At 48.3% G+C, this 57671-nt stretch carries 44 protein-coding genes and 1 pseudogene (2 of these 45 cut by a window edge); 34 read left to right on the forward strand and 11 right to left on the reverse strand.

Annotation, left to right across the window (positions count from 1 at the left end):
* From AC55NX_RS06430 to AC55NX_RS06470, 9 genes are all read left to right on the forward strand, one after another.
* Nucleotides 1-1904 carry the 3' portion of a baseplate wedge protein gene (locus AC55NX_RS06430; RefSeq protein ID WP_496994990.1) on the forward strand. Its footprint begins 1159 nt before the window's first position, so only the last 1904 of its 3063 coding nucleotides appear in the window; the start codon falls outside the window, past its left edge; the stop codon is at nt 1902-1904.
* Entirely contained in the window at nt 1891-5838 is a 3948-nt protein-coding gene (locus AC55NX_RS06435) for a contractile injection system tape measure protein (RefSeq protein ID WP_496994991.1), read from the forward strand. Before AC55NX_RS06430 ends, AC55NX_RS06435 begins: the two co-directional genes overlap by 14 nt.
* A gap of 69 nt (nt 5839-5907) precedes the next feature.
* The gene (locus AC55NX_RS06440; RefSeq protein WP_496994992.1) at nt 5908-7671 is read left to right on the forward strand and encodes a hypothetical protein; all 1764 of its coding nucleotides are present in this window, start codon (nt 5908-5910) and stop codon (nt 7669-7671) included.
* A gap of 22 nt (nt 7672-7693) precedes the next feature.
* Nucleotides 7694-8818 (forward strand): hypothetical protein, encoded by a 1125-nt coding sequence (locus AC55NX_RS06445; RefSeq protein WP_059123099.1) that lies wholly within the window; start codon nt 7694-7696, stop codon nt 8816-8818.
* A gap of 78 nt (nt 8819-8896) precedes the next feature.
* On the forward strand, nt 8897-10306 hold the full coding sequence (locus AC55NX_RS06450) for an ATP-binding protein (protein ID WP_496995076.1): 1410 nt from the start codon (nt 8897-8899) through the stop codon (nt 10304-10306).
* A gap of 12 nt (nt 10307-10318) precedes the next feature.
* Nucleotides 10319-11590, forward strand: coding sequence for an eCIS core domain-containing protein (locus AC55NX_RS06455; RefSeq protein WP_496994993.1), 1272 nt, complete (start codon nt 10319-10321; stop codon nt 11588-11590).
* Between the two features lie 36 nt (nt 11591-11626).
* The gene (locus AC55NX_RS06460; protein ID WP_496994994.1) at nt 11627-13537 is read left to right on the forward strand and encodes a hypothetical protein; all 1911 of its coding nucleotides are present in this window, start codon (nt 11627-11629) and stop codon (nt 13535-13537) included.
* A gap of 89 nt (nt 13538-13626) precedes the next feature.
* Nucleotides 13627-13815 (forward strand): hypothetical protein, encoded by a 189-nt coding sequence (locus AC55NX_RS06465; RefSeq protein ID WP_496994995.1) that lies wholly within the window; start codon nt 13627-13629, stop codon nt 13813-13815.
* Nucleotides 13816-14133: 318 nt separating this feature from the next.
* Complete coding sequence (locus tag AC55NX_RS06470; protein ID WP_496994996.1) at nt 14134-15309, forward strand: MIX and LysM peptidoglycan-binding domain-containing protein; 1176 nt, start codon at nt 14134-14136, stop codon at nt 15307-15309.
* A 250-nt stretch (nt 15310-15559) separates the two neighbouring features.
* On the opposite strand, the gene AC55NX_RS06475 is transcribed toward AC55NX_RS06470, so the two are convergent.
* On the reverse strand, nt 15560-15769 hold the full coding sequence (locus AC55NX_RS06475; RefSeq protein WP_496994997.1) for a hypothetical protein: 210 nt from the start codon (nt 15767-15769) through the stop codon (nt 15560-15562).
* A 285-nt stretch (nt 15770-16054) separates the two neighbouring features.
* On the opposite strand from AC55NX_RS06475, the gene AC55NX_RS06480 reads away from it, so the two are divergent.
* The 5 genes from AC55NX_RS06480 (at nt 16055) to AC55NX_RS06500 (ending at nt 28930) form a co-directional block, all read left to right on the forward strand.
* Entirely contained in the window at nt 16055-16657 is a 603-nt protein-coding gene (locus AC55NX_RS06480; protein WP_496994998.1) for a helix-turn-helix domain-containing protein, read from the forward strand.
* Nucleotides 16647-17501 (forward strand): queuosine precursor transporter, encoded by an 855-nt coding sequence (locus AC55NX_RS06485; protein WP_059123093.1) that lies wholly within the window; start codon nt 16647-16649, stop codon nt 17499-17501. The genes AC55NX_RS06480 and AC55NX_RS06485 overlap by 11 nt, the downstream gene beginning before the upstream one ends.
* A gap of 22 nt (nt 17502-17523) precedes the next feature.
* Nucleotides 17524-18345, forward strand: coding sequence for an NADPH-dependent 7-cyano-7-deazaguanine reductase QueF (queF, locus tag AC55NX_RS06490; protein ID WP_496994999.1), 822 nt, complete (start codon nt 17524-17526; stop codon nt 18343-18345).
* A gap of 263 nt (nt 18346-18608) precedes the next feature.
* Complete coding sequence (locus tag AC55NX_RS06495; protein WP_496995000.1) at nt 18609-20183, forward strand: acetolactate synthase large subunit; 1575 nt, start codon at nt 18609-18611, stop codon at nt 20181-20183.
* A gap of 701 nt (nt 20184-20884) precedes the next feature.
* Nucleotides 20885-28930, forward strand: coding sequence for an amino acid adenylation domain-containing protein (locus tag AC55NX_RS06500; RefSeq protein WP_496995001.1), 8046 nt, complete (start codon nt 20885-20887; stop codon nt 28928-28930).
* Nucleotides 28931-29103: 173 nt separating this feature from the next.
* On the opposite strand, the gene AC55NX_RS06505 is transcribed toward AC55NX_RS06500, so the two are convergent.
* Together AC55NX_RS06505 and AC55NX_RS06510 are read right to left on the reverse strand one after the other, a co-directional pair.
* A complete protein-coding gene (locus AC55NX_RS06505) occupies nt 29104-30093 on the reverse strand; it encodes a DMT family transporter (protein WP_496995002.1) in 990 nt (329 codons plus the stop codon).
* 7 nt (nt 30094-30100) lie between these two features.
* Entirely contained in the window at nt 30101-31321 is a 1221-nt protein-coding gene (locus tag AC55NX_RS06510) for a tetratricopeptide repeat protein (RefSeq protein ID WP_496995003.1), read from the reverse strand.
* 126 nt (nt 31322-31447) lie between these two features.
* Between AC55NX_RS06510 and AC55NX_RS06515 the strand changes: the two genes are divergently transcribed.
* The 3 genes from AC55NX_RS06515 to AC55NX_RS06525 all read left to right on the forward strand — a co-directional run bounded on the left by AC55NX_RS06515 (nt 31448) and on the right by AC55NX_RS06525 (nt 33457).
* The gene (locus AC55NX_RS06515) at nt 31448-32326 is read left to right on the forward strand and encodes a LysR family transcriptional regulator (protein WP_496995004.1); all 879 of its coding nucleotides are present in this window, start codon (nt 31448-31450) and stop codon (nt 32324-32326) included.
* A 173-nt stretch (nt 32327-32499) separates the two neighbouring features.
* Nucleotides 32500-33060 carry a hypothetical protein gene (locus tag AC55NX_RS06520; RefSeq protein WP_496995005.1) on the forward strand — a complete coding sequence of 187 codons (561 nt, stop codon included), beginning with the start codon at nt 32500-32502 and terminating at the stop codon, nt 33058-33060.
* Nucleotide 33061: 1 nt separating this feature from the next.
* On the forward strand, nt 33062-33457 hold the full coding sequence (locus tag AC55NX_RS06525; RefSeq protein WP_496995006.1) for a hypothetical protein: 396 nt from the start codon (nt 33062-33064) through the stop codon (nt 33455-33457).
* A gap of 70 nt (nt 33458-33527) precedes the next feature.
* On the opposite strand, the gene AC55NX_RS06530 is transcribed toward AC55NX_RS06525, so the two are convergent.
* From AC55NX_RS06530 to AC55NX_RS06540, 3 genes are all read right to left on the reverse strand, one after another.
* Nucleotides 33528-34412 (reverse strand): HEPN domain-containing protein, encoded by an 885-nt coding sequence (locus AC55NX_RS06530; RefSeq protein WP_496995007.1) that lies wholly within the window; start codon nt 34410-34412, stop codon nt 33528-33530.
* A 152-nt stretch (nt 34413-34564) separates the two neighbouring features.
* On the reverse strand, nt 34565-34867 hold the full coding sequence (locus AC55NX_RS06535; protein ID WP_496995008.1) for a type II toxin-antitoxin system RelE/ParE family toxin: 303 nt from the start codon (nt 34865-34867) through the stop codon (nt 34565-34567).
* Nucleotides 34855-35112 (reverse strand): type II toxin-antitoxin system Phd/YefM family antitoxin, encoded by a 258-nt coding sequence (locus AC55NX_RS06540; RefSeq protein ID WP_005448240.1) that lies wholly within the window; start codon nt 35110-35112, stop codon nt 34855-34857. Before AC55NX_RS06540 ends, AC55NX_RS06535 begins: the two co-directional genes overlap by 13 nt.
* Nucleotides 35113-35441: 329 nt before the next feature.
* Between AC55NX_RS06540 and AC55NX_RS06545 the strand changes: the two genes are divergently transcribed.
* Both AC55NX_RS06545 and AC55NX_RS06550 read left to right on the forward strand, forming a co-directional pair.
* A complete protein-coding gene (locus AC55NX_RS06545) occupies nt 35442-35723 on the forward strand; it encodes a type II toxin-antitoxin system TacA family antitoxin (RefSeq protein ID WP_496995009.1) in 282 nt (93 codons plus the stop codon).
* Nucleotides 35723-36001, forward strand: a complete 279-nt coding sequence (locus AC55NX_RS06550; RefSeq protein WP_496995077.1) for a type II toxin-antitoxin system RelE/ParE family toxin — start codon at nt 35723-35725, stop codon at nt 35999-36001. The genes AC55NX_RS06545 and AC55NX_RS06550 overlap by 1 nt, the downstream gene beginning before the upstream one ends.
* A gap of 167 nt (nt 36002-36168) precedes the next feature.
* Here the strand turns inward: AC55NX_RS06550 and araH are convergent, their stop codons facing one another.
* Genes araH through AC55NX_RS06565 form a run of 3 tightly spaced genes read right to left on the reverse strand, consistent with a single transcriptional unit; the run spans nt 36169 to nt 39747 of the window.
* Complete coding sequence (gene araH / locus AC55NX_RS06555; RefSeq protein ID WP_496995010.1) at nt 36169-37158, reverse strand: L-arabinose ABC transporter permease AraH; 990 nt, start codon at nt 37156-37158, stop codon at nt 36169-36171.
* A gap of 12 nt (nt 37159-37170) precedes the next feature.
* A complete protein-coding gene (gene araG / locus AC55NX_RS06560; RefSeq protein WP_496995011.1) occupies nt 37171-38688 on the reverse strand; it encodes an L-arabinose ABC transporter ATP-binding protein AraG in 1518 nt (505 codons plus the stop codon).
* 54 nt (nt 38689-38742) lie between these two features.
* Nucleotides 38743-39747, reverse strand: a complete 1005-nt coding sequence (locus AC55NX_RS06565; protein ID WP_496995012.1) for an arabinose ABC transporter substrate-binding protein — start codon at nt 39745-39747, stop codon at nt 38743-38745.
* Between the two features lie 495 nt (nt 39748-40242).
* On the opposite strand from AC55NX_RS06565, the gene AC55NX_RS06570 reads away from it, so the two are divergent.
* The 5 genes from AC55NX_RS06570 (at nt 40243) to araC (ending at nt 45792) form a co-directional block, all read left to right on the forward strand.
* The gene (locus tag AC55NX_RS06570) at nt 40243-41961 is read left to right on the forward strand and encodes a ribulokinase (protein WP_496995013.1); all 1719 of its coding nucleotides are present in this window, start codon (nt 40243-40245) and stop codon (nt 41959-41961) included.
* 56 nt (nt 41962-42017) lie between these two features.
* Nucleotides 42018-42719, forward strand: coding sequence for an L-ribulose-5-phosphate 4-epimerase (locus tag AC55NX_RS06575; RefSeq protein ID WP_496995078.1), 702 nt, complete (start codon nt 42018-42020; stop codon nt 42717-42719).
* Nucleotides 42720-42728: 9 nt separating this feature from the next.
* Nucleotides 42729-44231, forward strand: a complete 1503-nt coding sequence (gene araA, locus AC55NX_RS06580; protein ID WP_496995014.1) for an L-arabinose isomerase — start codon at nt 42729-42731, stop codon at nt 44229-44231.
* Nucleotides 44232-44276: 45 nt separating this feature from the next.
* Nucleotides 44277-44801, forward strand: coding sequence for a hypothetical protein (locus AC55NX_RS06585; protein ID WP_496995015.1), 525 nt, complete (start codon nt 44277-44279; stop codon nt 44799-44801).
* A gap of 154 nt (nt 44802-44955) precedes the next feature.
* Nucleotides 44956-45792: an arabinose operon transcriptional regulator AraC gene (gene araC / locus AC55NX_RS06590; RefSeq protein WP_496995016.1), complete on the forward strand. Its 837-nt coding sequence runs from the start codon at nt 44956-44958 to the stop codon at nt 45790-45792.
* A 54-nt stretch (nt 45793-45846) separates the two neighbouring features.
* On the opposite strand, the gene AC55NX_RS06595 is transcribed toward araC, so the two are convergent.
* Nucleotides 45847-46770, reverse strand: coding sequence for a DMT family transporter (locus tag AC55NX_RS06595; protein WP_496995017.1), 924 nt, complete (start codon nt 46768-46770; stop codon nt 45847-45849).
* 255 nt (nt 46771-47025) lie between these two features.
* On the opposite strand from AC55NX_RS06595, the gene AC55NX_RS06600 reads away from it, so the two are divergent.
* From AC55NX_RS06600 to tatC, 8 genes and pseudogenes are all read left to right on the forward strand, one after another.
* On the forward strand, nt 47026-47259 hold the full coding sequence (locus AC55NX_RS06600; protein ID WP_496995018.1) for a hypothetical protein: 234 nt from the start codon (nt 47026-47028) through the stop codon (nt 47257-47259).
* 96 nt (nt 47260-47355) lie between these two features.
* A pseudogene (gene rmuC, locus AC55NX_RS06605) lies at nt 47356-48828 on the forward strand (DNA recombination protein RmuC); the annotation flags it as partial.
* Between the two features lie 388 nt (nt 48829-49216).
* On the forward strand, nt 49217-49969 hold the full coding sequence (gene ubiE / locus AC55NX_RS06610; protein ID WP_496995079.1) for a bifunctional demethylmenaquinone methyltransferase/2-methoxy-6-polyprenyl-1,4-benzoquinol methylase UbiE: 753 nt from the start codon (nt 49217-49219) through the stop codon (nt 49967-49969).
* A 13-nt stretch (nt 49970-49982) separates the two neighbouring features.
* Nucleotides 49983-50591: a ubiquinone biosynthesis accessory factor UbiJ gene (locus tag AC55NX_RS06615; RefSeq protein ID WP_059123073.1), complete on the forward strand. Its 609-nt coding sequence runs from the start codon at nt 49983-49985 to the stop codon at nt 50589-50591.
* A 10-nt stretch (nt 50592-50601) separates the two neighbouring features.
* Nucleotides 50602-52239: a ubiquinone biosynthesis regulatory protein kinase UbiB gene (gene ubiB, locus AC55NX_RS06620; protein WP_496995019.1), complete on the forward strand. Its 1638-nt coding sequence runs from the start codon at nt 50602-50604 to the stop codon at nt 52237-52239.
* Between the two features lie 44 nt (nt 52240-52283).
* Nucleotides 52284-52505 (forward strand): twin-arginine translocase TatA/TatE family subunit, encoded by a 222-nt coding sequence (gene tatA, locus AC55NX_RS06625; protein WP_496995020.1) that lies wholly within the window; start codon nt 52284-52286, stop codon nt 52503-52505.
* A 6-nt stretch (nt 52506-52511) separates the two neighbouring features.
* Nucleotides 52512-52835 (forward strand): Sec-independent protein translocase protein TatB, encoded by a 324-nt coding sequence (gene tatB / locus AC55NX_RS06630; protein WP_496995021.1) that lies wholly within the window; start codon nt 52512-52514, stop codon nt 52833-52835.
* Between the two features lie 82 nt (nt 52836-52917).
* A complete protein-coding gene (gene tatC / locus AC55NX_RS06635) occupies nt 52918-53676 on the forward strand; it encodes a twin-arginine translocase subunit TatC (protein ID WP_496995022.1) in 759 nt (252 codons plus the stop codon).
* A gap of 50 nt (nt 53677-53726) precedes the next feature.
* Here the strand turns inward: tatC and AC55NX_RS06640 are convergent, their stop codons facing one another.
* The gene (locus AC55NX_RS06640) at nt 53727-54491 is read right to left on the reverse strand and encodes a TatD family hydrolase (protein ID WP_496995023.1); all 765 of its coding nucleotides are present in this window, start codon (nt 54489-54491) and stop codon (nt 53727-53729) included.
* 350 nt (nt 54492-54841) lie between these two features.
* Between AC55NX_RS06640 and hemB the strand changes: the two genes are divergently transcribed.
* Together hemB and polA are read left to right on the forward strand one after the other, a co-directional pair.
* Complete coding sequence (gene hemB, locus AC55NX_RS06645) at nt 54842-55888, forward strand: porphobilinogen synthase (protein WP_496995024.1); 1047 nt, start codon at nt 54842-54844, stop codon at nt 55886-55888.
* A 707-nt stretch (nt 55889-56595) separates the two neighbouring features.
* Nucleotides 56596-57671: the 5' portion of a DNA polymerase I gene (gene polA, locus AC55NX_RS06650; protein WP_496995025.1), read on the forward strand. 1696 nt of this gene lie beyond the right edge of the window; only the first 1076 of its 2772 coding nucleotides appear in the window; the start codon lies at nt 56596-56598; its stop codon lies off the right edge, out of view.

Here is a 57671-nt window from a genome sequence, read left to right on the forward strand (position 1 = left end):
GTGTTGATATTGCACCGCCCTTGCCCCAAGGGCGCTATCGGAATATCGAAAGCTATTATTCGATCCAACACACCTTTCCGACCAGTTATGGTGTAGGTGCCAACTCATTGCAGTCCGACATATCGGATTTCCGCGTGGCTCAGGCTCGCCAGCTGAAAGGGTATCTGCTGCTATTCGATCAGGTGATGGCGAATCAGTTTTCTCAGTTGGCAAATCTCGGCCATCTGTTCTCTTTCAGTTTTGGCAGCGGTGCCAGCGCAGAAAACACCTTGATTGAGCGTTATACCCAAAATCGGGCCGACCCGCAGCGCATGGCGATACCCAGTCAGTCATTCGTGCGCAGTTATTTCTATCAGCCACTTTATGACGTGCCGGATGTTCAAGCATTATTGCAGGGGAAAAATCGCTACCAATACTTTTATCCCGATGACCCAGATGAGCCCAAACAACGGGAGAAATTAGTCTGGCAACGTTTTCGGCGCGATCCGTTCAATACGTATGCCTACGGGCTCAATCAATGCACTGAAACACCGGAAGAAGCAGAACAGCGTCGCGATGCCATGTTGAGCCATTTGCTTGCCCGTCACGGTGAACCGGCTGATCGTTATGATGAAATCATTGATGGCTGTCAGTGGTTCGGGGGGCATTTGAGAACCCGGATCATCATCAAAGGGGTCTGGTTGCAAAACCTACAGGCACTCTCTTACCGGCGTAATCTGGCGGGAGACTTCTCACAAGCTCAGCCGTTAACGACACCGGGCCGCTACCGGTTAGAAACGCAAGCTTATCGTCAGCTCATGGTATCCCGCTATTCGAATGCATTGGCACCACTGTTGCGGGGGATTTATCGGCGGGGATTTATCGATCAAAAAACATTGATTGCCACGATGGCTCAGGCCCGGATCGCCCATTTACGGGCAGTCCTCGTGAAGCAGGGGCAAACCGATCAGGCGATTCATCATGATCAGGTGGTGAAGCGTTGTCAGGCAATCGCAGCGTCACTGCCGTTGCAAGACGGCAATCAACAGCTGCTTGAAAGTGAGCAGACACAATACAAAGCTTTGATGAGAGATGGTGTTTTAGATGCCGGTGCGTTGGATCAGTTTGTGAAACTAACCGATCAGGATTATGCCGATTTTTCCGTATTCGAACTCAAATGCGCGATTTTGTTGGGCATTGCCCGCCATCTGCAAACACTGGCAACTGCACTGGTCCGGCTGACACAGGTGCCTGAGTTTCTCCGTTGGCTGGCTGCTGACCCTCAAGTCGGGGAGCGATTCCCTGAGCAACATGCGGCAGCAAATATGGCGGATACGTTGCGTGATATTTCCGTTCTCAGACAAACGGATGCATTGGTCGTGCAAATTGGTACTCAGCCAGTGTTGAGATTACCGTGGACAGAACACTACTTCGGGCGAGTGCAGTTGCAGCAGTATATTGATCAGCTCGACTGGCTCGGGCGGGTTCGACGCGGATTCGTACTGATTGAGCAAACCTTGTTACAACCCGATCCGTCCCTGACTAAAAACGAACCGACCGAAGAACACGAACAGACCAGTCCTGATGATGCAATTGCAGTGGATATGGGGGAAGGGTTGCTCGCCACATTAGCATTTCCCGATTATGTGGTGCTGATGCAACAGCCTCAGTTTCAGACTTTTCTTGCCGAGATGGTGCAGTTTCACTGGCCTGCACATGTCCGTTTACAGTGGCGTCAGGGGAGCTACCGGCAAATGTCAACGCTGATTGCCTGCTACTGTCAATGGTATAACCGCCAGATCCATCAGACGAATACGTCACTGTGCAATGCATTGGCTCCGGCAAATGTGAACCAATCTGACTGTCAGGCAGCGTTGCTACGGGCAATATCAGTGATGCCGGAGGTGCCTTATGATCAGGCATGAACACATGGTTGCCCGCTGTCAATGGCAAACTCAGTTTGATGACCGTGAGTATGCCGTCGCCCTACAGAATGCTTTGAGTCAGTGGAGTCATCAGGTTCTTCCCGGTATTCTGGGGCAGTGTTTTGAACGTTATTGTCCGGCGGCCCAGATTTGGCAGATTGAGCAGTTGGAGCTGGATCTGGGAACCCTGTCGTTACAGGATTTGGATCGCCAACTCCCGCAGCGAGTCAGAGATGCACTGGAAGATGCGTTGATGCAGTTGTTTCGTCGGTATCGTTCCGGTTCGCATACAGACAGCGGCCAAAGTTTACGGATCGTCGATTTACAAGTCTCGACACTAGCCCAGCTCCGGTGGTTTTTAGTGCACGGGACATCCCCATGGTGGCGGCAGAGACTGAGCGATCCGATGACCATGGTTGATCAGTTGTTTGAGCAGCAACCACAGGCCGTGGCCGAACTGTTGCGTCAGGTTGGGTCATCGGCGGCAGTCCGGCGCAGAATTGTCTGGCAGTGGGGTGAACCTCGGATCCGCACCACCATTCAGATATTAGAGCCGTGGCATGCGGATTTCATTCACCGCTATGCGGATCATCTCGCTTTGAGTGAGCAACAAAAACCTTTGGGCGGTACGCATTCACGAACGCTGAAATCCAATATTTGGTACTGGATTCTCACCCATCTGCTGGTGGAGCGCGGCACACTGTTTAATACGCTGCAATTTGTCCGCTCGACACTATTTCAGATGGCGCAGCATGAGCAGCTGGATTTCTCTACACTCGTGCACCGTCTCAGTGATGTTGCGCGTCAGATGTTGTCACAGGGGCTGATGGGGCCGCAGTTTTTACAGGTTCTGGGGATGCTGGAACAGCAGCAGCGGCCGATCAATACCGTTGTGTTGACCGAACCGGATTTGTGGCAACGGCTGCAACAGATGCTGCATGGTCGCGAGCGTGTCTGTCAGCAAGCGATCCGACCGGTTTACTTCAATGAGCTGTTTGTTCGCCTAGCCGGGCAGGATGCGAGCCGAACCGCCCGGATCATTCGTGACGCAGGGCGGCGCGAAGACGTCCGGCTATTTTTACTACAGCAACTGAGTCATGATCAGTTACAGACACTCGTCGCGATCATTGCACCGGGCGATCAGCTTTTTATTCAGACGCATGTCCGGCATACCCAAACAATGCTCCGGGCACAGCGCCTTGACCCATTATTGATCTGGCGGATTTTACTGGATTATCTGCTGGCAAGTAGTGGCAGTTATTTTAATCGTCGTCAGTTGGTGCACACCACGCTGGTCGGGTTGAGTCGTCAGTATCATCTCGACTATGTGTTGCTACTGACGATGTTAGTCAATACGTCGGTGCAGTGGCAACTGGCACCCCATCACTTTGAGCTGCTGGCGATTCTTCAGGAACTACAACGAGCAGCGCTCAGTCAGCAAGACGTCACAGAGTGGTTCCGCATTCAAACGGATGATGCAACCGGGTTTGAGATTGATCCTATCCGGAGACTGATTGTTATCCTGCATCTGCGGCCGGAAGCGCGTCACAGCCATTTCCAATCCCTGTTCCGGCAACAGCAGTGGCAGGAACGTCCGGCTAAGGCTCTCAGCCAATTTTTGGTGCACTCACTGGCCGCTCGGGGCCATCTGAGCCTGAGTGAACTTCGTGCGCTACTGGTGACACTGGCTCCGCAAGCAGGGGAATCGGCTTTCCTGTTTCTGTCTATGCTGCACCAGTGGCACATCCAAGGGTTTTTACCCCGGATTCCGGCTGCTGATCCGATGCACTGGCTGACGGCCCTGATGGTCCAAGCCTTATTGAATCCGTTGAAATATCCGACGCAGATGTATGGCTGGCAGGCCTGTTTCTTCTCGGGATTGCAGCGCGAAACCGGTCAGGATTTTCAGGTATGGCATGAAGTTCTTGCACATTTATGTGCCAAGACTGACACCGTGCCGGCATGTGCTGAGATGGTGGTTTTTGCCGCACGGTGGCGGCCCAAAGCATCCAATTTATCCACTGCAAAGGTATCTAATGCAACGATATCTACTGCAACGGTCGCTTCATCGCAAACATCATCTTCGGATCCGGTGTGGGCAACCCTCAAAGCACATCCTGATGCTGTCGGATACCTGATGCGATTTGCGCAGACTTCAGCAGGGCAGCAGTGGTTGGCGTCATTACTACCGACGGCTTTACAGCGGACAACTGACCGTCAGCAATGGTTACGGGAACTGGCCCACTGTGTGTCCGGGATGGGGGATGTCAGTCCGGCCGGGCTGACCGAAAGCCTCGCGCGAAGCTGTTGGGCAATCTGGCTCAATGAACTACGGGCCTACTGGCATGTGCACCACCGGGTGACGGGATTTTCTGTCGATGTGTCTGGCTGGGTTGCTGCATCGTTGCAACACTGGGCACAACGGCACAACGTGCGTTGGTCGATGCTTGCATCGCGCCTTCGGTTGCAGCTAACGGCAGGCGCTTCCGCTGCTCTGGATTGGGTCGCGATTCTTTCCCGGTTGAATGCGGTTCATCATGACACTGAATTTGAGGTGTCTGACATGCATTGCCATGATTCGTCATTGTCGATAATGCAACCTGCCAGTGCAGCAGATGAACACGTGCTGTTGTCGATATCTTCAGCGCATGAGCGTTCTGACTCATCTCACCAGCCGGATAATATCTCTGCATGGTATCAGGATCAGCATGGGCAATACCTGCGACAACCTCAGTGGCGTACCCGGGTACTGCAATGGTTGCAGTCAGGGCATAACCATAACCCGATCAATCCTTATGGGACGTCTCCGGTAGACTGGCGGCAGGCTTTATTGGATTGGTTGTACTTCTATCCTGAATCATTCCGGCAGCAGATCACGCCAATGACTCGCTTTGCAATGGTTCATCATCGCTTATTAGCCCATTTGTCGCTGGCGTCATTACTGGATGTGATGAGTCGTTCGCATCTGTCGCTTCAGGCCGAGATTGAGACCATTCAGATCTTGGAACGACTGGTATTGCAATTGAATTTGCCGCAGATGACGTTTGCTGAGCGGCGGCAGCACTTACTGAACTGTGTTTTGGAGAGCTGGCTGCGTCAGCATTGGCAAAACCTGACCCCTGATGCGTTGGTCGCAGCACTGTTCGGTAAAATATTACAGGTCGGAACGGTTGCGCCTGCGTTATTGGCAGCACAGTTATCCCGTTCGGGGCTTGTGACGACGTATACTCTGACACCGTCGATCCAAACGTTCATTCGGATACTTCGGCGTTCGACCGAGCGTCAAATCGTATCGTCTGAGGACATATCGGCTCCGAGCCGCGATCCGAACGAGCGTGAAACCTCAATCGACACCTTACGCCCCGCCCCCCAGAGTGAGATTGCCCGATGGGGGCTTTCGGACGAACCCCATCAAGCATCATGTCACACGGTTCCTATGATGGTATTGAATGCCGGGTTGGTGCTGCTCCAGAGTTTTATTCCGGCATTTTTTGCACGGTTACAACTGACACGTGACAACCAGTTCGTGACTTTTGCCATGCAGCGGCGAGCAGTCCACTGCTTACAAGTGTTAGCCACCGGTGCTCAGGAAACCGCAGAGCCTTACCTGTTACTCAATAAAATTTTATGTGGCTTACCATTCTCTGAATCGGTTGAAACCCGTATCTCTCTTTCAACGGAGGAAACAGACATCGTTCACAGCCTGATTGAGGCGGTGATCGACTATTGGCCAGCAATCGGGAAAACGTCCATTGACGGTTTTCGCGGTAACTGGCTGGTCAGGAACGGCACCCTGACGGAATCACAGGACCACTGGGACTTGATCGTTGAAAAACGGCCTTACGATATGCTGATTGCACGAGCGCCGCTGTCTTATTCGATCATCAGGTTACCTTGGATGAAGAAACCGATTTACGTCACCTGGCCAACTTAACCTTCGGGTTGGTCGTTTGTACTGTGAATTGTGAATCACCAATTAACCGACGAAGGGCAAGGTGAACTTATGAACTCGTATCAGGAAAACTTGCAAGAAGTGGTAGGGACATCTCTTGATGCTTTGTATGCCCAGCAACAAAAGCTGGCATCTCAGCGGCGGAGCGCACAATACAGTTTGTATTATGCGCAAGGTGCACAACTGACGGCGCACGACAATCTGGAAGCTACCATTGAACAGTTGGAGGCTGTCCGGTTGATCAATCAACAAGGGGTGAAAAACGATAATCTGATGAACAATCTGGTTGAATCGACTCATCTGATTCAGAGCAATGTTGCCACAACCGTGAGCAATAGTGCGACGGCAGCAACCAATGTTCAGACGGCGGCGACCGCAGTTGCCAAACTGGCGGCTGATATCGGTAGTGCTCTGAATGTTGCCGCTGCTGCCTGCTACGGTACAGATATTTACAAAAAGACACTGGAGGCCAACGCTTTTATCCGGGAAACCGCCAATCAGGCCGAATATGCATCTCAGAAGGCGATGGAAGCGTCGTCTTCCAGTTCTGAAGTTATTGCAAAAGAGCTGGAGTCGAGCGCGACCCGTTCCAAGTCGGAGCTGGAAAAACTGCTGGCAGTTTCTCTGACTCAGTTCAAATCGCTGTCGTCTGCCAGAGTTGCGGATCAGGAGGCTCTATCCTCCGCCAGTCAAACCGAGAAACAAGCCGAAGGTGCACTGGAAGATGCACTGTCGGCGGAAAGTGCGATCAATGGAACCGTTCAGGACGGCAATGACACTCTGAACTTTAATCTGACTGCGGTTGCCCAAGGGGATCAGCAGATCACAGTGAGTTTCCAGCCATTTACATCGGCATTCACTCAGCTGCCGGAGCAATGCGCTGCACAGTTAGGTAAGACCGATAGTGCATTACCGGATCCCGCACCACATTATTTTGTCTTCGTCGTCAGTGCTGATAAAAAGTCCAGCATCAAACAGGATCAGGTTGAATCGACCTTTGCCGAATATCAGAAAGATCGGTTTACCGAGGTGACGCCAGACGATCAAGGGCATTGTCAGACTACCCTCAAATACGGCGATTCCTGCTTAGATTTTGCCGGAAAACCTCTGGAACTGGGACGCGATTATCTGGTGTATATGTATGCCGTACTGGATTTGACGTATCAGAAATATATCGGTTCATACAGTAATGTACTTTCAAGTGCTTCTCCGGCGGTGACATTACTGACCCCGCTACCTGTTGCGCAAAAAATCAGCTTTGATGACGAGTCCCGGCAAATTCTGTTCATGGTGACGGGCAACAAAGGGAATTATGAACCAGAGTTCCGTGTCATGTTGTTACCTGCCTACCAACCTTTGACCGGCGGACTGATGGTCGCACCTTTGCCACCGAAAGCCGGGCACAGTGCACTGAATTTCTATTTTAATCAGTCAATTGCAATGCAGGTGTCCAGTGCCAACTATCAACTGGCTCATATCGAGTCCAGCGTGGTGAAAAACGGGAAACGTGTCCACTGGATGGCCGCTGCAGTACCTGATGACATGACTGATAACTTCGGTAATCCACTGATTGCAGGCTCATCCTATATCCCCGTCGTGCTCACTACACCAGCGTCTGGTGTGGATCAGGGACACTATGCGTCGTCGCTTTCCGCACTGGATACTGATCCCGTCATGATTATTCCTGGTGAAGATTATCTGGGGCAGCTACAACCCTCGGCATCGACGGCACAAGTGACGGATAAAGATGACAGTGAAGAAAAGAAAGCACGTCGTTCCGCTAAAAAAAACGAGTCCGATGATGAGCAGGAATAATCAATAATCTGGAGAATTATTTATGCAAACAACAATGAAAGTTGGTATCGCCGAGCAGAAGAATTTTGAGATTGAGTCATTGACCAGTCAGGTTGCCAATGTGCAATATCAGATTGATGAAATGAATGCTGTCGTCAACTCGCTTACCGATAAACAGGGTCATTTTGCTCAGCTACTTACAGATGCTGAAGCGAAGAAGAATACCGCGTTGAGTCAGTTCAATCAGGTGAAACTGGTGGTCTCTCAGGTTGCAGAACTGAAACAGTATTCTCAGATCGTCAATCATCAGACCAAGACGACAAAAGAGGGGGTAACCAGCACTTCTCAGAATGTTGCTAATCTGATCAATCAGCTTATTTTTTCTGTGGATGTTATTGAAAAACTGACTGATTTCGTCAACCGACAAAAAGCCGTGAATAAGGCGATTCCCGATGAGCTGGTCAGTACGCTCGGGCAGGCAACAACCGATGCAAATCAGGCAATCGCAACGACACTGACAGCTTTGCAGAGTTGTTATGCGACGGTCTCTTCTGCCAGTGAATCCTATTCGGTTTCAGATCTTGAACTGCAACAGTCCGTCCATCTTGAAGCACTGCTGACCGGTGGTGATGTCGATCAGGCTCAGAGTCATACGCTGTTTGAGCGTGCGTCAACAGCATTACAAAGTGTAGAAACATTGATGACTCAGCTACAGAATGTGCAGCAACAGACACAATCCCGACTCAGCCATATGCTCGATGTGGAAGAGAATCACGCCAGTCTGACGGCGCAACTTGAAGATGCCAAAGATGATGAAGCTGCTGCCGAAGTGCAGCAAAATCTGGTGAAATCTCGCGCGGATGTAGTTCAGGCCAAAAAAGCGTATCAGCAAATTAAAACCGTGCTGACCAATATTTCCATACAGTCTGAGATGAAAATTGCCCAGCTCAAAACCATTATTCAAAGTCAGCAAGATACCGCGTTACTGACCCTGATTCAGAAGGCCTATCATCAGGCAGTCAGTGATTATCAACAAGCACTTGAGGCCAGTAATATGGCTGATACTCAGTTGGAATATGCGCAGGCTGAACTGGCGCGGGCAACGACCAAACTCAACTCACTGCAAGCTGGGTTGAATGCCGCCAAAGCAGCCGCTTTTGCCGCATAACGAGGTTGAGACGGGATGCCGCTGTCCCTGAATATGACTGGCTGAGGCCGGTGTATTCAGGGGGCTATCGTGACGGTGATGGTCACGACAGGTCTCTATTACAGCGTCTCGACAACGAAGGAGGGGATGATGATTATCCCGCCGGAACGTAACTTAAATGCACTCTATCTGGAGATGGAGTGGCTTTCCATGGTTATCAATCAAGTGATCTGTAGTTATCTCAAACAGGAGGGGCATGAAAATCACTGGTTAGAGATTCCGCCGCCATCGCTTGAACTCAATGACAGTCTGTTTGCCAATCTGGTTCTGGAATGGGAGCTGAACACTTTTGAGCGTCTGGCGCTTGATTTAGCGCTGGCACCGGCAATCCGCCCGGAAGTGCTGGATATTCTGTTTGGGATGAACCAGCTGATTGATCGGGGATTCAGTGAGTTTGGCGGCATCACAGACAAAGCATTCGGTGGCTTTATCCCGACCGGTCAGACGCTGAATTTTTTAGTGACAGCCAATGATCCGCAGTGGCGGCTGGAAGTGATGTACATTCTTTCACCGCATCACCGATTGATGGCCGAACAGGTCACCGAACTGCTCCCTGCCGACCCGGCTTTGCCTGACTGGGCCGGGGTGTTTAAAGCCAGTGAATCGTGGCTGAACTACCTGATTACCGGAGAACAGATTCGTCCGGAGCTGAGTATGAGTTTCCCGGCTCATATTCTGGAAACACCACTGCAATGGAAAGACTTAGTGCTGGATTATCGGGTGATGAATCAGGTTGAAGAGATTCGTGCATGGCTGGCCTATGGTGCCACGCTGATGCATGAGTGGCATCTCGATCAGAAGGTCAAACCGGGGTTTCGCGCCGTCTTCTCCGGCCCGCCCGGAACCGGAAAAACGCTGACGGCAGCGTTGTTGGGGCAATCAACCGGAAGAGCGGTTTATCGGGTCGATCTGTCGATGGTGGTTTCCAAATATATCGGTGAAACCGAGAAGAATCTCGCCAAAGTTTTTGATGCCGCCAGCTATAAAGACTGGATTCTGTTCTTTGATGAAGCGGATGCGCTGTTCGGTAAGCGCACCGAGGCGACCTCATCGAATGATCGCCACGCCAATCAGCAAACGGGTTATCTGTTGCAGCGTATTGAAGATTTTCCCGGGACGGTGATTCTGGCAACCAATCTCAAAGCCAATATGGATGAAGCCTTTACCCGCCGTTTTCAAAGCATGATCCAGTTTGCGATTCCCGGTCCGGAAGAGCGCTTACAGCTATGGCGCAATGCTTTTGACAATGTCTGTGAGCTCAGTCCGGAGATTCAGTTGCAGCAGATTGCTACGGAGTTTGAAGTCACCGGCGGGCAGATCGTCAACATTCTTCGCCAGTGTGCGCTACAAGCGATTCGTCGCGGAGCAAGGGTCGTCCAGCGGGATGAATTGCTCAATAGCATCCGGCAGGAATTCCTCAAAGATAATAAAACCATCAAGCTCAACTGAGCAGGAGGCTGTATGGCGCACGCAGAACTGAAATCCAAACCGACGCTGTCCCGGCAACGGGCCGCGCAGCGGCAGAGTCGGGCAACACTGGCGGATAACCGACAATCTGCAACACCGGTCATTCAGCAGCAACCGAACCATACTGGTTTGCCGGATCAGTTGAAATCTGGAATGGAAAATTTATCCGGAATGAGTCTGGACCATGTCAAAGTGCACTATAACTCTGATAAACCGGCAACCGTTCAGGCGCACGCTTATGCGCAGGGTAATGAAATCCATCTTGCTTCAGGACAGGAAAAGCATCTTCCTCACGAATTAGGGCATGTGGTTCAGCAGGCAAAAGGGCAGGTTCAGGCCACGACTTCTGTTGGGCAGGTTGCTGTGAATGATAGTCCGGTTTTGGAACGTGAGGCTGATCGGATGGGGGCAATTGCACTACAAAGGCATTCAATAGAACCCAAGACATCACAAAATCATGATGCATTACCGGCTTATCATACCAATGCTTCCTTGCAATTATCGACTTCAGTGATCCAGCGGGTTATCGATCTGACGGTGATTCGGGCTGCCTGTCAGCGCTTAGGTATTCCGGATTCCGGTCATAAAGTCGTAGAGGTTTCATCCAAAGTAATGGCGAATACCAAATTTAAGGATTACCCACCGGGACATGTGATCGGATTAAGTGCACAAGAGCTGAATGAATCTCTGACATCGGTTCAGATCGGTGCCGGTAAAGAGCCTGAATATGTGGATGCAACGGCTGAGTTATTACTGAGTTTGCAAGGTGGTGCCGCTTATGATCACCATATGGGAGCCGTGTTTATTACTGCAAACATGGTGAACTATGAACGCAATCTCCTGCATGAGCTGGGGCACCATAAGCAGAATACCGTGTCAGGGTTTAATGGGGACAATACCACGACATTGCTGCTGGAATATCACAATGTTCTGATGAACGAAAATTTACATCCCGGAACAAAACGGGTTTCGTATGGTGATGATCGCACTAAAGGTTGGGTGACAAAGTGGGAAACATTCACAACGGAAGACCAGAAAGTAGACTTCCTTGAAGAAAAAGCCCGGGAGCTGATTGACATGGAAGAAACGCTTTACCAGAAAATCAGTCACTCTGCGAAGAAAAAAGAGAAAGATTTGGAAGTCTATGGTGAAACTGCCCATAAAATGTCGGAAGAAATATCAACCATTGATAAAGGGTCTGATAACAATTTGTATGTGGTCAGAACACTCTACAACATGATTAAAGAGTTGGAATCGAAGTATTGACCAGCCTCCGGAAACTAAACAAAGAAGGAAATAGTGATGTATCGGATGAACCTTAAACGTGATCAGAATGTGTCACAGCAGCGTTCGGCCCGGCGTCATTCTGATTTTGTACTTAGAGATCAGCGGACTTTGTTACCGTCCGTTGTGCAGAAGCAGAATGATGTGGCGGTGGTACAGCGTAATAAGGATGAACATGGTTTGGTTCCGCCACAAACACATGAACGTTCCACTGATTATCAGACTCCCGCTAATCCGGCGGCGACAACAAAAGGCCATCATCATGCCGTACCACGTAAGAACATGACCCGCTTTGAACGGATGATTGATCGGATTGGCAGAATTCTGGCAACGGAAACGAATGTACATGTGGCTGTTGCTCTGGATGATCAGACGTTGGTGCTGAGTGTTAATCAGGAAAGTGCCGAGCAGAATAAGAAGTTGTCTGCCGTTGCTGCAACTCTCCGGAGTAAGGTGCTGGGTGATGAAGACCCATTACCCGAAGACCGGAGAGTCACTGGTGATCGGCGGGTGAAAGATCGGAAAAAAACTAAACGCTTTTTACAGGGCGGATATACAGATGAAAGTTCTGGTATTGAAGCTAATGAAGATGTCAGAGGACAATTAGCCCGATTGCTGGCTGCGATTAATGCCGGAGTGATTAGTTGTGAGCAACATATGCAGGGACGAGCCGGAATTTATGTCGTTCCAACTTCGACTCATGCATCCGATAGCAGTTACAACAAGCATGGTGAACTCAAAGTAACGGCAGCAATTCATGAGCGGAGAAAGCAGGGGAATTATACCGAAAAAGATGTGTATATCGGCGGAACATTAGCAGACTGTTTTCTATGTAATGCTTCCCACAAGGTGATGAATGCAATGATTGCAAATCAGCTCAATCATCGCGACTGGCGTTTTTATTCCGGGGGAACTCACGGGGGAATGTTTGTCGGGTATCGGGCAAGTAAAGTGGTCGACAGTCACCGTCAGAGCTTTAATCAATTGACCGGAGAAGCCGTTGTCGGAGGCGACATACCAAAAGTTAATGTTGCATTAGGACATGAACCGCCCTCTTCATTTCATGATGATTCTGAGTCTGAAGATGAAGATGCCGGTTTTGTGTCAGAGTATGCCAAAGCTCGTAATCAGCTGATGATGGCGAAAAAACAGATTCGTTCGGACCAGAAAAAACTGGAACGACTTTCTCTGGAGATTCAGCACAATCACAAACAGATCTTAGATCTTACCCAAGAGCTAGAGACAGCAAAAGCTTATATCGTGAGTGAAGAGTATCAGTCAGAATTAAAGATTGCTGTGCAAGAGTTTCAACAAAACCAGGCCATGTATGAGAAAGCACTGGCGGTAGTTGAACAGAAAAAGAGTGAATTGGAAGCCGCTCAAGCCAGACTGGATGATGTTCAGCAAAAACTTATGAACGACGCCGTTGTTGTCGGTAAGCAGGGTAGAAAACCTAAACCCGGACTGGATGTTGAGTTTCGTTCCGAGAGACTAGGTATTAAGAATTGGCAGACGGGGAAAAGTATGCAAGAAAATGCCTTAAGCCGTCTGAATACAAAATATGGTTATTCGGATGCTTATAGTCATGTAAAGGATTTGACTACCGAATTAAGCGGGTTTCAGAACCGACTGACGGATGCCGGACACCAGCTTGAAATATTGTCCGGCAATGTGGAAAGAATCTCTGCCAAGGGCGGAGGAAAAGTCGATAAGCTATCGGCTCAATTGGAAGCATTGAAGAACAAATCCACAACACTGTCTACTCAACAAAGTGTGACGCAAGAGTCTTTGCAGTCCGGAACTGCATCAATTCCAGGACTGAAGCAGACGCTAAAAACTGAAGTTAGTCGGGAAGCTGTTCAGAGCAGGAAAGGTAAGTTTGACTGGCTCAATCAGGGGGCAATTGAACATGATGCTCAAGATGAGTGAACGTGATCTTTTATCTTGAATCACTTTCGGATTGAACTGGTTGTCGGATAGCATATTGCTATCCGACAACCACGAAAGACTATTTTGCTATGTTCCGAACTCAACGACTGTTCGATTTGCTGCAATTGCTTCGGTGCCATAAATATCCGGTTGCTGCTGCGACACTGGCAGATGAACTGGGTGTCAGCGTCTGGACAACCTTACCGGGATATTGTGACATTAGTCTCAGGGAGCTGAAATATCACAGGCGAATTTTCAGACGATTGCGCATGCGATAATGAGCCGACCTCCTTCACCTGTTCAAATGATGTTGTTTTCCGGTTCGGGGCATGAGATGTCCTGAACCGATAATCTCTTTACATACGGTTGTTGTTATTTTGCTTTGGCTTGACTTTATCAATGGTTTTGACGTTATTATTGATGCGTTTAATAGAAAGCGCCCAGAATCGCTACATTGGTTCAATGTTTTGCAATTGCAACTGAGCATTGCATACACATCCATTGGTTTTTGTGTAGAATAAGCACCTTGTAGCGTTTCATTCGCATTGGTCAAAAACAGTACAGTACTCATCAATAAGAAACGTCAGTGAACCCGTATGATTCAGTCAAAAATCAATGCCGATATCCTCACAGAATCGAATCATCTTCAGTCTTCTTTTTCAACTTCTTCTCACAGCGCAGCTCCGACGCTTCCCGAACGTCCGGATCAGATCCCGAATGTCAGATTCGAATATCATCTGGAAATCGCCTGTTCGGATGAATCGCGTCGCGCGATGATTCGCTATGGGTTTGCCTTGAAAGGGCAGGAGGTTGAGCTGACAACCAGTCCGCAGAATCAATATTCGACAGAATATGGCACCCGCTACACTTACTATACCGCTTATAATGACCCGAAACGGATTATGGCTTTTAATGACCTCAGTCCTTTGGGGGTTAGTGTTCCGCATCCGATTCAGGTCAAGCCGATTGGATCCGGTTTTGTGCGAGAAGCATTCATTCCTGTGCAGCCGGCGATTCAGGTTGGCGACCATCTGGGGCTGCCAACCGAAGGATATATCTATCATTTTCATCAGGCTCGGCTTGTGCAGGAGTACCATCTGATGCCGGGCGGTTCGGGGAGTTTTTATGCCACGCTTTCACGGCATGAAAAACTTAATCAGGCGAGAGGTTGCCCTTGTGCGCATGATGCGTTGCTGGTGTTCTGGAAGATTGGCTGTCGGGATGTGCATAATCAGCATCTGTTGTACCTGAAGAAACCGATCACAAGGGCACAGCTTGATGCTTTGAATGAAACATGGCTGGACAAACATGCGGTCAGATTGGATCTTCAGGCGTTACTGGAGATCACGCGTGAGCCGGTCGTCCTGCGGCCGTTGGAGCAACCTGTTCAGGATGAGCAAAAACATGCAGCGGATACACTACATACCGTGCAGCGTATTCCCGGGACCAACCATCGGGAAAGCTGGCTGGAGATCGCGGTGCGTTATGGCTTGTCTGCCAAAAAGCTCTTGGATTTGAATCCTCAGTATCATGCGAATCCGATGGCGTTGAAAATTGGCGATGTGTTGACGATCCAGTCCCAAAAGAACGATTCCCGGCAAGAAACCTTGATTGGCCTGCCTCCCAGAGTTCCCCAAACCTATAATCATCCACTGAACAGCTATTATGTTCATCAGGACGCCTATCTGGCCGGTACAACAATGAAAGCAATTAATAGTCGTGCTTTGGTCAGAAAAGATATTCCGGTTGTTCGTCTCAACCGTCTCGGTTAGCTTGTGCGCGGTTCATTCGAGCTGCCGAACCAAGACTACTCTGTACAAAAGAACGATTGGTAGTTGTTGAGAAAAACATGGCAAGGCAATGCTGAGAAGTCATGCTGATGTGAGAGAAAGCGACGACGTGAAGGTGATCCAAGTGGTTTTATCGATAGAGATTGTCGTGCATCATGAGGATGATTGAACTCAACAACAATCCGGTTCAGGGAAGCGTCATCAATAACGCTTCCATATCGTTCTGCATCACTCACATTTCAGACACGGCTGTTTCCGTCACACTGTTGGTATAGAGTGTTGTGGTTGTATGGAGTGCCATGATGGCTCGGTGTAGTGCATCTCTTTCAGCCGGAGAAAGTTCTCCTGACGTCGGAACGCTGCACTGGCTAACGACGTGGCACCAGAATAATACATCATCCACGCTACTTTCATTTTCTTTTAGTTCTGACATTGTGCCCATAACATTACCCTAGCCATCTATTATTGACCTTTGTGTAATTAATAAATTGCGATGAATATTATATTGATTTTAAAGACTACTGATCATAAATTTAAAAATTAATCAATAGTTGGAAATTTGCTGTTTATCATATTAAAAGCGATAGCTTTTGTTTATTTTACAGAATGTGACCAAAAATGTTCAATATTTGGTTATCTAATGTTGATCTAGATCACGCAATTTGTTTCGCTTTGAATAGGTATCGATTCATGGGTATCTATGATGTGGCGTATGGTTGGGCGGTACATGAAATTAAGTAAACAAGAAAAAATAGATAATATTAAAAATAATATTTCTTATGCGATCAAAAGTCGTAATGAAAGTAAGAAATCTTTTTCTGAACGCACGGGTATAACCAGAACCACCATTTACAATATTCTGGACGGTAAAGTAGATCGGATTCAGACTCAAACGGTTGAAAAAATTGCTAATTTCTTTGGTACGACATGTCGGGTAATTGAAGAGAGTAATCTGGAAGCCATTGAGTACCGGAATCAACTGATTTCTCCGGATGGCAATAAAAATCCGTTGTGTATCCCTATCGTTAATGAGAAAGAGTTAATTGCTTCATTAGATAAATATATTGGTGAATTAATTGTCGTTCATCCGACGACGTATTATTTTTCGGATGAATCCAATATGATCGGTTTGAATATTACAACCCCATTTACACATCGATATCAGGTTGGTGCATTACTGGTAATTGAACGGTTTAAACGTAATGATATTGATGATCTTGTTATTTTAACATCCAGAAATTCATTAAAAATTGAATCTGAAAATTATGTACTCAGAGATGGCGAGATATTGGTTGGGTGCATTAGGGAGGAGCGGTTACATGCAGAATAGAAAATATAAATTAATTGGGTTCAGTCGCCATCCGGAACATGTGGCCAATGTCATGGTGCTGGCGACAGGCAAACAGTTATCGATCCCGCTCAATGAAATATTTAACAGCACGGTGGCAGAAGATCTGAGCCCGATAGAGACTAAAGAAATTTGTCGCAAGCTATACAGTGCCGAGGGGTTTCAAGGAGCCTACGATATCAAAGATCGTAAAGAATCATACTGGATTACATTTGCCGTCATTGCCACGATACTTTCGGCTGTTTTTATCTTGTCAAACGTCACCGGTGTGAAGCCGATTGAGATTGCCAACTCTGGCTTTATTGTTCCTTTTGCGATCTTCTTATATCCAATCTCTTTTATTCTGGTTGATATCCTCAATGAATTTTATGGGCTACGTATGGCCCGGGCCGCAATTCTGCTGTCAACCGTGACCAATGCTTTTCTGCTGTTGATGCTCAATCTCTCTGGTTATGCACCGACAATCAGTGACTGGGAAGTGGTGAATGAGAGCTATCAATCGATTATTCATAGTATTAACTCGGTTTTTCTGGCTTCAATGATTGCTTACTTTGTATCGGAAAACGTTAATGCGTATTTGTTGCAGAAAATCAAACAACTGACCAATGGCAGACGATTGGTCGTGCGGGTTTTTTTCAGTACCTTCTTTGCGTCGTTAATCGATAGTGCGATTTTCATCTATCTGGCATTCAGTCATATCCTCAGTCCGACGGTCTTATGGAGCATGTTTATTTGCCAAGTGGTTGTGAAAAGCATCTACGCGATTGTCGGTGTTGGCCCGATATACGGTGCAAGGGCGCTATTCAATAAATATATCAATCGATAAACGACAACGTTAGTGGATCATTATGGATACAACTTATTCTAAAAATCTTGGTAAGAAAACGGATTATATTTCAACCTACACCCCCCAACTGCTTGATCCGATTCCCCGGGCTCGTGGTCGCAGCAATATCACGGCATGTGATAGTGCAGCTTTCTCCGGGTATGACTTATGGACCGGTTATGAACTGTCTTGGCTGAATCCTAAAGGCAAACCGATGGTGGCCGTCGCAGAATTTATGATTCCGTGTACCAGCCCAAATTTGATTGAGTCCAAATCTTTCAAGTTGTACCTAAACAGCCTTAATCAGACCTCATTTGTATCAGAGCAAGCGCTGGTCGAAACGCTGATTCAGGATTTGAGTGCTGCATCGGGTGGCGATGTTCAGGTGAAACTGATACCTGCGGATGAAACGTTAGAAATTCGCGCGGATAAATCTTTTACCTGCATTGATGATCTGGATATTGAAATTGACAGTTATGCGTATGATGAAGATTGTTTGTCAGGCGCGACCTCAGCAAACCTGGTTGAAGAAAAGCTTTGCTCTCATCTGCTGAAATCGAACTGTCTGGTCACTAATCAACCAGACTGGGGAAGTGTCTATATCCATTATCAAGGTGCTGAAATCGATCGGGAAACACTGTTGCGATACATCATCTCTTTCCGGGAACATAATGAATTTCACGAGCAGTGCGTTGAGCGTATCTTTGCTGATATCAAGCGTTGCTGCAAACCGGAGAAACTGACGGTACTTGCACGTTATACCCGTCGGGGTGGTCTGGATATCAATCCATTCCGGAGTGATTTCGAAGAAGTCATGCTGGTCGGACGAGAATTCCGTCAGTAATTTCTAATATTTTGCTATGAAAAGGCCTCCCTCTGATAGGGAGGCCTTTTTTATGGCTCCAATTGTGTGCTTTTGTTTCAATCATGCGCCTCAATCATTAAAGTGAGATTGATTTCATAATCACTGGTTGCAGCTCCGAGCAGTTTGAAATAGGTATGAAGACACAAATTTATGAAATAACATGCATCAAGTGTATTAATTTTGATAAAAGGGTGCATTAGTGCTCTTCCTCTCTTGCAGAATAGAAATAGGGGTTTTAAGCAATGAACAATGCAACAAAAAACCATTCGATGAATGGTGCTGAAAGTCTGTTGCGTACATTGGTCGAAAGTGGCGTTGAAGTCTGTTTCGCCAATCCGGGGACGTCAGAAATGCATTTTGTTGCGGCATTGGATCGCGTGCCGGGAATGCGCCCGGTTTTGGCACTTCAGGAAAATGTTGCAACCGGTGCGGCTGACGGATATGGGCGCATGACGGGTAAGCCAGCATGTACATTGCTTCATTTAGGACCGGGACTGGCCAACGGTCTGGCCAACTTACATAATGCCAGACGAGCAGGTTCACCGATTGTGAATATCGTCGGCGATCATGCCACAACCCATCTACAGTACGATGCGCCATTAACATCTGATATCCATGGATTTGCGAGCCCGGTTTCTGAGTGGGTCTATACGTCTTCTTGTTCCGGGCAAATTGGAGAGGATGCGGCTCGGGCCGTACATGTTGCTTCGGAAGCTCCGGGACAGATTGCGACATTGATTCTGCCGGCAGATACGGCATGGAATGACGCTGATAGTGTTGCTTCACCAATCGCACCGTCTGCACCGAGCGCCGTCTCAGCCGAGAAAATTAATCACGTTGCCGGTTTGATCAACAGCGGGCTGAAAACAGCGATCCTCATGCGAGGTTCAGCATTATTAGAGCCGGCATTAACCGCAGCTGGCAAAATTGCTGCAAAAACAGGTGCCCGATTATTGTGTGATACGTTTGCACCGCGCATTCAACGCGGAGCCGGACGAGTTCCGGTTGAGCGGTTACCGTATCTTTCCGAGCACGCTGTTGATTTTCTGGCCGGGACAGAATTGATTGTCTTAGTCGGAGCCAAGCCTCCGGTCAGCTTTTTTGCCTATCCCGATAAACCTAGCTGGCTGACACCTGAAGGGTGCCGTTTGACTCGGTTAACCGAAATTCATGAAGATAGTACTCAGGCACTTGAAGATTTAGTCAAAGCTTGTGAGGCCGGGAACATTGAGCCATACCGCACCAGACATCAGGTTCCGCAGTATGCGCTTGATGGTCCGGTTACTGCGGAATTTGTCATGCAGGTCATTGCCAAATATTTACCGGACAATGCCATTATCAGCGATGAGTCCGCATCATCCGGTTTCCCTCATTATGATGTTACCGAAAGCGCTGCGGCACATGATTACCTTAATCTGACCGGTGGTGCTCTGGGGAGCATGATGGCGGTCTCGATTGGCGCTGCGATTGCATGTCCGGGACGCAAAGTAATCAACTTGCAAGGCGATGGGAGTGCCATGTATCTGCTGCCCGCACTCTGGACTCAAGCGAGGGAAAACTTAGATATTGTGACGGTCATATTCAGTAATCGCTCATACAGTATCCTGAATTATGAACTCCAACGTGTAGGGGCAGAAAATCAGGGTCAATCTGCGGCTTCTCTGATGAGTTTAGAAAATCCATCCATTAATTGGCTTGGATTAGCATCGGGGATGGGGGTTCCTGCTGTTCAGGCAGAAACACGTCAGTCATTTGATATGATTTTTAAAAAGGTGATGCAAGAATCCGGGCCGAAATTAATTGAGGTTATTTTATGATGATTTAATTTGATTGTTAATTGTCAGTTCTGTTTTATTATTATATTTGATAGCGATTTTTTGTGAAATATTAATCTCTGTTGTTGTATTTGGCTAAATATTTTTAGCATTTAGCTGGCGATTATTATTTAAATAATTGTTGGCTATTTTTTTAAGAGCTATTTATTTTAGTTCTAGTATTTTCTTATTTGTTTTCTGTAACAGTGGTTCCCACTTGTTTTCTCTATGCTACACTCATTGTTGACCTAAACAAATTAGACCACAATTTATTCCTATAACTGGTGATTTTATTTTATCTCTACAAAAATAACCATAACCTACTGTTTTAAATGGTTTTATTTTTGTTTTCTTTTGTTTTTGTTTTTTGGCTGAACTGATACAGTTATGAAAAAAGTCAATTAAATTGATTATAATTTTGATGCGTTACCAAGAAAGATAAAAAATAATTTATCTTGCTGGAAAGTATTTATATTGTCTTTTTGGTTAATTTTGCGTTTTATCGGTTGTTTTTGATTGTTTTTCTTATTAATTACTTATCTATTTATTGAATGTATTGGTCGATCTCGCATGATTGAATTGAATATTGTTTTATTATACAAAGTAAAATGATGACATCTTAATAACATTGTCACTTTGTTGGCGTTGTTATTTTATCCGCGTGTTTGAATTTTATTTATCAGAATGTGTGAGTGAATATCAATATGAACGATAACCATAAATCCTCTATTCAGTTAGAGCGAGAAAGTCATTTGGCGCTTCCATTATCATCGGCTCAAAGGGGAATCTGGTTTGCTCAGGAGCTGAAGCCCGATGCTCATGGCAAATTCTTTAAAATTACCGAATATCTGGAAATATCCGGTGTTGTTCAGCCGGATATTTTTGAGGTGGCTATCCGCAGAACTGCCAGAGAGATTGAATCCTTTCAACAGGTTTTTGAGCTAACGCCTCAAGGGCCGAAACAGCGGTTTGGTGTTGATCCGGGTTGGGAATTACCCATTTTGGATTTTCAGGCTGAATCTGATCCACAACAAGCCGCTAAAGCATGGCTTGATGCCGATTTGGCCCGTCCCTTTGACCTTGAGCAGGGGCCTCCGTTTTCTTTTGCGTTGCTCCAACTTGGCCCTGAACGCTTTTGGTATTACGCCTGTGTTCACCACTTGGTTCTGGACGGTTTTGGTGGGGTTCTTTTATCCAGCCGGGTGGCTGAGATTTATTCTGCTCTGGTGGCAGGAGAAGAGCCACCGGCCTGTCAGTTTGTCTCGTTGGCTGAAGCGATCGAGATCGAGCAGCAATATAAAACATCGAAACAGTACCTGCGAGACAAAGAATATTGGCAGGAGGTTCTCAAAGATCGTCCGGCTCCCGTCAGTTTATCTGACAAACAAGCACCATGTACCAATATTATCCGCAAGCAGATGTACTTGCCGACATCCACTAACCGGATGTTAAGAGAACTTGCGGTTGAATGTAAAAGTCAGGTGCCGCAATTGCTGATCGCATTAATTGCAATTTATCTGCATCGCATCACGGGGGAAGATGATCTGGTTGTCGGTTGCCCGATGGTGGCCCGAACCAATAAGAGACTCCGTTTATTCCCCGGCATGGTTTCCAACGTGCTGCCCTTGAGACTCAATATCAGCCCCGAGGATACGCTCGTGGAGATCGTCTCTCAGGTCAAACGTCGCATTCTCGGTGCCGTTCGTCACCAATGTTACCGTGGCGAAGATCTGGTGTCCGATCTTGGAATTCTGACCGAGAGTGAACAACTGTTCTCGACCGATATCAATATCCTGCCGTTTGAATACGAAATGAAATTTGGTGAGGCTCCGGTCAATGTGAATAACCTGACCTTGGGGCCAATTGATGACCTTTCGATCAACATCTGTGATCGGGGGCCTCAACAGGGTCTGGAATTGTGTATCGATGCCAATGCCGCTTTGTATAGTGAAATGACCTTGGCTTCTCATTTCTACCGCCTGATGCACTTCTTCTCTTGTGCTGCTTCTGAATCGGCACTGACTGCGGTGAATCATTACCATCTGCAAATGCCGGAAGAGGCGTCGATGATTGATGCATGGAATCAAACTCAAATTGCATTCCCATCGGCACAGTATGTCCATGAATTATTTGAACAACAAGCCAGTGACGAGCCGGAACATATTGCTTTGATGTGTGCCGGAGAAAGCGTCAATTACGGTGGCTTGAACATTCGTGCCAACCGCCTCGCTCACTATTTGCGTCTGGTCGGTGTCGGTCCGGAAAGCCGGGTTGCTATTTGCTGTGGTCGGGGACCTGACTTGCTGATCGCCATGTTGGCAACGCTGAAAGCGGGTGGTGGATATGTGCCGATGGATCCAGCGTATCCGGCAGAACGTTTGCAGTACATGCTTGCCGATAGTGATCCGATTGTAGTGTTGACCGATGGTGTGATTGATCTCAGTGGTTTGGTGGCAGAGACATTACCGGAATCGCGGCTGATTCATACCCAACAAGATCGGGGTTTATGGTTTGAACAGCCGTCGTCAAATCCGACGGTCAGTGATCTCGGTCCCGAAAATCTCGCTTATATTATCTATACCTCCGGCTCAACCGGTCAGCCGAAAGGTGTGATGGTTGAACACCGTCAATTGCTGAATTTGGTTAACTGGCATAACCGGGCATTCCATGTTCAGCAAGGAACTTGTGCTTCAAGTGTGGCTGGTCTCGGGTTTGATGCGGTTGTCTGGGAAGTGTGGCCACCATTAAGTGCCGGTGCAACATTGACCATGCCATCACTTGAAGCCTCTCGTGATCCCGAGCAACTGCTCAATTGGTGGGTTGAACAACCGATTGAAGTCGGTTTCTTACCGACACCGATTGCTGAGCTTGCCTTTGCCCGTCAGGTTGCCCCGAAGACATTACGGTATCTGTTGGTCGGTGGTGATCGGCTGACGCGCCAACCGGATAAATCGGTCTCTTTTACGCTGGTGAACAATTACGGTCCGACGGAAACGGCGGTTGTTGCGACATCGGGCGCGATTCGTGCTGCGGATGATGTGCTGCATATCGGCAGCCCGATTGCAAATACACGCATCTATATTCTTGATGAATCGTTCCGCCCCGTACCACTCGGTGTGACCGGTGAAATCTATATCGGCGGCAATAGTGTCAGCCGGGGATATCTGAATCTTCCGGAGATGACCGCAGAACGGTTTTTAGCCGATCCTTTCACGGATCAGCCAGAGAGCAAAATGTATCGTACCGGGGATCTCGCTCGTTGGCGTTTGGATGGGACGATTGAATATCAGGGCCGGAATGACAGTCAGATTAAAATTCGTGGCTTCCGGATCGAGCTTGGTGAAATTGCAACGGCTTTGCAGGCTTGTCCGGGAGTTCAGAGTGCCGTTGTTACGGTGTTGCACGCCGGTGAGTCATCCGAGCGTTTAGTCGCTTACTACACCAGTCAACGCAATGTATCGATTGAGATCGAAGCGTTGAAGCAGCGCTTGAGTGAATCACTGCCCAGCTACATGGTGCCGGCTGCATTTGTCGGGTTGGATGCCATTCCGCTGACGGCAAACGGCAAAGTCGATTACCGGGCGTTACCTGAGCCGGATGCGGATGCGTTTGTTCACAGTCATTACGAAGCGCCACGCGGCAATGTCGAACAGCTACTGGCCTCAATCTGGCAATCGTTGCTCAACGTTGAGCAAGTGGGACGGCACGATAATTTCTTTGAACTGGGCGGACACTCACTGTTGGCGGTACAGTTGATCGAACGGTTGAGACATCACTATTACCATCTGGCGATCAAATCGCTGTTTACCACACCGACACTGGCCGGTCTGGCGCAAACATTGAGTCAGTCATCGAAGACCGAGCGTCAGGTACCTGCAAACCTGATTCCGGCAGGATGTACGCAAATTACTCCGGAGATGCTTTCACTGGTGGAGCTGAGTCAGTCTCAGATCGACGCCATTGCTGCTTCCGTTCCCGGCGGGGCAGCGAACATTCAGGATATCTATCCGCTGGCACCGTTACAGGAAGGGATTTTATTCCATCATCTGTTGGAAGAAAAAGGCGACCCTTACATTACGCGAGCGATCAAAGCTTTCGCCAGTCAGGATGAGTTGCAACAGTTTGTTGATGCACTTCAGGCGGTCGTCAAACGTCATGACATTCTCAGAACCAGCCTCGTCTGGGATCAGCTTGATGTTCCTGTTCAGGTGGTATGGCGTGATGCAGTGTTGCCGCTGACCCCTCTGACCCTTGACGGTCCGAACATGGTCAAAGCAATTCAGCAACGATTTGATCCAAGCAGTACCCGTCTGGATGTTCATCGGGCACCGATGATTGAAGCCTATCAGGTTGAAGATGCCGCAGAAGGGCGATGGCTACTCTGCTTGCTGATGCACCATTTCTGTCTTGATCACACCACATTAGAGCTGATGATGGAAGAAGTGCAGGCGCATTTGCTCAACCGGGTGGAACAACTGCCAGCGCCACTCCCATTCAGAAACTTTGTGTTTGAGAGCCGCCTCGACAGTGATCCGGAAAAAGAGAGCGCTTACTTTTGTGAGCGTCTCGGCGACATTGATGAACCTTCTGCGCCATTCGGCTTACTCAATGTGCAAGGCGACGGTCACGAAATTCATGAACTGCATTTACCGGTTGATGATGATCTGTCTCAGTTGCTGCGGGAGCAAGCGCGTCGTCAGGGGGTGAGTGCTGCCAGCCTGTTCCACTTGGCTTGGGGATTGGTGGTACGTGCCACGACTGGCCGTGACGATGTGGTTTTCGGCACGGTGCTGTTTGGCCGGATGGCCGGTGGTGAAGGTGCTGACCGGGTGCTGGGGATGTTCCTCAATACATTACCGCTGCGTTTGTCGCTGTCTAATGAAACGGTCACGGAAGCGGTTCAGTATACACACAGACATTTGGCTGAAATGCTGGAGTATGAGCATGGTTCATTGTCTCTGGCTCAGCAGTGTAGTGGCGTCGCACCACAAACCCCGCTGTTTAGCAGCTTGCTCAACTATCGTTATGACGGGGGCAACAGTCAGACCGGGATTGACACCGGACCGATGAATCTGCTGTTTACGGAAGAGCGGACTAACTATCCGATTACGCTGTCAGTGAATGATAATCCAAAACACGGGTTTTCTTTAGATATTCAAGTGGATGAAAGTATTGGTTGCGAACGTGTCGGTGCGATGGTCACGCGTGCTTTACGTGAGTTGACTTCTGCGTTGGAAGATGAACCGAAACGGTTGATTCATTCGTTGAATATCCTGCCGAAAGATGAATACCGGAAATTGATTAACCAACTGAACGCAACGCGAACTTCCGCTGTCACTGACATCTGTGTCCACCGACTGTTTGAACAGCAGGCAGCCGAGTATCCGGATATGATGGCGGTGGTGAGTGACGCTCAGAAACTGACGTATCGTGAGCTGAACCGGCAAGCCAACCGTCTGGCTTATTATCTGCGGTCTTTCGGAGTCGCTCCCGATCAGCGGGTTGGCCTCTGTTTTGACCGTAACACTGATCTCATTGTTGCGATGTTGGCGACACTCAAGGCCGGTGGTTGTTATATTCCGATGGATCCGACTTATCCTGCCGATCGGTTGCAATACATGGTTTCGGACAGTCAGCCGACATTGATTTTGTCTGACGGCATCCTCGATACGGAAACGATTGTCGGCAAAGCGGCAATCCGAGTGATTAACGTCAGCACCGAAATGTTTATGTGGCGCGATTATCCGGCTACCAATCCGCAATCTGAGCACATTCGACCGGATCATCTGGCCTATATCATTTACACCTCCGGCTCAACCGGACAGCCGAAAGGGGTAATGGTTGAACACCGCAATCTGGCGAATCTGGTGCACTGGCACAACCGGGCGTTTGAGATTAAGGCCGGTACTTGCGTTTCCAGTGTGGCAGGTGTCGGTTTCGACGCGACCGTCTGGGAAGTCTGGCCGCCACTTTGTACCGGGGCACATGTGATGCTGCCGACCCTCGATATTTCCCGCGATCCGGAGCAGTTACTGGCGTGGTGGATATCACAACCGATTGAAGTGGGGTTCTTGTCCACACCGATTGCCGAACTGGTGCTGTCAAGACGACTTGAACACCCGACGCTGCGGACTTTGTTAGTCGGTGGTGATCGATTGAACCATCATCCACATCCGGAGACATCCTTTACGCTGGTCAATAACTACGGGCCAACTGAAACTACCGTGGTTGCAACGTCGGGCGTGATTGAGCCGACAGACGATTTATTACATATCGGTTCACCGGTCGATAATACCAGTATCTATATTCTGGATGAGTATCAGCAACCGGTACCGTTCGGCGTCAAAGGGGAAATTTATATCAGCGGTAAAAGTGTTGCCAGAGGTTATCTCAACCGCCCCGAAATGACGGAAGAACGTTTCCTCAATGATCCGTATTCTTATGAATTCGGAGCCCGGATGTATCGCAGTGGCGATTTAGGCCGTTGGACTGCCGATGGAACAATTGAATATCTGGGACGCAATGACAGCCAGGTTAAAATCCGGGGTTTCCGGATCGAACTGGGAGAAATCAGCGCCTGTATGAGTACCCATCACGGGGTCGCTGAAGCCGTCGTGATTGCCGCGAAAACACAGAATAATGATCAGCGCTTGCTGGCTTACTATGTCGGGAATGCGCAGACAGCGCCACTGCGGGCATATTTGTCTGCTCGTTTGCCGGATTACATGGTGCCTGTGGCTTATGTCAAACTCGACCAGATTCCGCTGACGCCGAACGGTAAGGTGGATCGGAAATCACTGCCGGAGCCGGAAGCGGATGACTTTGTCACGCAGGTTTATATTCCGCCGGAAGGTGAAGTGGAAGAGACCATCGCTGCGATTTGGCAGCGCTTGCTCGGGGTTGAAAAAGTTGGGCGCAATGACAGCTTCTTTGAATTGGGCGGTCACTCACTGGTTGCGGTACAGTTCCTCAACGAAGCCCGTCAGCATGGTTATGAACTGACACTTTCGACACTGTTTTCTGCATCCCGGCTTGCCGATATTGCCGATTATATCCAGCGTAGTTCCGAGGTGTTGATTGAGCATGCGGTGGCACTTCGTCCGGCAACCGATGATCAGCGGCCACTGTTCATTGTGCCGGAAGCCAGCGGGGAGATGCTTTATTCGCCCTTACTGACTTCTTATATCGATAAAGATATTGCTGTTTACGGTCTGGTCGCACCGGCGCGTAATACGCCACCGTTCTACACCATTCAGGGAGCCGCGGCACGCTACACCAGAATTATCCGTGAAACTCAACCGGAAGGACCATATCGGATGACGGGAATTTCGCTGGGCGGCACGCTGGCTTATGAAGTCGCCAGACAACTTCTCGGACAGGATCAGGAGATTGAATACGTCGGTGTGATTGATACGACGGCAGAGAAAGCCATCGTCCCGCGTCATGTAGGTGAAGAAAAACTGACTGAAGAGCAGAAGATTCTGCTGATGAGTAAGGAGATCTACGATGGTCTTGCGTACGATATCTATGGTTTGGCCGAATCGGAAAGTACGCTGGAAGAGGGCATGACGTGGAAAGATCACTACCGGATGGCCAAAGATATGGGCATGTTACCTGCCGGGTGGACAGACACGTATTTCATGAACTGGATGCAGCACCGCGAGGCGTTAATCCGGGCTGAATATGAGTACAAAAATCTCCCCATCGATATCGACCTTTATGTGGCGGAGCTGCGTCCTGAAGGGGAAGCGGCCGATGTTGTCCCTTATCTGCGTTGGGATCGCTTCTTGCCGGAGGCATCGATTCGTCCGACGACCATTCCGGGTACAACGCATTATCACTTGATTGTTGAGCCCTATATTGGCTATCTCGGTCAGGCGATTTCAAACGATCTGCATGATCGGGAGAAAGCCTATGCCGCAGGTAAAGTGATGCGCAATGCGGAATATGACCCGGTCGTGACCTTGCAAGAAGGCCATGGCAACGGGCCGACGGTATTGTGTATTCCCGGTGCCGGCGTCAATGTGTGTGCCTTTATGGGATTGGTGCAGTCTATTGAATCAGACTGGACTGTGCTTGGCTTCCAGCCTCGTGGTCTGAAAGGCAATGATATTCCGCATACAACGGTTCAAGCTGCCGCAGCTTTTTATCTGAAAGCACTGGCGTCGAGAACCTGTATCGGGCCGATTCATATCGTCGGACACTCATTCGGTGGCTGGGTTGCTCTCGAGTTGGCCGCACTGTTGGAAGCAGAAGGCATTCAAGTGGCGTCACTGACCATTGCCGATTCTGAAGCACCGGATGCGACGCCGCGTGAATACAGCGATTTGTCGGCCCTGATGCTGCTCATCGAGCAGTTTGAGCGACAAGGTGCGGCTTTAGGCCTGACAGAGCAAGACCTGAAAGGTCTCAATCACAGAGAAAGGTTGATGCTGGTTCATGGTTATCTGGTTGAGCAAGGCGTGTTGACGGGCAACACCGGTGTGGATGATTTGGATGGAATTTTCCGGGTCTTCGCGACCAACATCCGAACGCATTATCAGCCAGCGGTACAGCCGAACGCAGTGGTTAATCTGGTGGTAACACAAGATATGAAAGCCGGTGTCAAAGAAGCCTGGCAGGAACAATCACGCAATCTACATTGCATTGAGAGTCGAGCTGATCACTTTAGTTTGCTCAGACCGCCTTTTGTGAATTTGATTGCGGATATCATGCAGCCGACATTCCGTACTTTGGTGACGGACATCTAAACGAACTTTCAGCGTGAAGCATCATTCAACCTATTGCCCACCGATCGGTGGGCAATTTTTTTGAACACTGATGAGATGACTGGAAGACTCACCGCCGAAACGTGTCTTTCCGTTCAACACTTGTCCGTTCAACAATTTATCGCTCAAATCTTCCGGTGACCTTATACGATCACTTAGCGCCCCTGAGCGGCCAGTAACGGATCGGGTGTTATCCGGCTCGACTTCGAGCGCTCTGGTCGGTTACAGAGTAAAATCCCCACAATGGCAAGCAAGCCACCGACACCCATTAAAACACTGAGACGCTCACCGAGCAGGAGCGCACCCAGCGAGACTGCTGCGATGGGGTTGAGTGCGATAAAAGCACCTGCCCGGGTTGCACCAATCTTCTCAATGCCACTGTAGTACCAGATATAAGCAAGCGCTGACCCGACAACACCCAGATAGCTGAGACTCATAAAGTCCTGAACATGGATCGATGCCAGTGTCCCGGCATCAAGCTGACCGCTGAACAGCGTTGTCAGTGTGAGCATCGCTGCACCGGCTAACACCGAGTAAGTTACCGTATGCAATGGTCCTATGGTTTGTACGGTTCGTTTGCCGAATACACTATAGGCAACCCAACTGAGCACGCAGCCGACAAGCATCAGATCACCGAGCCCCGAAGATTGTGTCTGAAGCACAGCCTGAGGGGATTTGCTGATAATCACCATGGCAGCCCCGACGATACATAAGGTAATGCCGCATAGGCGCATGGGTGAAAAGCGTTCTTTGTGGAACAGAAAAGAAGCGATGGCAATCATGGCAGGATTGGCGGCAACGATCAGCGAGGCACGGGAAGCACCGATATGTTGTAACCCATAAAAGAAAAACAGATTATAGGTATAGATGCCACAAAAACCGAGCCCGAACAGCACACAGACTTGCTTTTTGGTGATGCGGATAAAGCCTTTTCCGGTCAGGATTAATACCAGCACCAGTGTCGCACCGGCCAGTAAGAAACGCAGTGTTGCAGAGACGAGTGGCGGAATTTCCGGATTGATCGCCCGTCCGGCAACAAATGTTCCGCCCCAGATGACAGAAACCAGCGCGAGTTTGAGATAGATACCGGAGTGGCGAGGCTGACTGTCATGTGGCAGAGGATGGCATTCTGTTGTATGGCTCATGTTTGATTTAACTCGCTATGTTGAGGGCGTGCTGTGCGTGTTGTTCCGCATACACTTTGGTCAGGCGGAGGACGTCACGCTGTGCATTACTGCCACCGATGAGGTGCCAAGATTGCTGGCACTGTTCCAGTTCAGATAAACAGGTTTGATACTGTCCGAGAGTGAACTGATGAATGGCTCTTAAAATGGCAACACCAGTCCGGTGCGTTTGTGGGTCAATCCCGAACCCGTCACATTCAGCAATGAGTTTTTCAATCAAAAAAGGTTGTTGGGTGGCAGAAAATGATAAAGCTGCATGGAGCTTGTGGAGATAAGAGACTGAATTTTCAATCACACCAGTCCATAGTGTTGCGAGCCTCTGCCACTGTTTCTGCCATTGTTTTTGAGATCCCTGATCGGTGTACTTCAGATGCAGTCGCCATAAAAATCCGACCGCATCGAGATCCTGTTTCGCAAACGGCGTTTCTTTCATCGCGCATAAGGTGTGAAAGGTCTCTAAGGCAGCCTCCGGCATCTGGTTTTGTTCGTAGGCAATGACAAGGTGCCAGCAGATATGAATCTTCATTCCGGGATTATTCATCCATGACGAGGCCCGGTGATTTAAGAATTCGATGATTTGTTGCCATTGTCCGGTTTCGTGTAAAGCGTGGGCAATTGCGTGGATACCGTAAACATTTTCCGGACGGGTTTCGATAGAATCCCAGCCTGCGGCTAATGCTTGCTCGTATTGCTGACATTCACATAGTACGAAAGACTTGATAGCGAGATAGAAAGGATAGAGCTCATGGGTGCGGGACAAGGCTGATTCACACTGTTCCAGCATATCGATCAAACGAGTGGTTCGGCCGGTACAGAACTCAAACATATGTAAGATATACAGCGCAATCACATCGGTCGGAAACCGCTTTAAGTGAACTCTCATCAACGTATAAGCTTGTTCGTACTGAAACCGGGTCCAGGCTTCACAAGCCTGATAGATGAGTTTGAATTCCGGTCTTTGGATTTCACGCCAGTTCATTTGGGCAAGATGTAAGTTAAAACGATAAAACTCTCGGATTTCGCAACTGGTTGTGCCGTCAAATCCGGCCAAGAGCTGATAAAATGTCTGCTGCGTTTTATTCTTTGGCTGACAATGTGTGGGAATTTCCTGAAAAGATAAAAAATAGCCGTTAATTTCCGGCCACAGAGATGAAACGCCATCCGTCGAGCGTTGTGATTGATGAACCATACCACCACTCCTTTGTCATCATTGTTTTTATGGTGTAGACCATAGAAAAGATTTGATTCATATGGTTTTATATAGTTATCGATATGATCACTCATAAGGAAATGAGCATTTACTCATGAGACTGGTATGACATTAACGCAGTTGGAAATATTTTCGGTTTTATCGGATAGCCTGCATTTCACGATTGCGGCCCAGCGGCTCGGCATTTCCCAATCCGGGGTGTCACATGCGATCAAATCCCTGGAAGATGAACTTGGGGTGAAACTGTTTCACCGTCATCAGAGCCGTGTCGAGCTGACCGATATCGGGGCCCGGCTGTTAGCGCGCTCACGTACGTTACTGGGTGTGGCAGAAACAATGCGTCAGGAAGCGACAGATGCACAGGGGATGAAGCAAGGCATGTTGCGCATTGGTTCGTTTGGCCCAACCTCGTCGGTCCGCTTGTTGCCTCATATTATTCACCAGTATCAACAAAAATTTCCGGGGATCGAAATCTATGTTGATGAAGGGCCGGATATTCAGGTGACTCAGTGGTTGAGAGAGCGCCGGGTTGATGTCGGTTTTGTGGTGTTGCCGGAAAATGATCTCGATGTATTCCCGCTGCTCGATGATCAGATGGTTGCCTTACTGCCTGCGACACATCCACTGAGCCGGCTTGATGCCGTGACGTTATCGTCACTGTGTTACGATCCGTTTATCTTGACGGGAGCGGGGTCCGGAGAGTGGGTGATTCGTCTGTTCCATGCCGAAAAGCTGCGGCCGCAGATCCGCTACCGCACGTCCCAGTTGCTCAGTATTCTGTCACTCGTCGAAAGAGGTGATGCGGTTTCCGTCGTGGCGGAATCGTCGTTGCCTGATTGCGATTCGGAGCATTATGTTTGTCGGCCATTATCTCCGCCAATCAAGCGGCGCATTGGTCTGGCGGTATTGGACAATCATCAGGCTAGCCCGGCCGTTAAAGCATTTATTACCCTTGCACAACAATTGCATTCGGTGGGGGCGTAATTGTGTGTTCTATTCCGGAAGGTCAATGATATTGGGTGGTATTCTTCCAACCGGTATTATCAAAAAATATTTGGAATAGCCCTCATATTTAGAACTTTCTATAAAGAAAATATGAATGTAAGGGCATATTATAATGTTATTTACTGATTAGCACGGATATAACTAGATAGCACATGTCAAAAGATGCTCATCAACATAGAAAGTCTCATGCTCCTGTATTCATTACTAAAAACATTGATAAATCAACGCCCCTTCTTGCAACAGCCTTTGCTAACCAAGAGTATCTCAATTGTACGATTGAATTCATGGTTGGAATTCAGAAAAAATATGATATTAAAAAAAAGTTAAGTGAGTCAGAGAAGAAGTCTGTAGCCCTTTCAATTTTCTTGGACGTTTCTCATGCCTTCGAAAGTCTACAGGCGGGCTTCCCTTTTAATCTAGTGACAGATAGTGGATTCAGTGGAGAAGATTTAGTTTCAGATCTCATCGGTTTTTATAGAGCCGTGAATCCGGGAGGAAATTACATAAGATTGTGTCAACCGGTTAGAAAAGAAATCGCACTAAAGATATGGGACACTTATGGCCCAGTAGGTAACAATAAAAACCATTCTACCTCACCTTATTTATATCCCATTCCTCCCAATACTGGACGCATAACTCGTGGACGACTTCCTCCTTTCTTAAATACAATAAAACCTGTCAAAGAAGGTGAATTATACCAGGTGGTACATTGAGATGAGTAAAAAGTCATATGTCACGATTTCTATCGTATTTGTATTGATCCTGTCGATTTTTATTTATGCCTTGATGATGCAGTTTGCTGAAGATCGCCAATACAACCAGAATAGTCTCGACTATCTGATTTTAACGCCTGAAGAGATTGTAGGTATAAAAGAACTCTGCCAGACCGAGCCTCAGTTTAGATATAGTTCAGCGGATGGGCCTAAACCGATGATGACGCAGCTAGAGTGTCACCTAGATACAAAAACATTACTCCCATACTTATCCCAGAAACAATACGTTGGAGATAGTCATCACAGGATATACAGAAAAGGGACATCTGAAATTGTACTGAGCGATGTCCGGGATGGTGCAGTACAATCTTTAATGTTTCTTGAATACATGCAGTAATGTTGTGTAGTTGACCGCTATGGTTTATTGAGTGTTCTGTGCGCCAGTGACGCTTGCATCTTTGCAAGCGTCACCAGACAACCCCTAGCCGCGTGAGACAAACCTGTTCCACTAGCGCTTTTAGGCGCAACACTTCACTTTCGAGATAGGTTAGCTCTTCTGCGGTGATTTCATAATGTTCTGAATAACGGGCCTCGATATACGCCCGTTGCAGGCGGCGGAAACTACGGCGGTGGAATTTGTTATCAAGTGGGAAAATTGTTGCAAATTCAGCATCGATTTGGGCGCACAGCTTAGCGAGCTTTTCGATATTGTGGGATTTGGGCAGGTAGTTGGTGCAGGTGAGCAGGGCACAGGCCAAAAAGCGCTCAGCAGATTGATGAAGCATAAAAGCGGACTTTTTAAGCCATTGCCGTTTGAGATCATCTTTATAGGAAACGAAAAATTGCTCTGCGCTTTCAAACCACTGCACGTAATGCTTGCGGGCAATTTTTTGTTTTTCGGCCTCGGTCAAATCGCCCGGCTCCGCCAGCGGTTTTGGTGTCGCAGCAAATAGCTCTATCCCTTCTTCGCGAATACTTTTAAAAAAGTAGTGACCTTGTTGCAGGCGTTCATTCACTTCCTGTAAGTCATGGACAATCAGCCCCAGTGGTGCAGAAGTCACTTTGCGCTCAATCTGCTCTTTAGCTCGCTGCCAGACCACATCTTCTTCAACCAGTGCTGCTTTGTTGACGATCACCAGAATATCGTAATCGCTGATATACCCATTGACCGGATCGTTAACCCAGTCACCTCTGGCATGACTGCCAAACAGGATGACTTTCAGGATACGAAACTCGCTTTTACTCCCCGTTTTGCCCTGAAGGTAGTCTTCCAGCGTGTCACGCAGAATCGTTGAAATGGCGGTAAGTTCTTGCTGTTTCGATTCAGGCAGGTGGTCGAGGGATGTTTTCATAATCACGACATGAGTTGGTGGTGGATGAATAGCAGTAGCATAAAAGAAGGTATCAACAAAGAACACCATCAACCTTCACTTTACGTTTGTTACTGAGAAAAATACGATTCAATTCAAAGCTATAGCGTTTGTATGTCGCTCATTCGCAAAGGTTATTGCTTGCTCAACAGAAACTTACGCAAATCTCTCTCATCGCGCATGACAAACAGAATAAATACTTTGTCGCTGTCTTGTTTATAGAAAACCCGACACGGATTAACGACAATTTCACGACAATTGAGATGTTCTAGCTCGGGCGGAACGCGACCCGATTCAGGGAAATTTTCCAGACGTTCAACTTTAGAGAAGATCGTGTGAACCAATTGCTGTGCAGCGACAACATTTTCAAGTGCGATGTATTCAGCGATATCATTGAGGTCAGATAGCGCAGGTTCCGTCCAGATTATTTCAGCCATTTTGACATTTTGTCCTTGGCTTCATCGTGACTTACCACTTTACCGTCAGCTAATGCGCGCTCACCTCGTGCAATCCCCTCCAGAATCGCCAAACGATTTTGCATAAACTCGTAATCATCAACATCAACCAGATATGCCGATGGCTTACCGTGTTCAGTAATCAACACGGGTTCTTTCGTATCGTGGAGATCGGCAAGGATCTTCGTTGCTTGACGTTTGAGTGATGTAACTAGTTCTACTTTCATGAGAGCTGCTCCACAGGAATACTAAAAGTGATACTATTCTATCACTTTTAGTCTAGCAAGCTTCATGATGGCTAACGCTGAACACAGTTGTAAAATAGCTGGCACTACATTTTGCGAATATAAATTACTAAATATATTGTTGAAAATACAAGATTAATGACGAATAAAAAGTGAGGAAATCCTCATGCTCTGAATAACGGGCCTCGATATACGCCCGTTGCAGGCGGCGGAAACTACGGCGGTGGAATTTGTTGTCAATTGATCCGATTTGTTGCCCTTCACTAATGCCAGTGCTAACATTTGTACACACAAAAATTCAGGAGTAGTGCATGGATACCAGAATTCAATTTCGTGTTGATGAAGAAACAAAACGTTTAGCCCAACAAATGGCTGAAAGCCAAGGTCGAACGCTTAGTGACGCTTGCCGCGAACTCACTGAACAACTCGCAGAACAGCAACGTAAAGTGTTATCTCATGATGCTTGGCTAACTGAACAAGTGAATCTCGCATTTGATAAGTTTGATGCCGGGCGAGCTGTATTTGTGGATCATGAGTCTGCTAAAAATCGCATGGCTGCACGCAAAGCCAAAATCCGTCACCGGGGTCAATGATGATTCACTGGGAAGAAGAATCTTTAAACGACCGCGAAAAAATCTTTGAATTTCTATACGATTTTAATCCTGATGTCGCAGAAAGAACCGACGACCTTATTGAAACTAAAGTTGAAAATCTAAATGATCAACCATTAATGGGCGTTCAGCGTGACGGCATTCGAGGTCGATTACTCATTATTCCTGAAGTATCAATGATCGTTTCGTATTTTGTCGATGGTTCTGACATTCAAATTATGCGTGTTCTTCATCAAAAGCAAAAATTCCCAATGGAGTAACGCACCAAACAACAGCGCCACAATGTTGATTCTCCCAGCTACCGGCTCTAAAAGATGACACGCCAAATCGTCGCCAAGGCGTAGCCTTAAAATATATAAAGCCCCCGCACAGAAAAACTGCCGAGGGCTTTGTGAATCATTTGCCAGGTGGTGTTTAAGCCGAAACCTTAAACCTTTCTGGATTTCTGTTTGTAGCGGTCAAAAATAACCGCGGCTAACAGAATCGAGCCACGAACCACATATTGCGCGAACGGCGACATGTTGAGCAGGTTCATCGCATTTTCAACGGTACCCAGAATCAGGACCCCGGCAATTACATAAGAGACTTTGCCGACCCCGCCTTTCAGCGAGACGCCACCGAGAACACAGGCTGAGATAACCACCAGTTCGAAACCGACGGAGGTCATCGGCTGACCACTGGTCATCCGGGCTGCGAGAATGACCCCGGCCAGTGCGGAAATAAACCCGGATACGGTGAAGATAATCAGTTTGGTTTTTACCACATTCACCCCGGCCAGACGCGCTGCTTCTTCGTTGCCGCCGATAGCGAGCGTATTGCGGCCGTAAACTGTCCGGTTGAGCAGAAATGCGAAGATGATAAACGTGATAATCGTCAGCCAGATCGGCGTTGGAATACCCAGAACGGAAGAGTTACCCAGTGCGAAAAAGCTTTCTTCGGTAATCCCGACGGCCTTCCCGTCCGAGATAATGTAACCCAGTCCGCGCGCGATCTGCATCGTCGCCAGTGTCGTGATCAGAGCATTGACCTGTAATTTGGCGATGACAAAGCCATTGAGCAGGCCAAAGAAGACCCCGGACAGTAATCCGGCAATGATGCCGAGGGTAACACTACTGGTGGCATTGATTGCGACAGCGGTCACGACCCCGGCGCAGGCAATCACCGAGGCAACCGAGAGGTCAAGGTCACCACAGGCGAGGCAGAATAACATCGCACAAGCAACCATGCCGCTCATGGAGATCGCCAGCCCCAATCCTTTCATGTTAATAAAGGTGGCGAAATAAGGCACAAAAAAAGCGCAGAGCAGAAACAGCCCTGCAAATACAATGAGCATCCCGAATTTATCCCAGATGTGGGAGAAATCGATGCTCGGTTTCTTCGTCTCATGGGTATTCGGTTTGGTGGTTGTAACGGCCATGACTGATTTCCTCTATGCTGCGACAGGGTTGGTTGTACCCAACATCGCCAGACGTAATGCGGTTTGTTCATCAAACTGATCGCGCTGTAGTTCTCCGGAGATTGCCCCGTCTTTCATGACTAGTAATCGGTCGGAGATCCCCAACACTTCCGGCAGGTCACTGGATACCACGAGTACCGCGACACCGTTTTCCGCCAGTTTGAAGATCAATTCATAAATTTCAGATTTTGCACCGACATCGATGCCCCGGGTCGGTTCGTCGAGCAGGATGACTTTCATATCGGTTGAGAGCCAACGGGCAAGAATCACTTTTTGTTGATTACCGCCGGAGAGCTCACCCATTAGTTGGTCGAGAGAGGCGGTTTTGACATTTAGTGCTTCGCACTGGAGCTGGGCATTTTTCTCTTCCCAGCGAAAATCGATGCGTCCGCCTGACTTGAGAAAGTCTGGTCTTGCACTGATGTTGGTGTTTTCCCGTACCGAAAGAATCGGCACGATGCCGTCTGCTTTGCGGTCTTCCGGGCAGAGGGTCACACCGGCACGAATCGCTTCGCCGGGGGAGTTGATACGAATGATTTCACCTTGGATAGTAATTGTGCCGGAGGTCGCTTTATCCGCCCCGAAAATCAGCCGGGTCAGTTCTGTCCGACCGGCACCAACCAGACCGAACAGACCGAGAATTTCTCCGCGCTGAATGTCCAGAGAAACGGGTTGGGTGAGCCCCGGGCCCATCAGTTCGTCAATTTTCAGTCCGCTGCCCCGATATTCGCGGCTGCGATAGTGATAGATATCATTGATCTCCCGTCCGACCATCAGCTCGACGAGACGGTCATTGGTGAGATCAGCTAATGTATCGAAGGTCTGGACGTGCGTGCCGTCTTTGAAAATGGTAATGGCATCACACAGCTCGAAGATTTCTTCCATTCGGTGTGATACATAAAGAATGATTTTGCCGTCATTGCGCAGTTCACGAATGACTTTAAATAAATTCTGGATTTCCCGTTGTGACAAACTACTGGTCGGTTCGTCAAAAGCAATAATTTGTGCATTGCGACTGAGGGCTTTGGCTATTTCAACCATTTGCCACTGACCAATCGAGAATTCTTTCAGTGGGCGGGACGGGTCAAAATCTTCCCCGAGTCGCAGTAACTGCTCTCGCGCATTTCGGTGCAGGGTTTCCCGATCAACTGCCCCATTCTTAGTCGGTAACTGGCCCAGATAGATATTTTCAGCCACACTGAGTTCCGGAACGAGATTCAGCTCCTGATAAATAATTGCAATTCCGTGATTGAGTGCATCGACGGTTGAGGAAAATACAGCGGACTGACCATCAATGATCAATTGTCCTTCTGTAGGTTGATAGAGTCCGCTGAGAATTTTCAGCAAGGTCGATTTCCCCGCACCATTTTCTCCCATCAGCGCATGAACGCTGTTGCTTTGGACACGAAAATTAATATTCGAGAGCGCTTTGACGCCCGGAAAGTGCTTAGAAATCTGACAAAACTCTAAAGAAGAGGGCAATGCTGCCATAATGGCCTCCTGTGGGTTCAGAAGGTGGCACAACAGTGTGCCACCTGCCGGGAATTACAGTCCTTTTTTCTTCAATTCTGCTTTGTAGTTATCGCGGGTAATCAGAACCACATCAGTGACTTCAACGAATTTCTTCGGTTCGACACCATCTTTGACCCATTTATACAGCGATTCGATACTCTTAAAGCCATGAACGTCCGGACTGGGGAGTAAAGACCCGTAGAAGCCGGTTGGTTTGGATTTAGCCAGTTCGTTGACGGCATCCACACCGTTGATACCGATACCAATCACGTTCTGCGCATCAAAGCCTTGGCCTTCGGTTGCACGAATACCACCGAGTACGGTGTTGTCATTCATGCCGACCACCAGCCAGTGTTTAACACTCGGATATTGCACCAGCAGTGAGTTGGCGGCATCCAATGCACCGGGAATGTCGTTGGTTTTGGTTGGCACGCGATAGATTTGGTTCGCAGGGAAGCCCGCTTCTTTCAGTGCCGAGATGGAACCATCTACCCGACGACGGGCGGTATCGAGTTCATCTGCGGTAATTGCCATGACTGCACTGTCAGCCGGATTCCAGCCGCGTTTAGTCATTTCTTTATACAGTTCTTGTCCCTGACGCTGACCGATTTGACTGGCAGCCATCATCACCAATGGGACATTTGTCATCGGCTTGCCTTTGGCATTGAGGAACTGATCGTCAACCGTGATGACTTTGAGATCATAACTCTTCGCTTTTGCCATAATGGCTGGCCCGAGTTTAGGGTCCGGGGTACAAATGACAAAACCTTTGGCACCGCTCGCAGCGAGGGTATCGATCGCATTGAGGGTTTTTTCACCATCGGGGACGGCCATTTTAATCACTTCGAAGCCATACTCTTTGCCGGCTTTTTCCGCAAAACTCCATTCGGTTTGGAACCAAGGTTCCTCAGGTTGTTTCACCAGATAACCGAGTTTGAGCGTGTCATCATCGTTACCAAAGAGAGCATGAGCAGAGGTACTGAGTAATGCAGTCCCTGCTAAAGCGGCGACAGCGAGTGTTTTTCTTATCGTCTTCATTTTGCTATTCCATCCACTGGTTGTTGTAGGGGTGTTTCGGGCACATTATTTGTACAAGCAGCTCAGGATTGAAGTGATGAAAATCACAGCAATGAAAGGTAGCGTTTTTGTCCATGTATATAGCGTGAGACAACATGACTTAGCTCTCATAATAATATTATTCTCGGTTTAAATAGCTTTTTATCCCTATACATATGATTTTTTCATGGCTCATTATGCAATAAATCCTTAATAAGCATATTTTTTAAGCGAAACCTCAAAAAAACAGTTGTGGCGTTTTTATCCATATTTTTAGCTATGGCGTTCATGTTCCCTTCTTCGTTCCACCGCTATAACTGACACACTGAATATCAACTGTGAGCTCGCGATACCGTCTCAGTGGCGACGATTTATCGGTGGTGACGAATGGTTCGTGATGATGACTTGTCGATGTGAATCGTTTGTCGATAGTGATAAGCGTTGCATGGTACGGGTGACTTGAATATGGGGATAGTTATGGACAATAGGCAGAAGAGTGAGCCTTGTGTGATTGGTCTGGATTTTGGTTCAGATTCGGTCCGGGCTTTATTGGTTAATGCTCGTTCCGGTGCTGAGCTGGCATCCGGGGTTGCAGAGTATCCCAGATGGAAAGAGGGCAAATACTGTCAGCCGGCACGATCGCAGTTTCGTCATCATCCAAAGGACTATTTGGAATCAATGACGCAAGCCATACAAGATGCCGTGGCTCAAGTGAGTTCGGACATCGCACAATCGGTCGTTGGGATCGGGGTAGACTCAACCGGTTCGACACCGGCACCGATTGATGCCGATGGACAGGTGTTGGCTCTGCGACCGGAATTTGCCGATAACCCGAATGCGATGTTTATTCTCTGGAAGGATCATACATCGGTCTCCATGGCCGAACGGATTAACCAACTGGCACACAGCAGTGACTTTCCTGATTACACCCGCTATGTCGGCGGAATTTATTCTTCAGAATGGTTCTGGGCGAAAGCGGCCTGGGTCAGTGAACAAGACGCAGAGGTTGCACAACATGCCTATAGCTGGGTTGAGCTGTGTGACTGGGTACCCGCTGTGCTGAGTGGTCACCAACATCCGGATGTGTTGCGCCGGGGGGTTTGTGCCGCGGGACACAAAGTGATGTGGCATGAGTCATGGGGCGGTCTACCTTCGGAAGCATTTCTGACCGCCGTTTCACCGACTTTAGTCGGTTTACGGGATCGGATGTATCACGATGTTTATACCGCTGATCAGGTGGCGGGTTATCTGACGGATGAGTGGGCTGCACAGCTTGGGTTGCCAGCCGGTATTGCCATTGCCGTCGGTGAATTTGATTGCCACATGGGGGCGGTCGGTGCCGGTGCCGGTGCCCATGATTTGGTCAAAGTGATTGGTACATCGACCTGTGACATTTTGATGGTCGATCCACAGCAGGTTGCGGACAAGGCGATTGCCGGCATCTGTGGTCAGGTGTTGGGCAGCGCACTGCCGAATATGACCGCACTGGAAGCGGGGCAGTCTGCGTTCGGCGATATCTATGCCTGGTATAAACAGTTGTTACTCTGGCCGGTTGAACAATATTTGCGTGACCATCCCGATGTCAATTTTGATCTGGCTGAGTTTGAGAACGCCCTCATTCCACAATTAACTCAAGCAGCAGCGGTTTTGGAAGAAGGCGGCAATCAGGCGTTAGCTGTGGACTGGCATAACGGCCGTCGGACACCGAATGCCAATCAACGTCTGAAAGGGGCGATTGCTGAGCTGAATCTCGGCTCGACCGCTGTCGATTTATTTGCCGGACTGGTTGAAGCAACGGCGCATGGGGCCAAAGCGATTGTGGATTGCTTTGTCAGTCAGGGCGTGGATGTGAACCGACTGATTGCCATTGGCGGGATTTCACAAAAATCACCCTATGTGATGCAGACCTGTGCCAATGTGATTGGCCGGGAAATTGTGGTGGCTGAGTCTGAACAGTGTTGTGCGCTGGGGGCGGCAATTTTTGCCGCCGTTGCTGCGGGTGTCTATGCGACGACGCAGGAGGCTCAGGCACAAATGGCCAGCCCGATCAGTCGTACCTACGCTCCAGTCTCTGCGATTCCGAATCTCCGCGCAACGCGCTATGCGATGTACCGACATTTAGGACAGTCTCTTGAGCAGTTATCTCAGGATCGTTTAGACGATGTGACATCATCGTTGTCAAAGGAGGATGCATGAATATCGATGTTTCTTTCACACCGGATTTCGTGGTCAATGCGGCATGGAAAGCCCGGATGGATGTGCTGCGGGAACAGGTCTGGAAAGCCAATATGGATTTGCAGAAGCATAATCTCGTGACCTTCACATGGGGCAATGTTTCCGGTGTTGACCGGGAATCCGGCTTGGTGGTGATTAAGCCGAGCGGGGTAGCTTACGAAGATCTGTCACCCGCGAATATGGTGGTGGTGAATCTGGCCGGTCAGCGCGTGGAAGGTGATTTGAATCCATCTTCAGATACGGAAACGCATCTGGAGCTATACCGGGCTTACCCTGAAATCGGTGGTGTTGTGCATACCCACTCGATGAATGCGACCTCCTGGGCTCAGGCCGGGAAACCGATTCCAGCTTTAGGTACCACACATGCGGACTATTTCTATGGTCATGTGCCGTGCACCCGTTCGCTCTCCGATGCTGAAATTCAACAGGATTATGAACTGAATACCGGCAGAGTGATTGTGGAAACGATAGGACCGCAGGATCCGCTTGCCGTGCCGGGTATCATTGTCAAAGAGCATGGCCCGTTTAGCTGGGGTAACACGCCCGATCAGGCCGTACACAATGCCGTAGTGCTCGAAACAGTGGCCGCGATGGCATTGAAAACGCTGCAAATCAATGCCGGGGTTGATGCAATCAATCAAACATTGCTGGATAAGCATTACCTGCGTAAACACGGCAAGAATGCTTATTACGGACAGCAGGAACATCACGAAAAATAAGGATACACGATGAAAATTTTCGATAAGAAACAGATCTGGTTTGTCACGGGTTCCCAGCATCTGTACGGACCAAAGGTCTTGCAGCGTGTTGCTGCCGATAGTCATGAAATGGTTGCCGGGCTCAATGCGGCGGCTGATATTTCTGTTGCTGTGGCCGAGCAGGAAGTGGTGAAAACGCCGGATGAAATTCTAGAAGTGTGTCGCCGGGCAAACAATGATCCGGATTGTGTCGGACTGGTGCTGTGGATGCACACGTTTTCTCCCGCTAAAATGTGGATTGCCGGTCTGAGCCAGCTCAACAAGCCGTTCTTGCATTTACACACGCAGTTTAATGCGGAACTCCCGTGGCAAGACATTGATATGGACTTTATGAACCTCAACCAGAGTGCGCATGGTTGTCGGGAATTTGGCTTCATCGGTACACGGTTGAATCTCAACCGGAAAGTGGTGACCGGTCACTGGCAAGATGTTGCGGTACATCGTCAGATTGATGATTGGTGTCGTGCGGCTGTCGGGATTGCTGAGGCACAACAACTCAAAGTGGCTCGGTTTGGTGACAACATGCGCCAAGTCGCTGTAACAGAAGGCAATAAAGTCTCCGCACAGATTCAATTCGGTTATGAAGTCCACGGCTATGGTCTGGGCGAACTGAGCGAGCGCGTTAATGCAGTTGCTGACAGTGATGTGGCTGCCCTGATTGATGAATATGCTTCAACCTATGATATTGCTTCCGGTTTACTCACTGATCATGATTTACTGGCGATCCTCAGACAGGAAGCCCGGCTGGAATTGGGGATGGAGCAATTTTTGACCGAGAAAGGGGCACGTGCGTTCGCCAATACATTTGAGAACCTGACTGGCCTGACCAACTTACCCGGACTGGCAACCCAACGCTTGATGGAAAAAGGTTACGGTTATGGCGGTGAGGGCGACTGGAAAACCGCAGCCATGGTCCGGATGATGAAAGTCATGGGACAAGGTAAGCCGGGTGGAACGTCCTTTATGGAAGATTACACTTATAACTTTAGTGAGCGTAGTCAGGTCCTCGGTGCGCACATGCTGGAAGTCTGTCCTTCGATTGCCGCAGCGCGGCCGAAAATTGAAATTCACCGCCATACCATCGGTTGTGACTGTCCGATTGCGCGGATGATTTTTACCGGTAAGCCCGGTCCGGCGCTGAATGTCTCCGTGATTGATTTAGGCGATCGCTTCCGGATGCTGGTGAATACGGTTGATGCTGTGACACCGCCTCAAGGGTTGCCGAATCTGCCGGTTGCTCATGCACTGTGGGAACCGCATCCGAGTCTTGAAGTTGCTGCAACTGCCTGGATTTATGGCGGCGGCGCTCACCATACGGTCTATAGTCAGGCGGTGACGGTTGATATGCTGTCAGATTATGCGGAGATTGCCGGTATTGAGATGGCACTGATCGATCAGCAGACCAACTTACGTCAGTATAAACAGGATTTGAAACACAACAGCCTGTACTATCGGTTGAACGGCCAGATATAAAACCCAATGGTGCCTGCTATGGCAGGCACCTCATAAGGAGCCAATGTGAAGATAGACCCGGATGAATTTCAGGTGTCTGATCGGGCACAGTTGTTTCATGATCACTGGCAATTGGAAATCGCGTCACATACACCGGTGGTATTTCAGTTGTTCTCCCGTAGTAAATTGTTTTTTAGTGGCCGGTTAGAGCTGATCAACAACGATGAGGTCGTCAGTACCGAAGATTTTCACTGGCGGTTTCGGATCAAAAATAACCGGATTGAACAGTGGTGTAACGTGCAGCTCGAAGAAACCCTCTCGCTTGGTATCACCTATTCTTTTCAGCCGGATGCGCTGGTGATCGAATATATGGCACGACACCGTGTGCCGACCCGTTTAGATATGCGACATAATATTCAGGCGATTCAGGCCGAGCAGAGTTCTGAACCGCGCTCCGTTGCCGATATGAGAGGCCGGCTGGAACAGTTACAGCATCAAAATAATGAGCGACCGAGTGATTACCTGGTTGCGTCCGGAAATCAACATTTCAGAGAGGCATTTTCTGCCACACAGTGGATTTTCCTGTCATAGCATACTGTTTTACATCATCTTTTTGCGAGCGCAGAGCGGCTTTCAGAACTAACAGGTGTCACAAGTTTTATACGAAACTGTGAAGTCATAAATCGTATGAAATCGAAGAGTTAGCGTACACTCAGGCGTAAAGGAAAGTAGTATAGGATGTAGGATGCAAGACGATCCGCTCAAACCCGGGTATAACTTCGATGCACATTTGGTGGCAGGACTGACTCCGATTATTGAAGGAGACGAACTGGATTTCACCATTGACCGCCCCAACGGCATGAAAGGGTATATTATCAACCTGACCAGTAAAGGTGAGGGGACACTTTTTTCCGGTAATCAGGCCATTGATGTAGGTCCCGGTGATTTACTGCTGTTTCCTCCGACAGCGGCTCACTATTACCATCGTAAAGCAGACAGTGTGTGCTGGTTTCATCGCTGGGTTTATTTTCGTCCCAGAGCCTTCTGGCATGACTGGCTGAGTTGGCAAGACGAACAACACGGGGTGTATATCACCCGAGGGTTGGATCAAACCACGATTCATCATCTGGAACGTTTATTCATCGATATCGAGTATACCGCCAAATCCGATGAACCTTATCGGAGTGATTTATCGATCAATCTGCTGGAACAGCTCCTGATTCGTTGTAAGAGTTTGCAACCTGATGTGGTCAGTAAGCCGCTCGATCCACGTGTGATTGAAGCGATGAATTATATGACGCAGAACCTCAATCAGGATTTCACCATGGAAATGGTGGCCTCTCACATCTGTCTGTCTCCTTCGCGGTTGGGGCATCTGTTCCGTGAAGAGATGTCGATGACGATTACGCAGTGGCGTGATGATCAGCGCATCAGCCGGGCCAAACAACTGCTGGTGACCACTAACTATTCGGTCAACCAAATCGGCCGAATTGTCGGTTATACCGATCCCCTCTATTTTTCCCGGGTATTCAAACGTAAGTCGGGCGTCAGTCCCAAACGTTATCGGGAGCAAATTACCTAAGCGCCCGCTTTGTCTTGTCTCAAGCTTCAGGGGTGAACCCGTGAGCCCCTGAAACTATGATTCCGTTTGTTGATGTGTATTGTCCCGATTTGGCGTGAACTGCTGAATCGTCAGTCCGGCAATAATACAGACCAGCCCAATGAGCGTTGCCGGGTGAATCTGCTCTTGGATGATTACGGATAACAACAGCAGTGAAATAAACGGAGAGATAAAAATCAGATTACTGATTCTGGCGGTGTGACGGGTACGTTTGAGTGCATTGAGCCAGAGAAAGAAGGTAATTCCCATCTCAAATAAACCGACATAAACGGCACTGAGCCAGCCTTGGGGCGTGATATGGTTCCAGCCGGCGCCTTCGTAAAACGACAGAATCAACGTACAAGGCAGAGCGACCAGAAAACCCAGTAGCAGGCTAATGACCGGATCTGCGGTGTTGCGGGTATTGAGAATCCAGTAGCCGGCCCACAGGAGCGTTGATAATAAGGCGAGTCCGACCCCGACAGGGCTGTCGAAATCGAGCGCAAGCAGATTGCCCCGGGTTGCAATTACTAACACTCCCAGATAACAGAGTGCAGCGGCAAGATAGTCTTGCTTGCGGATTTTCTGTTTCAGAAAAATGGCGGCCATGATCGTTAGCGTCATCGCCCAGCTATAGTTGATCGACTGTGCCTGAGAGGCGGGGAGCAGGCGATAGGCCTGAAACAGAATCAGATAGTAGCTGAGCGGGTTGATCAATCCGGAAATAATGAAATAGGTCGGATTGGCCGCAAAGGTCGGCAAAATCAGGTGAAGTTGACGCTGACATGCACAAATGGTCACTAACGAGATGCTCGAAATGACACAAGCAACGGTTAACATCTGAATCGGGGTCAGTTGTGCCAGTGTGAGCTTAAATGCCGTCGCGACAGTTGACCACAATAAGACTGCGGTCAGACCGAAGAGCAAGGCTTGTTTTTCATTGACAGTGCTGTTATTCATTGCTGGTAGGCCGTGTTTTTCCACCATTGATTCGATTGCCTGAGCATAACATAAGCTTCAGCCAACCCTGTTATTTGTGTCATAGAAACAATAAATCCAAGTGTTACAACAGGATGAGTTTATGGGATGTTGATCGCATGACCAATGGACGTGATTCGGATGATTGGCGATTTGAGGTAAGGTTTTCAGGCAAATAATAGCTGTTTTCACAATCGTTGATAAGAGTGGGTAAGTAAAGTTGAGAAGGGAAAGATAATGGCGGATGAGAAATCCAGTGGAAAAATTTGGGGGATTTGTCCGTCATGTGGCCCGATGGAACTGCGCTCTCAGTTGAGAAACGTACACTTATTAGGGCAAACCGGGATGGTGATGGGAATTGCCGTCACGACGTGCAAGCAGTGTCGGCAGGTTGTACATGTTCCGGATGAATCGCTGGAATCGGTCAAAACCGCATATGCTCAGCTGACACCCCCTGACATCAGAGGCTAGTTTGACGTCTCTGTGCCGCAAATCTACTGGACATTGATCCAGTCCGGCAATACCATTTTTAGTTCTATATGCTGAGACACAGAATTGATTCCCATGATGCAATGGATTATTGAAAACCAATCCCTACTGGTAATGTCTGCTCTCTGTATTGTCGGTTCTGCCGGCATAACGGGCTGGTGGATGAAGCAAAAGATGCAACTGCAATTCAGCCAGTTGCAGCAACAGCTGGTGAGTCAGCAGCAACTTCACGAACAAGTGTTGAGTCAGGTCACGACACAATTGCGGCAAACACAAGCTGAGTTGCACGAATCAGAAGATGCGCATGATCTGGCCATGGCCGAGCTGAAACAGCTGCATGGTCAGCATATGGCTGCCACTGAAAAACTTGGGCAAATGGCGGCCTTACAGCAAGAGCGGACACAGTTGAATGATGAGCTGGTGCTGTTGCGGGAGAAGAACGCGCAATTGCAAGGAGAGCTTCGGGAACAGGAAGCGCGACATCAAGCCCAGATGGTTGCCAGTCAGGAAAAGTTACAGTTACTGGAGCGCGCCGAAGAACGTTTGAAGCAGCAGTTTGAACAGTTGGCGAATCAGTTGTTTGAGGTCAAAACTGCGAAGGTTGATCAGCAGAATAAACAGAGTCTGGAAGGATTGCTGAATCCGCTGAAATTACAACTGGAAGGGTTCAAAAAACAGGTCAATGACAGTTTCAGCCAAGAAGCTAAGGAACGTCATACACTGGTCCATGAGTTGAAGAATCTGCAACGACTCAATGAGCAGATGGCGAAAGAAGCGTTAAATCTGACGCAGGCGCTCAAAGGCGATAACAAACAACAGGGCAACTGGGGAGAAGTGGTGTTGGCCCGGGTCCTGGCGGAGTCAGGGCTACGCGAAGGACATGAGTATCAGACGCAGGTCAGTTTGCAAAATGAGGCGGGCAAGCGCTATCAACCGGATGTTATTGTCAACCTGCCGAATGAGAAGCAGGTAGTGATCGATTCAAAAATGGCACTGGTAGCCTACGAACGTTACTTCCATGCTGAGAGTGACGTTGAGCGCGATAAAGCACTTGGTGAACATTTACTTGCGATACGTTCTCATATCAAAGGACTGAGTAAGAAAGATTACCAGCAGTTGCAAGGCATCCAGACGTTAGATTATGTGTTGATGTTTATTCCGGTCGAACCGGCATTCCAATTGGCAATCCAGGCGGATCCCGCTTTAGTCAAAGATGCGATGGAACAAAACATCATTATTGTCAGTCCAACCACATTACTGGTTGCTTTACGAACCATCGATAATTTATGGCGTAATGAATATCAAAATCAAAATGCCCAACGGATTGCGGAGAAAGCCGCAAAACTCTACGACAAATTACGTTTATTCGTGGACGATATGGACACGCTGGGCAGTGCCATAGACAAGGCCGGGCAGAGTTATCAGAGTGCCATGAACAAACTGTCGAGCGGGCGTGGTAACGCCATTCGTCAGGCGGAAAGTTTTAAGCAATTGGGCGTTGAGGTGAAACGTTCGATTGCTTCCCGGTGGGTTGATGAGTCTCGAAGAGCAGGCTCTGAAGCGTTATCGTCTGAGTCAGCATCGCCTGAACAAACCGGGTCCGAATGCCTGTCGCCGACGCAAACGCCGTCAGGGCAAAGTTTATCTGAACAACACTTATCTGAGACAACAAAGTTTGAACATTCTCGCGCTGATACCGCGTCATCCGGAACGGTTTTACCACAAGAGAACCGGGAAAATAACAGCGCATCCGTCGGCACAAAATCTGCCGATTGCTGAAAGACATCCGACAGGGGATACAGTAAACTAGCGCAACCAATCAGTCAGTCACATGGGTTTATCAAGCATCTGTTTATTCAGCATGATGGATGATGTGGTCGTGTGATGTGTGGCTTATATTCGATCATGCAAGGTAGGTAAAGGCGTGCAATCTGAAAAAATGGCAGAAAATCAAGAAACCACCCATTTTGGTTTTGAAACCGTCGCCAAAGCGGAGAAAGCGCATAAAGTGGCAGAAGTTTTTCATTCTGTCGCAGCGAAGTATGACATCATGAATGACTTGATGTCCGGTGGGATTCACCGACTATGGAAACGATTTACGATTGATTGCAGTGGTGTCCGTGCCGGACAGCGAATTCTGGATCTCGGTGGTGGTACGGGCGATTTGACAGCAAAATTTTCACGGATAGTTGGTGATAACGGGCATGTCGTGCTGGCGGATATCAATAATTCAATGTTATGTGTCGGTCGGGATAAGCTGCGGGACAATGGCATTATCGGCAATGTGCATTATGTTCAGGCGAATGCGGAAGAGTTGCCGTTCCCCGATAATTATTTTGACTGCATTACAATCAGCTTTTGCCTGCGCAATGTTACGGATAAAGATCAAGCGTTGCGCTCCATGTTTCGGGTACTGAAGCCCGGCGGACGTCTGCTGGTGCTGGAATTTTCCAAACCGGTGTTCGAGCCGTTATCCAAAATCTACGATACCTATTCGTTCCATCTCCTGCCGAAGATGGGCCAGCTCATCGCCAACGACGCTGACAGTTACCGTTATCTTGCTGAGTCAATCCGGATGCATCCGGATCAGGACACGTTAAAAGGGATGATGGCTGATGCCGGTTTTGAGCAAGTAAGTTATTACAATCTGACCGCGGGTATTGTGGCGCTTCACCGTGGTTATAAATTCTGACAAGGCGGTTCCTATGCCATTTGCACCTTTACTGACCGCAACGATTGAAACCATCCTGAACCGACTGATTCAGGATGATCCTGTTCTGATTCGTCAGCTTGCTCGCCTGAAAGGCAATGTGATTCAGGTTCATCTGAAAGAGCTCGATCAAACCCTGACGTTTGTTTTCAGCCAGCAAATTGATGTGTTAGCGCGATACGAAGGGACACCTGATTGTTATTTGTCTCTGACATTATCGATTTTGCCGCAGTTACGAGAGCAGGCAAACATCACGCAACTGATCAAACAGGATAAGTTGATACTGGAAGGTGATATCCAACTGGCTCAGAAGTTTTCGCAACTGATGACGGATTGTAAGCCGGATTGGGAAGAGTGGTTATCACGCCTGAGCGGGGATGTTGTCGCGCATACGGTGACACAGGCTGCCAAAGATTTGAGTCATTTCCTGCAAACACAACATCAGCGTCACCAATCCCATGTTGCACAGATTTTAACGGAAGAGTGGCGTATTGCTCCTGGCCCGCTTGAGGTGGCTGATTTTTGTGATCGGGTTGATGAAGTAAACAGTCAGTTATCCCGACTTGAAAGTCGGATTCAGTCTCTGACGGAGAAACTATGCTGACGGAGAAACTATGACGCCAACAGAAATCAGGCGGTTGTATCGTATCATCAAGGTGCAGCTGGAATATGGTCTTGATGAATTCCTTCCTGATCATCACTTGTTCCGAGCACCATTATTAGCTCGAAAATCGCTGTTCTGGCTGCGGAATCGTTATCCGGAGAAACCGTTAGGAGAGCGCTTGCGTTTGGCGCTTCAGGAGCTGGGGCCGGTCTGGATTAAGTTTGGTCAGATGATGTCTACCCGACGGGATCTGTTCCCCCCGCATATCGCGGATCAACTGGCGCTGCTTCAGGATAAAGTCTCACCATTTGATGGTCATTTAGCGAAGCAACAGATTGAAAAAGCGTTGGGCGGTGCGGTAGAGACTTGGTTCGATGACTTTTCGGTTGAACCGCTGGCCTCTGCATCGATTGCTCAGGTGCATACCGCAACATTGAAATCCAACGGCCGTGAGGTGGTACTCAAAGTGATTCGTCCTGATATCAAGCCGGTGATTGCCGCGGATATCAAACTGATGTATCGGATGGCTCGTCTCGTTGCGAAAGCACTTCCCGAAACACGGCGTTTAAAGCCGGTTGAAGTGGTGCGGGAATATGAGAAAACATTGCAGGATGAACTAGACTTACGTCGGGAAGCTGCGAATGCGATTCAGTTGCGACGTAATTTTGAGGGCAGTGAAGAACTCTATATTCCGGAGGTAATTTCTGAATATAGTAATGAAACCGTGATGGTCTCGGAGCGCATCTATGGGATTCAGGTCTCGGATATTGAGGCACTAGAGGCAAACGGCACCAATATGCAGTTGCTGGCGGAACGTGGTGTCAGTGTTTTCTTTACGCAGGTGTTCAGAGACAGTTTTTTCCATGCCGACATGCATCCGGGTAATGTCTTTGTCCAGCCGGCTCATCCTGAAAATCCGCAGTGGATCGGGTTGGATTGCGGTATTGTCGGAACGCTAAACAAAGAAGATAAACGCTATCTGGCAGAAAACTTTCTGGCATTTTTCAATCGTGACTATCGGCGTGTTGCCGAACTCCATGTCGAGTCGGGTTGGGTACCATATGATACGGATATTGATGCATTCGAAAGTGCCATCCGGGTTGTGTGCGAACCGATTTTTGCCAAGCCGTTGTGTGAGATTTCATTCGGTCATGTGCTGCTGAACTTATTTAACACGGCGCGTCGCTTCAATATGGAAGTCCAGCCGCAACTGGTACTGTTGCAAAAAACGTTATTGTATGTGGAAGGTTTGGGGCGGCAGTTATATCCTCAACTTGATCTATGGCAAACGGCCAAGCCGTTTCTGGAACGCTGGATGATTGATCAGGTTGGGCCGGGCGCGGTATTGCGGTCTATCCGTGAAAAGGCACCATTCTGGGTGGAAAAGCTGCCGGAGTTGCCTGAACTGGTCTACGAAAGTCTCAAGCAAGGACGCGTGATGAATCAACGGGTCAATGCACTGTATCAGGATTATCGTCAGGTGAAACGGGATCAGGCCCGGGGCAAGTTTTTCTTAGGGATTGGGGCAACTGCACTGATCTGTTCGGCGGTCTTTTTGGCGAATGGGCAAGAGCCGCATTTGTCAATCAGTACAGCCGTGGTCGGCGGTATGTCTTGGTTAATCAGTTGGATGTTCTACCGTCGGTAAACGTATCTGCTGAGCGGTTTGGCGAAGCATAAAAGGATAGTGATATGGGTAGTATTGGTATTACGGAATTACTGATTATTGCGGCCATTGTGGTGTTACTGTTCGGCACGAAAAAATTGCGGAGCATGGGCAGTGACTTAGGCAGTGCCGTGAAAGGCTTTAGAAAAGCGATGGATGAAGAGCCTGAAGAAGCGAAGCGTGAAAAGCAGGAGCAATCACAACAGAAATCCGCGTCTTCTACGCAGAACCATCAAGACAAAGAGTAGTTCGGCGTGTTTGATATCGGTTTTTGGGAGCTGGTATTAATCTCGGTGATTGCACTGGTTGTTTTGGGGCCGGAGCGCTTACCACATGCGATTCGAAGTATCGCCCGTATGGTTGCGTCGGTGAAAAAGATCGCTAACAGTGTGCAGCATGAATTGTCTCAAGAGTTACAGATACAAGAACTCAAAGACAAGCATCGACAAGCTGAGCAAACCAAAGTGAACGAACCATTTCCTGAGTTACATCAGTCGCATCAATCTGTGGATACCACCACATGTGACGTTGAGCAACCGTCAACGCATGATGACCGAGCAGAGAAACAGTCGAAATAAGTCGTCGAAATAGCCATGATGCGCATGTTGCTTAAATTGGTTTTTCTGACGTAATCTGTTCCTGACGCGATATGGAGTCAATATGTCGTCTGTTGAGCAAACCCAACCTTTAATTCGTCACTTGCTCGAGTTACGTAACCGATTATTACGTTGCATCGTGGCGGTTATCGCTGTATTTCTCGGTTTAGTCTACTTTGCGAATCATATCTATGAGTTTATTGCCCGGCCTTTAGTTGAGCGGTTACCCGCAGGCGCAACCATGATTGCCACCGATGTTGCTTCGCCCTTTTTTACCCCGCTAAAGTTGACACTGGTTGTTTCCCTGTTGATCACCGTGCCGTATCTGCTGTATCAGATTTGGGCCTTTGTTGCGCCGGGATTGTACAAACATGAACGCAAGCTGGTGGTGCCGCTGATATTGTCGAGTTCAATCCTGTTTTATTGTGGGGTCGCATTCGCGTATTTTGTCGTTTTCCCTTTAATCTTTGGCTTCTTTACTGCGATTTCACTGGACGGGGTTGCTTTTGCGACCGACATTGCCAGCTATCTTGATTTTGTGTTGGCGCTATTTTTAGCGTTCGGGATTGCGTTTGAAGTGCCGGTGGCAATTATGTTGCTTTGCTGGACGGGTGCAACAACACCAAGAGCACTGCAGCAAAAACGACCTTACATTATTGTCGGAGCATTTGTGGTCGGGATGTTGTTGACCCCGCCGGATATCATTTCTCAGACGTTACTGGCTGTTCCCATCTGTTTACTATTTGAAGTCGGTGTTTTTTGTGCCCGGTTTTATTGCAAGACAGCATCAGATCACTCGCAGTCTCGCAGTAGAGATGGCTGACTCATCGTTTAAAGCGGTTCGTTTAAAGCAACTCGTTTAAAGAAACTCGTTTAAAGCAATTGAAATAACTGTTTCGCATTGTCGGTGGTCAGTCTGTCCACTTCTTCAAGCGAGATCTCTTTGAGTGCGGCAATTCGCTGGGCGACAATGTGTGTATAGGCCGGTTCATTGCGTTTTCCCCGATGCGGCACCGGTGCCAGATAAGGGCAGTCGGTTTCCAGAATGATTTGCCGCATATCCAGATGAGGAACCACTTGATCCATCCCGCTATTTTTAAACGTCGTGACACCGCCTAAGCCGAGATGAAAGCCTAAATCCTGAATGGCTTTGGCCTCTTCAATACTGCCACCGAAACAGTGAAATACGCCTTGCAGAGAGCCATCTTGGGCCTGAGCCAGCAGTTGAATGGTTTCTTGCATTGAATTACGGGTATGAATCACCACCGGGAGCTTTTTCTCTTTTGCCCAGTCGAGCTGGGTAAGAAAAGCGGTTTCTTGTTCGGCCTGATAGGTTGTATCCCAGTACAGATCGATACCAATCTCACCGACGGCGATAAAATCATGTTTATCAAACCAGCCATGAATGATATCGAGTGTCTGATGAACATGTTGATCCACGTAGCAAGGGTGTAATCCCATCATGGAACGACAGATGTCAGGGTAGGCGGCCTCGGTTGCCAGCATCGGATCGATAGAGTCGAGATCGATATTCGGCATGCAGATCATATCGACACCTTGTGCTAAAGCACGTTGAATCACGTCTTCTCGGTCATGGTCAAATTCTTGGGCATAAACATGGGCGTGCGTGTCAATCATGGGTTTTTCCGGTCATGGGTTGAAAGAAGCATTATAAAAGATCGTCGCCTTGAGATCATTTTTTGAATTTTTATCTCAATAGACATGGCGTGTCAGTTGGACAATGGTATGATTTCAGCGCACTACCCGTGACAATACTGTGTTTTCTCAAGCGCTGTATTGTCGGATGAGAAGGTCATATTCGTGTTGTGAAAGTCGCAGTTTCGGGTCGCAATGTACTTTTCTTCAGAGCTCTCTCGCTGTTGAGCGACGGTTCATGATAAGCGCTGTTCGTTTCGTCCGTTTGTTACATGTACAGTATGTGGCGAACCTTGATGCGGTGCATCACAAATATCAAAAAGGAGTTCCATGTGTCAGTTTCTATCGTAGGTCAGTTTCCCGGTCGTCGTATGCGTCGTGTGCGTAAGCATGATTTTAGCCGTCGCTTAGTCGCGGAGAATGAGTTGTCAGTCAGTGACCTGATTTACCCGGTATTTGTGTTGATGGGCAAAGATCGTCGTGAGCCTGTTGAATCGATGCCGGGTGTGGATCGTTTATCGATCGATGTTCTCCTTGAAGAAGCACAGTATCTTGCGAGCCTTGGTGTACCGGCTATCGCGTTGTTTCCTTTTATCACTCAGGATGCGAAAAGTATTGATGCTGCTGAGGCGTACAACCCTGAAGGTCTGATTCAACGGGCGGTTCGTGCCTTGAAAGAACATGTTCCGGAAATCGGGGTAATTACCGATGTGGCATTGGACCCATATACCACCCACGGTCAGGATGGCATTATTGATGAGCAAGGGTATGTGATCAACGATGTGACGACCGAAGTGCTCGTCAAACAAGCGTTATCTCATGCTGAAGCCGGTGCGGATGTGGTTGCCCCCTCCGATATGATGGACGGCCGGATTGGTCTGATTCGTGATGCGCTTGAGGAAGCCGGGCATATTCATACGCAGATCATGGCTTATTCTGCAAAATATGCATCGAGTTATTATGGCCCTTTCCGCGATGCGATTGGCTCAGCAAGTAATCTGAAAGGGGGCAATAAAAAAACCTATCAGATGGATCCGGCGAACAGTGATGAAGCGTTACAGGAAGTGGCGTTAGATATTGGTGAAGGTGCCGATATGGTCATGGTGAAGCCGGGGATGCCATATCTGGATGTCGTTCGTCGCGTTAAAACCGAACTTCAGGTGCCGACATTTGCTTATCAGGTTTCCGGTGAATATGCGATGCATAAGGCGGCCTTTCTCAATGGCTGGCTAAAAGAAAAAGAGACCGTTATCGAATTATTGCTTTGCTTTAAGCGCGCGGGAGCGGACGGTATTCTGACCTATTTTGCCAAGGATGTTGCCGAGTGGCTTGCTGAAGAGCAAGCGGCGCGGGTCGCAGCACTGAAGAAACATCAGTAAAATTGATATGAATGCTCTCATTACGTTAAGAAACGGATGTAAGGCTGGCGATCGCCAGCCTTTATTATTTTATTTATGAATGAGTTACAGTATTTGTGAGAAATAAATGAGACTTTTTCTCATTTAGGGCTTGACCAATCAAATGAGAATAATTATTATTACACTCGTCTTAGGGAATGAGGAAGTTCACCACAGCGCTGAGATGTAGCACGATTTATGTTTGTTACTCAATGCGATGGTGTTTACGGGCTTGCACTCTTCTTTTTGACACGACATTGCTCACATTGCTTCCAGTGTATTTATAGCTTTATAAGAAAGCGATTTGGTCACACGTATCACTTTCTTGCTTATGCTAGGCGACATCCTTCGGGTGTCGCTTTTTCTTTTTCAGCGAGATCGTTTTTGTTAACAGAACGATATACTTTTCCACAATGGTTGATCCCGAAAAGATCATGTTTTTTTACACAGATCTTTTATTTAATTATTAAATATCAAATATTTATAATTGTATTTTTAGTTATTTTTGTCGGTTTTATATCAGTGTAAATAAAACTATGAACAGACTTATCCACAATGTGACGTCTCTTCTGTGAATTTTCATCGTATTGGATTTCGGCAAAAACTCGGTAGAACATGGAATCCTCAGGGAACTCATGGCATTCTAAGCAGATAATGTTGAGACCTCCACATCCGGATACCAAAAAACTATGGCCCATATTCCTGATAACCCGCTCATTCTGATTGACGGTTCTTCTTATCTTTACCGTGCATTCCATGCCTATCCAAGCACCATGAGTAATGGTGAAATCCCCACCAATGCTGTTTATGGTGTCATCAATATGATCCGCAGCATGATGCGTCAGTATCCTTCGGATCGGATCGCGGTTGTGTTTGATGCGAAAGGCAAGACATTCCGCGATGAGATGTATGCAGAATATAAAGCCCACCGCCCACCGATGCCGGATGAATTACGTTGTCAGATTGAGCCGCTGCACAAGATTATTCATTCTATGGGGTTACCGTTACTCGCAATAGAAGGGGTGGAAGCCGACGATGTGATCGGTACGATTGCGATACAAGCTGCCAATGCCGGCGTTCCGGTGCTGATTAGCACCGGTGATAAAGATATGGCGCAATTGGTGAATGATAACGTTACCTTGATTAACACCATGACGAATGTCGTGATGGATCGCGAGGGTGTGGTAGAGAAATTCGGTATTCCTCCGGAACTGATCATCGACTATCTGGCATTGATGGGCGATAAAGTTGATAACATTCCGGGCGTTCCGGGAGTCGGTGAAAAGACGGCGACTGCATTGCTTCAGGGGATCGGCGGTCTGGAAGAACTCTATCAGAATCTGGATAAGATTGCTGATTTGGGATTCCGCGGTTCCAAGACAATGGCGAAGAAGCTGGAAGAGAATAAAGACAATGCGTGGCTTTCTTACCAACTCGCGACAATTAAATTGGATGTTGAGCTGGAAGACACGCTCGATACTTTAGTCAAACGTCCGGCAGACCGCGAAGATCTGATTCAGTTATACGGACAACTGACATTTAAATCTTGGTTGAATGAGTTGCTTGAAAGCCCGGAGGGAAGTCCTGAAATGAATCAGGCATCTGATGCGGCTGCGGTGACGATGGATACATCGGCGGTCAATATTGATCGCAGCCAGTATCAGACCGTCTTGAATGAAGCTGATTTTATGGCTTGGTTAGACAAGCTAAAAAATGCATCTTTGTTTGCTTTTGATACCGAAACGGATGGATTGGACTATATGAC

This window comes from Vibrio rubrogenes, from assembly GCF_059641415.1.

Bases quoted from the DNA above. Each gene is read 5' to 3' on its own strand.
- AC55NX_RS06465 (WP_496994995.1), top strand. From the start codon at position 13,627: ATGTTCCGAACTCAACGACTGTTCGATTTGCTGCAATTGCTTCGGTGC.
- AC55NX_RS06460 (WP_496994994.1), top strand. From the start codon at position 11,627: ATGTATCGGATGAACCTTAAACGTGATCAGAATGTGTCACAGCAGCGT.
- AC55NX_RS06510 (WP_496995003.1), bottom strand. From the start codon at position 31,321: ATGGTTCATCAATCACAACGCTCGACGGATGGCGTTTCATCTCTGTGG.
- araH (WP_496995010.1), bottom strand. From the start codon at position 37,158: ATGGCCGTTACAACCACCAAACCGAATACCCATGAGACGAAGAAACCG.
- AC55NX_RS06500 (WP_496995001.1), top strand. From the start codon at position 20,885: ATGAACGATAACCATAAATCCTCTATTCAGTTAGAGCGAGAAAGTCAT.
- tatA (WP_496995020.1), top strand. From the start codon at position 52,284: ATGGGTAGTATTGGTATTACGGAATTACTGATTATTGCGGCCATTGTG.
- AC55NX_RS06540 (WP_005448240.1), bottom strand. From the start codon at position 35,112: ATGAAAGTAGAACTAGTTACATCACTCAAACGTCAAGCAACGAAGATC.
- ubiB (WP_496995019.1), top strand. From the start codon at position 50,602: ATGACGCCAACAGAAATCAGGCGGTTGTATCGTATCATCAAGGTGCAG.
- AC55NX_RS06520 (WP_496995005.1), top strand. From the start codon at position 32,500: ATGTCAAAAGATGCTCATCAACATAGAAAGTCTCATGCTCCTGTATTC.
- AC55NX_RS06445 (WP_059123099.1), top strand. From the start codon at position 7,694: ATGCAAACAACAATGAAAGTTGGTATCGCCGAGCAGAAGAATTTTGAG.
- AC55NX_RS06525 (WP_496995006.1), top strand. From the start codon at position 33,062: ATGAGTAAAAAGTCATATGTCACGATTTCTATCGTATTTGTATTGATC.
- AC55NX_RS06640 (WP_496995023.1), bottom strand. From the start codon at position 54,491: ATGATTGACACGCACGCCCATGTTTATGCCCAAGAATTTGACCATGAC.
- AC55NX_RS06575 (WP_496995078.1), top strand. From the start codon at position 42,018: ATGGATGTGCTGCGGGAACAGGTCTGGAAAGCCAATATGGATTTGCAG.
- AC55NX_RS06495 (WP_496995000.1), top strand. From the start codon at position 18,609: ATGAACAATGCAACAAAAAACCATTCGATGAATGGTGCTGAAAGTCTG.
- AC55NX_RS06515 (WP_496995004.1), top strand. From the start codon at position 31,448: ATGACATTAACGCAGTTGGAAATATTTTCGGTTTTATCGGATAGCCTG.
- AC55NX_RS06440 (WP_496994992.1), top strand. From the start codon at position 5,908: ATGAACTCGTATCAGGAAAACTTGCAAGAAGTGGTAGGGACATCTCTT.
- AC55NX_RS06470 (WP_496994996.1), top strand. From the start codon at position 14,134: ATGATTCAGTCAAAAATCAATGCCGATATCCTCACAGAATCGAATCAT.
- AC55NX_RS06480 (WP_496994998.1), top strand. From the start codon at position 16,055: ATGAAATTAAGTAAACAAGAAAAAATAGATAATATTAAAAATAATATT.
- AC55NX_RS06535 (WP_496995008.1), bottom strand. From the start codon at position 34,867: ATGGCTGAAATAATCTGGACGGAACCTGCGCTATCTGACCTCAATGAT.
- AC55NX_RS06530 (WP_496995007.1), bottom strand. From the start codon at position 34,412: ATGAAAACATCCCTCGACCACCTGCCTGAATCGAAACAGCAAGAACTT.
- queF (WP_496994999.1), top strand. From the start codon at position 17,524: ATGGATACAACTTATTCTAAAAATCTTGGTAAGAAAACGGATTATATT.
- AC55NX_RS06505 (WP_496995002.1), bottom strand. From the start codon at position 30,093: ATGAGCCATACAACAGAATGCCATCCTCTGCCACATGACAGTCAGCCT.
- AC55NX_RS06545 (WP_496995009.1), top strand. From the start codon at position 35,442: ATGGATACCAGAATTCAATTTCGTGTTGATGAAGAAACAAAACGTTTA.
- araG (WP_496995011.1), bottom strand. From the start codon at position 38,688: ATGGCAGCATTGCCCTCTTCTTTAGAGTTTTGTCAGATTTCTAAGCAC.
- AC55NX_RS06550 (WP_496995077.1), top strand. From the start codon at position 35,723: ATGATTCACTGGGAAGAAGAATCTTTAAACGACCGCGAAAAAATCTTT.
- araC (WP_496995016.1), top strand. From the start codon at position 44,956: ATGCAAGACGATCCGCTCAAACCCGGGTATAACTTCGATGCACATTTG.
- AC55NX_RS06600 (WP_496995018.1), top strand. From the start codon at position 47,026: ATGGCGGATGAGAAATCCAGTGGAAAAATTTGGGGGATTTGTCCGTCA.
- araA (WP_496995014.1), top strand. From the start codon at position 42,729: ATGAAAATTTTCGATAAGAAACAGATCTGGTTTGTCACGGGTTCCCAG.
- AC55NX_RS06595 (WP_496995017.1), bottom strand. From the start codon at position 46,770: ATGAATAACAGCACTGTCAATGAAAAACAAGCCTTGCTCTTCGGTCTG.
- ubiE (WP_496995079.1), top strand. From the start codon at position 49,217: ATGGCAGAAAATCAAGAAACCACCCATTTTGGTTTTGAAACCGTCGCC.
- AC55NX_RS06565 (WP_496995012.1), bottom strand. From the start codon at position 39,747: ATGAAGACGATAAGAAAAACACTCGCTGTCGCCGCTTTAGCAGGGACT.
- AC55NX_RS06570 (WP_496995013.1), top strand. From the start codon at position 40,243: ATGGACAATAGGCAGAAGAGTGAGCCTTGTGTGATTGGTCTGGATTTT.
- AC55NX_RS06455 (WP_496994993.1), top strand. From the start codon at position 10,319: ATGGCGCACGCAGAACTGAAATCCAAACCGACGCTGTCCCGGCAACGG.
- AC55NX_RS06475 (WP_496994997.1), bottom strand. From the start codon at position 15,769: ATGGGCACAATGTCAGAACTAAAAGAAAATGAAAGTAGCGTGGATGAT.
- AC55NX_RS06485 (WP_059123093.1), top strand. From the start codon at position 16,647: ATGCAGAATAGAAAATATAAATTAATTGGGTTCAGTCGCCATCCGGAA.
- AC55NX_RS06450 (WP_496995076.1), top strand. From the start codon at position 8,897: ATGGTCACGACAGGTCTCTATTACAGCGTCTCGACAACGAAGGAGGGG.
- AC55NX_RS06615 (WP_059123073.1), top strand. From the start codon at position 49,983: ATGCCATTTGCACCTTTACTGACCGCAACGATTGAAACCATCCTGAAC.
- AC55NX_RS06435 (WP_496994991.1), top strand. From the start codon at position 1,891: ATGATCAGGCATGAACACATGGTTGCCCGCTGTCAATGGCAAACTCAG.
- tatC (WP_496995022.1), top strand. From the start codon at position 52,918: ATGTCGTCTGTTGAGCAAACCCAACCTTTAATTCGTCACTTGCTCGAG.